The organism is Pontibacter sp. T17 (genome assembly GCF_057219875.1).
Map to the genome: position 1 here is coordinate 1,714,116 of NZ_JBXVVW010000001.1, position 55,482 is coordinate 1,769,597.

The 55,482-nt window shown below is 55.1% G+C and carries 56 protein-coding genes and 1 tRNA gene (1 of these 57 cut by a window edge); 29 read left to right on the forward strand and 28 right to left on the reverse strand.

Translation table 11 applies throughout. From position 1 onward, the window contains the following. The first annotated feature begins 1 nt into the window (after window position 1). Window positions 2-1,303 (forward strand): replication-associated recombination protein A, encoded by a 1,302-nt coding sequence (locus tag AC2D8O_RS07575; RefSeq protein WP_484678192.1) that lies wholly within the window; start codon window positions 2-4, stop codon window positions 1,301-1,303. A gap of 1 nt (window position 1,304) precedes the next feature. After that, window positions 1,305-2,207, forward strand: a complete 903-nt coding sequence (locus AC2D8O_RS07580) for a DUF72 domain-containing protein (RefSeq protein ID WP_484678193.1) — start codon at window positions 1,305-1,307, stop codon at window positions 2,205-2,207. Window positions 2,208-2,242: 35 nt separating this feature from the next. Here the strand turns inward: AC2D8O_RS07580 and AC2D8O_RS07585 are convergent. Further along, window positions 2,243-2,313 (reverse strand) — tRNA-Cys (locus AC2D8O_RS07585). A 156-nt stretch (window positions 2,314-2,469) separates the two neighbouring features. Between AC2D8O_RS07585 and AC2D8O_RS07590 the strand changes: the two genes are divergently transcribed. Genes AC2D8O_RS07590 through AC2D8O_RS07600 form a run of 3 tightly spaced genes read left to right on the forward strand, consistent with a single transcriptional unit; the run spans window position 2,470 to window position 6,168 of the window. Beyond that, the gene (locus tag AC2D8O_RS07590) at window positions 2,470-3,753 is read left to right on the forward strand and encodes a nucleotide sugar dehydrogenase (protein ID WP_484678194.1); all 1,284 of its coding nucleotides are present in this window, start codon (window positions 2,470-2,472) and stop codon (window positions 3,751-3,753) included. Between the two features lie 19 nt (window positions 3,754-3,772). Further along, on the forward strand, window positions 3,773-4,909 hold the full coding sequence (locus AC2D8O_RS07595; RefSeq protein ID WP_484678195.1) for a DegT/DnrJ/EryC1/StrS family aminotransferase: 1,137 nt from the start codon (window positions 3,773-3,775) through the stop codon (window positions 4,907-4,909). A 14-nt stretch (window positions 4,910-4,923) separates the two neighbouring features. Continuing rightward, window positions 4,924-6,168, forward strand: a complete 1,245-nt coding sequence (locus AC2D8O_RS07600) for a sugar transferase (RefSeq protein ID WP_484678196.1) — start codon at window positions 4,924-4,926, stop codon at window positions 6,166-6,168. Here the strand turns inward: AC2D8O_RS07600 and AC2D8O_RS07605 are convergent. Next, window positions 6,134-6,565, reverse strand: a complete 432-nt coding sequence (locus AC2D8O_RS07605; protein ID WP_484678197.1) for a hotdog fold thioesterase — start codon at window positions 6,563-6,565, stop codon at window positions 6,134-6,136. The genes AC2D8O_RS07600 and AC2D8O_RS07605 overlap by 35 nt on opposite strands. Window positions 6,566-6,687: 122 nt before the next feature. On the opposite strand from AC2D8O_RS07605, the gene AC2D8O_RS07610 reads away from it, so the two are divergent. Beyond that, window positions 6,688-8,970, forward strand: a complete 2,283-nt coding sequence (locus AC2D8O_RS07610) for a transglycosylase domain-containing protein (RefSeq protein ID WP_484678198.1) — start codon at window positions 6,688-6,690, stop codon at window positions 8,968-8,970. Window positions 8,971-9,032: 62 nt separating this feature from the next. Here AC2D8O_RS07610 and AC2D8O_RS07615 read toward each other — a convergent pair whose 3' ends face one another. The 3 genes from AC2D8O_RS07615 to AC2D8O_RS07625 form a co-directional block, all read right to left on the reverse strand. Beyond that, window positions 9,033-9,671, reverse strand: a complete 639-nt coding sequence (locus AC2D8O_RS07615; protein WP_484678199.1) for a bifunctional nuclease family protein — start codon at window positions 9,669-9,671, stop codon at window positions 9,033-9,035. Between the two features lie 112 nt (window positions 9,672-9,783). Beyond that, window positions 9,784-10,776, reverse strand: coding sequence for an electron transfer flavoprotein subunit alpha/FixB family protein (locus tag AC2D8O_RS07620; protein ID WP_484678200.1), 993 nt, complete (start codon window positions 10,774-10,776; stop codon window positions 9,784-9,786). After that, on the reverse strand, window positions 10,776-11,516 hold the full coding sequence (locus AC2D8O_RS07625; RefSeq protein ID WP_484678201.1) for an electron transfer flavoprotein subunit beta/FixA family protein: 741 nt from the start codon (window positions 11,514-11,516) through the stop codon (window positions 10,776-10,778). Before AC2D8O_RS07625 ends, AC2D8O_RS07620 begins: the two co-directional genes overlap by 1 nt. Window positions 11,517-11,607: 91 nt before the next feature. On the opposite strand from AC2D8O_RS07625, the gene AC2D8O_RS07630 reads away from it, so the two are divergent. Further along, complete coding sequence (locus AC2D8O_RS07630) at window positions 11,608-11,943, forward strand: tetratricopeptide repeat protein (RefSeq protein ID WP_484678202.1); 336 nt, start codon at window positions 11,608-11,610, stop codon at window positions 11,941-11,943. 112 nt (window positions 11,944-12,055) lie between these two features. Beyond that, window positions 12,056-13,249 carry an ADP-forming succinate--CoA ligase subunit beta gene (gene sucC, locus AC2D8O_RS07635; RefSeq protein ID WP_484678203.1) on the forward strand — a complete coding sequence of 398 codons (1,194 nt, stop codon included), beginning with the start codon at window positions 12,056-12,058 and terminating at the stop codon, window positions 13,247-13,249. 136 nt (window positions 13,250-13,385) lie between these two features. On the opposite strand, the gene AC2D8O_RS07640 is transcribed toward sucC, so the two are convergent. From AC2D8O_RS07640 to rimO, 3 genes are all read right to left on the reverse strand, one after another. Then, complete coding sequence (locus AC2D8O_RS07640; RefSeq protein ID WP_484678204.1) at window positions 13,386-13,976, reverse strand: PspC domain-containing protein; 591 nt, start codon at window positions 13,974-13,976, stop codon at window positions 13,386-13,388. Window positions 13,977-14,040: 64 nt separating this feature from the next. Beyond that, complete coding sequence (bshC, locus tag AC2D8O_RS07645) at window positions 14,041-15,597, reverse strand: bacillithiol biosynthesis cysteine-adding enzyme BshC (RefSeq protein ID WP_484678205.1); 1,557 nt, start codon at window positions 15,595-15,597, stop codon at window positions 14,041-14,043. An 82-nt stretch (window positions 15,598-15,679) separates the two neighbouring features. Then, window positions 15,680-17,008: a 30S ribosomal protein S12 methylthiotransferase RimO gene (rimO, locus tag AC2D8O_RS07650; RefSeq protein ID WP_484678206.1), complete on the reverse strand. Its 1,329-nt coding sequence runs from the start codon at window positions 17,006-17,008 to the stop codon at window positions 15,680-15,682. A gap of 81 nt (window positions 17,009-17,089) precedes the next feature. Here rimO and AC2D8O_RS07655 point away from each other — a divergent pair, with 81 nt between their 5' ends. The 4 genes from AC2D8O_RS07655 (at window position 17,090) to lepB (ending at window position 21,510) form a co-directional block, all read left to right on the forward strand. Beyond that, complete coding sequence (locus tag AC2D8O_RS07655; RefSeq protein ID WP_484678207.1) at window positions 17,090-17,683, forward strand: IMPACT family protein; 594 nt, start codon at window positions 17,090-17,092, stop codon at window positions 17,681-17,683. Further along, on the forward strand, window positions 17,671-19,425 hold the full coding sequence (locus AC2D8O_RS07660; protein WP_484678208.1) for a hypothetical protein: 1,755 nt from the start codon (window positions 17,671-17,673) through the stop codon (window positions 19,423-19,425). Before AC2D8O_RS07655 ends, AC2D8O_RS07660 begins: the two co-directional genes overlap by 13 nt. Window positions 19,426-19,502: 77 nt before the next feature. After that, complete coding sequence (locus tag AC2D8O_RS07665) at window positions 19,503-20,294, forward strand: heavy-metal-associated domain-containing protein (RefSeq protein WP_484678209.1); 792 nt, start codon at window positions 19,503-19,505, stop codon at window positions 20,292-20,294. A 73-nt stretch (window positions 20,295-20,367) separates the two neighbouring features. Next, window positions 20,368-21,510 (forward strand): signal peptidase I, encoded by a 1,143-nt coding sequence (gene lepB, locus AC2D8O_RS07670; RefSeq protein WP_484678210.1) that lies wholly within the window; start codon window positions 20,368-20,370, stop codon window positions 21,508-21,510. 62 nt (window positions 21,511-21,572) lie between these two features. On the opposite strand, the gene udk is transcribed toward lepB, so the two are convergent. From udk to AC2D8O_RS07695, 5 genes are read right to left on the reverse strand one after another with little or no spacing between them, the layout of a single operon-like run. Beyond that, window positions 21,573-22,202 carry a uridine kinase gene (gene udk, locus AC2D8O_RS07675; RefSeq protein WP_484678211.1) on the reverse strand — a complete coding sequence of 210 codons (630 nt, stop codon included), beginning with the start codon at window positions 22,200-22,202 and terminating at the stop codon, window positions 21,573-21,575. Beyond that, the gene (rdgB, locus tag AC2D8O_RS07680; protein ID WP_484678212.1) at window positions 22,199-22,801 is read right to left on the reverse strand and encodes an RdgB/HAM1 family non-canonical purine NTP pyrophosphatase; all 603 of its coding nucleotides are present in this window, start codon (window positions 22,799-22,801) and stop codon (window positions 22,199-22,201) included. The genes udk and rdgB overlap by 4 nt, the downstream gene beginning before the upstream one ends. Further along, entirely contained in the window at window positions 22,798-23,316 is a 519-nt protein-coding gene (locus AC2D8O_RS07685; RefSeq protein ID WP_484678213.1) for a hypothetical protein, read from the reverse strand. Before AC2D8O_RS07685 ends, rdgB begins: the two co-directional genes overlap by 4 nt. After that, the gene (lhgO, locus tag AC2D8O_RS07690; protein WP_484678214.1) at window positions 23,313-24,563 is read right to left on the reverse strand and encodes an L-2-hydroxyglutarate oxidase; all 1,251 of its coding nucleotides are present in this window, start codon (window positions 24,561-24,563) and stop codon (window positions 23,313-23,315) included. Before lhgO ends, AC2D8O_RS07685 begins: the two co-directional genes overlap by 4 nt. Window positions 24,564-24,585: 22 nt before the next feature. Then, a complete protein-coding gene (locus tag AC2D8O_RS07695) occupies window positions 24,586-26,448 on the reverse strand; it encodes an ABC transporter ATP-binding protein (protein ID WP_484678215.1) in 1,863 nt (620 codons plus the stop codon). Window positions 26,449-26,566: 118 nt separating this feature from the next. Here AC2D8O_RS07695 and rbfA point away from each other — a divergent pair, with 118 nt between their 5' ends. From rbfA to AC2D8O_RS07710, 3 genes are read left to right on the forward strand one after another with little or no spacing between them, the layout of a single operon-like run. Further along, window positions 26,567-26,956, forward strand: a complete 390-nt coding sequence (gene rbfA / locus AC2D8O_RS07700) for a 30S ribosome-binding factor RbfA (protein WP_484678216.1) — start codon at window positions 26,567-26,569, stop codon at window positions 26,954-26,956. A gap of 3 nt (window positions 26,957-26,959) precedes the next feature. Then, window positions 26,960-28,195 (forward strand): FtsX-like permease family protein, encoded by a 1,236-nt coding sequence (locus tag AC2D8O_RS07705; RefSeq protein ID WP_484678217.1) that lies wholly within the window; start codon window positions 26,960-26,962, stop codon window positions 28,193-28,195. Between the two features lie 4 nt (window positions 28,196-28,199). Further along, window positions 28,200-29,093 carry a leucine-rich repeat domain-containing protein gene (locus AC2D8O_RS07710; protein ID WP_484678218.1) on the forward strand — a complete coding sequence of 298 codons (894 nt, stop codon included), beginning with the start codon at window positions 28,200-28,202 and terminating at the stop codon, window positions 29,091-29,093. Here the strand turns inward: AC2D8O_RS07710 and AC2D8O_RS07715 are convergent. From AC2D8O_RS07715 to lpdA, 6 genes are all read right to left on the reverse strand, one after another. After that, window positions 29,083-30,657, reverse strand: coding sequence for an NAD(P)/FAD-dependent oxidoreductase (locus AC2D8O_RS07715; RefSeq protein WP_484678219.1), 1,575 nt, complete (start codon window positions 30,655-30,657; stop codon window positions 29,083-29,085). The two genes, AC2D8O_RS07710 and AC2D8O_RS07715, sit on opposite strands and share 11 nt — an antisense overlap. A gap of 9 nt (window positions 30,658-30,666) precedes the next feature. Next, window positions 30,667-31,161 (reverse strand): YajQ family cyclic di-GMP-binding protein, encoded by a 495-nt coding sequence (locus tag AC2D8O_RS07720; protein ID WP_484678220.1) that lies wholly within the window; start codon window positions 31,159-31,161, stop codon window positions 30,667-30,669. 41 nt (window positions 31,162-31,202) lie between these two features. Continuing rightward, window positions 31,203-31,640, reverse strand: a complete 438-nt coding sequence (locus tag AC2D8O_RS07725; RefSeq protein ID WP_484678221.1) for a peptidylprolyl isomerase — start codon at window positions 31,638-31,640, stop codon at window positions 31,203-31,205. 6 nt (window positions 31,641-31,646) lie between these two features. Beyond that, window positions 31,647-32,651, reverse strand: a complete 1,005-nt coding sequence (locus AC2D8O_RS07730; RefSeq protein WP_484678222.1) for a bifunctional phosphoglucose/phosphomannose isomerase — start codon at window positions 32,649-32,651, stop codon at window positions 31,647-31,649. A 16-nt stretch (window positions 32,652-32,667) separates the two neighbouring features. Next, window positions 32,668-34,098 (reverse strand): UDP-N-acetylmuramate--L-alanine ligase, encoded by a 1,431-nt coding sequence (locus tag AC2D8O_RS07735; protein ID WP_484678223.1) that lies wholly within the window; start codon window positions 34,096-34,098, stop codon window positions 32,668-32,670. 89 nt (window positions 34,099-34,187) lie between these two features. Beyond that, a complete protein-coding gene (gene lpdA, locus AC2D8O_RS07740; RefSeq protein WP_484678224.1) occupies window positions 34,188-35,594 on the reverse strand; it encodes a dihydrolipoyl dehydrogenase in 1,407 nt (468 codons plus the stop codon). 116 nt (window positions 35,595-35,710) lie between these two features. Between lpdA and AC2D8O_RS07745 the strand changes: the two genes are divergently transcribed. After that, window positions 35,711-36,049, forward strand: a complete 339-nt coding sequence (locus AC2D8O_RS07745; RefSeq protein ID WP_484678225.1) for a CHY zinc finger protein — start codon at window positions 35,711-35,713, stop codon at window positions 36,047-36,049. Between the two features lie 83 nt (window positions 36,050-36,132). Further along, window positions 36,133-36,855: a hypothetical protein gene (locus tag AC2D8O_RS07750; RefSeq protein ID WP_484678226.1), complete on the forward strand. Its 723-nt coding sequence runs from the start codon at window positions 36,133-36,135 to the stop codon at window positions 36,853-36,855. A gap of 19 nt (window positions 36,856-36,874) precedes the next feature. Here AC2D8O_RS07750 and AC2D8O_RS07755 read toward each other — a convergent pair whose 3' ends face one another. From AC2D8O_RS07755 to pth, 5 genes are all read right to left on the reverse strand, one after another. Then, window positions 36,875-37,792 (reverse strand): ATP-binding cassette domain-containing protein, encoded by a 918-nt coding sequence (locus AC2D8O_RS07755; RefSeq protein WP_484678227.1) that lies wholly within the window; start codon window positions 37,790-37,792, stop codon window positions 36,875-36,877. 3 nt (window positions 37,793-37,795) lie between these two features. Beyond that, window positions 37,796-39,037, reverse strand: coding sequence for an alanine dehydrogenase (locus AC2D8O_RS07760; RefSeq protein ID WP_484678228.1), 1,242 nt, complete (start codon window positions 39,035-39,037; stop codon window positions 37,796-37,798). Between the two features lie 43 nt (window positions 39,038-39,080). Then, window positions 39,081-39,524: a tRNA (adenosine(37)-N6)-threonylcarbamoyltransferase complex ATPase subunit type 1 TsaE gene (gene tsaE, locus AC2D8O_RS07765; protein ID WP_484678229.1), complete on the reverse strand. Its 444-nt coding sequence runs from the start codon at window positions 39,522-39,524 to the stop codon at window positions 39,081-39,083. After that, on the reverse strand, window positions 39,524-41,089 hold the full coding sequence (porX, locus tag AC2D8O_RS07770; RefSeq protein ID WP_484678230.1) for a T9SS response regulator signal transducer PorX: 1,566 nt from the start codon (window positions 41,087-41,089) through the stop codon (window positions 39,524-39,526). Before porX ends, tsaE begins: the two co-directional genes overlap by 1 nt. A gap of 62 nt (window positions 41,090-41,151) precedes the next feature. Beyond that, window positions 41,152-41,727: an aminoacyl-tRNA hydrolase gene (gene pth, locus AC2D8O_RS07775; RefSeq protein ID WP_484678231.1), complete on the reverse strand. Its 576-nt coding sequence runs from the start codon at window positions 41,725-41,727 to the stop codon at window positions 41,152-41,154. Window positions 41,728-41,877: 150 nt separating this feature from the next. Between pth and AC2D8O_RS07780 the strand changes: the two genes are divergently transcribed. Genes AC2D8O_RS07780 through AC2D8O_RS07790 form a run of 3 tightly spaced genes read left to right on the forward strand, consistent with a single transcriptional unit; the run spans window position 41,878 to window position 43,189 of the window. Then, the gene (locus AC2D8O_RS07780; protein WP_484678232.1) at window positions 41,878-42,273 is read left to right on the forward strand and encodes a response regulator; all 396 of its coding nucleotides are present in this window, start codon (window positions 41,878-41,880) and stop codon (window positions 42,271-42,273) included. 29 nt (window positions 42,274-42,302) lie between these two features. Then, on the forward strand, window positions 42,303-42,692 hold the full coding sequence (locus AC2D8O_RS07785; RefSeq protein ID WP_484678233.1) for a response regulator: 390 nt from the start codon (window positions 42,303-42,305) through the stop codon (window positions 42,690-42,692). Between the two features lie 44 nt (window positions 42,693-42,736). Beyond that, complete coding sequence (locus tag AC2D8O_RS07790) at window positions 42,737-43,189, forward strand: GNAT family N-acetyltransferase (RefSeq protein ID WP_484678234.1); 453 nt, start codon at window positions 42,737-42,739, stop codon at window positions 43,187-43,189. A gap of 1 nt (window position 43,190) precedes the next feature. On the opposite strand, the gene msrB is transcribed toward AC2D8O_RS07790, so the two are convergent. Next, window positions 43,191-43,583 carry a peptide-methionine (R)-S-oxide reductase MsrB gene (gene msrB, locus AC2D8O_RS07795; RefSeq protein ID WP_484678235.1) on the reverse strand — a complete coding sequence of 131 codons (393 nt, stop codon included), beginning with the start codon at window positions 43,581-43,583 and terminating at the stop codon, window positions 43,191-43,193. 161 nt (window positions 43,584-43,744) lie between these two features. Here msrB and sdaAA point away from each other — a divergent pair, with 161 nt between their 5' ends. Continuing rightward, the gene (gene sdaAA / locus AC2D8O_RS07800; RefSeq protein ID WP_484678236.1) at window positions 43,745-44,659 is read left to right on the forward strand and encodes an L-serine ammonia-lyase, iron-sulfur-dependent, subunit alpha; all 915 of its coding nucleotides are present in this window, start codon (window positions 43,745-43,747) and stop codon (window positions 44,657-44,659) included. An 88-nt stretch (window positions 44,660-44,747) separates the two neighbouring features. Next, a complete protein-coding gene (locus tag AC2D8O_RS07805) occupies window positions 44,748-45,635 on the forward strand; it encodes a hypothetical protein (protein WP_484678237.1) in 888 nt (295 codons plus the stop codon). On the opposite strand, the gene AC2D8O_RS07810 is transcribed toward AC2D8O_RS07805, so the two are convergent. After that, a complete protein-coding gene (locus tag AC2D8O_RS07810; RefSeq protein ID WP_484678238.1) occupies window positions 45,616-46,413 on the reverse strand; it encodes an ADP-ribosylation family protein in 798 nt (265 codons plus the stop codon). The genes AC2D8O_RS07805 and AC2D8O_RS07810 overlap by 20 nt on opposite strands. Window positions 46,414-46,489: 76 nt before the next feature. On the opposite strand from AC2D8O_RS07810, the gene AC2D8O_RS07815 reads away from it, so the two are divergent. Both AC2D8O_RS07815 and AC2D8O_RS07820 read left to right on the forward strand, forming a co-directional pair. Next, the gene (locus AC2D8O_RS07815) at window positions 46,490-47,542 is read left to right on the forward strand and encodes an asparaginase (RefSeq protein ID WP_484678239.1); all 1,053 of its coding nucleotides are present in this window, start codon (window positions 46,490-46,492) and stop codon (window positions 47,540-47,542) included. 1 nt (window position 47,543) lies between these two features. Continuing rightward, window positions 47,544-49,046, forward strand: coding sequence for an oligosaccharide flippase family protein (locus tag AC2D8O_RS07820; protein ID WP_484678240.1), 1,503 nt, complete (start codon window positions 47,544-47,546; stop codon window positions 49,044-49,046). On the opposite strand, the gene AC2D8O_RS07825 is transcribed toward AC2D8O_RS07820, so the two are convergent. Then, window positions 48,955-49,710, reverse strand: coding sequence for a ComF family protein (locus AC2D8O_RS07825; RefSeq protein WP_484678241.1), 756 nt, complete (start codon window positions 49,708-49,710; stop codon window positions 48,955-48,957). The genes AC2D8O_RS07820 and AC2D8O_RS07825 overlap by 92 nt on opposite strands. Beyond that, window positions 49,710-50,645 carry a DUF2279 domain-containing protein gene (locus AC2D8O_RS07830; protein WP_484678242.1) on the reverse strand — a complete coding sequence of 312 codons (936 nt, stop codon included), beginning with the start codon at window positions 50,643-50,645 and terminating at the stop codon, window positions 49,710-49,712. The genes AC2D8O_RS07825 and AC2D8O_RS07830 overlap by 1 nt, the downstream gene beginning before the upstream one ends. Window positions 50,646-50,832: 187 nt before the next feature. Between AC2D8O_RS07830 and lpxK the strand changes: the two genes are divergently transcribed. The 5 genes in view from lpxK to AC2D8O_RS07855 are tightly spaced (at most 29 nt apart) and all read left to right on the forward strand, a layout consistent with a single transcriptional unit that may run on beyond the window. Continuing rightward, the gene (lpxK, locus tag AC2D8O_RS07835; protein ID WP_484678243.1) at window positions 50,833-51,924 is read left to right on the forward strand and encodes a tetraacyldisaccharide 4'-kinase; all 1,092 of its coding nucleotides are present in this window, start codon (window positions 50,833-50,835) and stop codon (window positions 51,922-51,924) included. Beyond that, a complete protein-coding gene (locus tag AC2D8O_RS07840; RefSeq protein ID WP_484678244.1) occupies window positions 51,896-52,729 on the forward strand; it encodes a purine-nucleoside phosphorylase in 834 nt (277 codons plus the stop codon). Before lpxK ends, AC2D8O_RS07840 begins: the two co-directional genes overlap by 29 nt. Window positions 52,730-52,758: 29 nt before the next feature. Further along, window positions 52,759-54,885 carry a putative porin gene (locus AC2D8O_RS07845; RefSeq protein WP_484678245.1) on the forward strand — a complete coding sequence of 709 codons (2,127 nt, stop codon included), beginning with the start codon at window positions 52,759-52,761 and terminating at the stop codon, window positions 54,883-54,885. A 1-nt stretch (window position 54,886) separates the two neighbouring features. Continuing rightward, the gene (locus AC2D8O_RS07850) at window positions 54,887-55,432 is read left to right on the forward strand and encodes a DUF5063 domain-containing protein (RefSeq protein ID WP_484678246.1); all 546 of its coding nucleotides are present in this window, start codon (window positions 54,887-54,889) and stop codon (window positions 55,430-55,432) included. A 7-nt stretch (window positions 55,433-55,439) separates the two neighbouring features. Continuing rightward, on the forward strand, window positions 55,440-55,482 hold the beginning of the coding sequence (locus AC2D8O_RS07855) for a hypothetical protein (protein ID WP_484678247.1). Its footprint extends 326 nt past the window's final position; the window shows 43 of its 369 coding nt (coding positions 1-43); it begins with the start codon at window positions 55,440-55,442; its stop codon lies off the right edge, out of view.

The window sequence follows — 55,482 nt, forward strand, 5'->3', positions numbered from 1 at the left end:
GATGGCAACACTGTTTCATGCAGATGGCGCGGCTCCTTTGGCCGAGCGGGTGCGCCCGCGTACGATAGATGAGTACGTTGGTCAGCAACACCTGCTGGGGCCGGGTGCGCCTCTGCGTAAGCTGCTACAGGCGCAGCGGCTGCCCAGCATGATTCTCTGGGGGCCGCCTGGTGTGGGTAAAACCACGCTGGCGCGGCTGTTGGCAGAGGCTATGAACAAGCCTTGGCAGACCCTTAGTGCTGTACAGGCGGGGGTTAAGGAAGTGCGGGCCGTGCTGGACATGGCCAAACTGGAGCCGGGCACGGTGCTGTTCATCGATGAAATCCACCGCTTCAACAAAAGTCAGCAGGATGCCCTGCTGCACGCGGTAGAGCAGGGGACTATCACGCTGATTGGCGCTACCACCGAGAACCCGAGCTTCGAGGTAATCTCGGCGCTGCTGTCGCGCTGCCATGTGTATACGCTCAACGCTTTTACTCTGGAGGACATGCAGGCGCTGCTGACGCAGGCTGCTGCCAGGCTGAAAGCCGATGAGGGCGTGGAAGTGGAATTTCAGGAGCTGGAATCGCTGTTTCGTCTGTCGGGTGGCGATGGCCGCAAGGCCCTGAACCTGCTGGAGCTGGCCATACTGGCTGCCAATGGGCAAAAGGTGACGATTACCAACGACCTGATGGAGACGCTGGCACTGCAGAAGACGGCGCGCTACGACAAGTCGGGCGAGCAGCATTATGACATCATTTCCGCGTTCATCAAATCCATCCGCGGCTCGGACCCCGATGCGGCGCTGTACTGGCTGGCGCGCATGCTGGACGGCGGCGAAGACATTCTGTTCATTGCCCGCCGACTGGTGATATCGGCCAGCGAGGATGTAGGCAATGCCAATCCGAATGCACTGTTGCTGGCTACCAGCACCTTTCAGGCTTGTCAGATGATTGGCCTGCCCGAGGCCCGCATCATCCTGTCGCAGTGCACTACCTATCTGGCGTCCAGCCCCAAGAGCAATGCCAGCTATGCTGCAATCGGCGCTGCCATGGAAGCGGTGCGCCGCCACCCTGATGCACCTGTTCCCCTACACATCCGTAATGCGCCTACCAAGCTGATGAAGAATATGGGCTATGGGAAGGGCTACAAGTACAGCCACGACTATGCTGGCGCTGAGGGAAATCAGGCATTCCTGCCGGAGGAGCTGGAAGGTTCGGTTTTCTACCACCCCAAGGACATTGCCCGCGAGAAAGAGATAGGCCAGTATCTGCGGCGGCAGTGGCCCGGGCGATATGAAGATTCACCTTCTTCCAATTCCTGACATGGATTTCGGACGACTGGATTCGGTAGACGGCGTGGAGTTTCATCTACCACCCGATGCAGAGCTTACGCGCTTTACGCTGAAAGGCAAGCCTGTTCCTAAGCCATTGGTGCGGGTGGGATGCCCCAGCTACAACCACCCTGAATGGTTGGGAAAAGCGTATCCGGCCAAGACAAAACAGGCCGATTTCCTGAAAGTGTACCTGCGGCAGTTTCAGTCGATCGAGATGAACTCAACGGCCTATGCAATGCCTTCAGCTGTGCAGGTAGCCAAGTGGTACGATCTGGCGGCAGAGATCAATCCGGCATTTCGATTTTGTCCAAAGCTGCCCCAGACTGTAACACATTATGGCCGGCTGGAAGAGCGTGGGCCGCTGGTGGATGAGTTTGTACAGCGAATGCTGCCATTACGGCAATTTCTGGGGCCATCTTTATTTCAGTTGTCAGAACGGGTGGGCCCCAAACACTGGCCTGCGCTGAAAGCACTATTGCAGCGTTTCCCACCGGATTTCCAGGTAGCATTGGAACTGCGCCACCCCGACTGGTTTTTACCCGATGCGCCCGAGTGGGCCGAGGAACTGGCTGCCATGGGCATTGGCACCGCCATTACCGACACCGCGGGAAAGCGGAATGTGCTGCACATGAAGCTGTCAACCCCGGTAGCGTTTATCCGTTTTACGGGCAACAATCTGCATCCTACGGACTTTACCCGGCTTCAGGACTGGTCTGTCCGGACGAAGGAATGGCTGGAGCAGGGGCTTGATGCGCTGTACTTCATGGTGCACACGCCCGACAAAACGTATTGCCCAGAGCTGTACAATGACTTTTCGGAACGACTTTCGGCTGCAGTGGGGCTGCGGCTGCCACTCTGGAAACCCGAACCACAAACGAGCACCCTTTTCTAGAAGCAAAAAGACGCTCGGAGAGAGCGTCTTAGATGAGGTGGTAGAGGGAGTCGAACCCCCGTAAAAGGTTTTGCAGACCTGTGCCTAGCCACTCGGCCATACCACCGTATCGGGAGTGCAAATATAGCAGCTTTCTTCATTTCCAGTGGCGCTGCTTATTTTTTTGCATTGTGTCTTCATTTAACACGCACTGTGCTGAATGGTACACTACTACGGCTATCTTTGCAGCCGACCTCACTGAACTAAGTAAAACCTAACTCTGATGTACCAAGAGCTGCTCCGCAAAGAAAAAACACTTGCAGTCATTGGCTTGGGCTACGTTGGTCTTCCCATTGCCCTTCTGTTTGCCAAGAAACTCCGGGTAATTGGCTTCGACATCAATGCCAAGCGTGTTGAAATGATGCGCAACCACATTGATCCCAGTGGTGAGCTGAAGCCAGAAGAGTTTGCCGGTTGCGACATCTCTTTTACAGCAGATATTGAAGACCTCCGCAATGCGCATTTCTTTGTGGTGGCAGTACCTACGCCCATTGACCAATATAACAATCCCGATCTGACGCCAGTAATCAAGGCAAGCGAGACGCTGTCGAAGGTGCTGAAGAAGGGTGACTATGTGGTGTATGAGTCGACGGTTTACCCAGGCTGCACCGAAGAGGATTGCATCCCGATTCTGGAGCGTTCGGGCCTCAAGTTCATGTCAGACTTCAAGGTCGGTTATTCACCTGAGCGCATCAATCCTGGGGACCAGCACCACAAGCTGGAAGACACCATCAAGATTGTGTCGGGCTGTGACGCCGAGTCGCTTCAGGAAATTCACGATGTGTATGCCCTTGCTATCAAAGCCGGGTTGCACAAGGCTCCTACCATCAAGGTAGCTGAAGCCGCCAAAATTATCGAGAACACCCAGCGCGATTTGAACATCGCTTTGATGAACGAGTTGTCGATTATTTTCGACCGCATGGGCATCAACACCTATGATGTTATTGACGCTGCTGCCACCAAGTGGAACTTTCACCGCTACCAGCCCGGTCTGGTAGGTGGCCACTGTATTGGCGTGGACCCTTACTATTTGACGCACAAAGCCAATCGGTTGGGCTATAACGCCCGCGTTATTCTTGCTGGCCGCTACATAAACGACAATATGGGCCGCCATATAGCCGAGCAGACGGTGAAGAAAATGACGGCTGCCGGAAAGGTCATCAAGGATACCCGCGTACTCATCATGGGGGCAACCTTCAAGGAAGATGTACAGGATATCCGCAACAGCAAGGTTTTCGATGTTGTGCGGGAGCTTCAGAGCTTCAGCGTGAATGTCGAAGTAGTAGACCCTCATGCCGTTGCAGAGGAGGTAGAGCACGAATACAACTGCAAGCTCTCGCAGATAAGCGGTAACTACGATGCGGTAATCGTAGCGGTAGCTCATGCCGAATACCGCTCTTTGACAGAAGCTGATTTCCAGAAGCTGCTGAAGGCTGATGGCGCATTGATTGACATCAAAGGCTTGTTCCGCGAAAAAATCAAAGGCCTCACTTACTGGAGCCTCTAACAACCATACGCCTTCGCTTATGAAGAAAATCCAGATGGTGGATCTCCTCTCCCAGTACGAGAAAATCCAGAGTGAAATCGACAATGCTGTGCTTGGCGTTATCCGCTCATCAGCATACATCAACGGACCCGAGGTGAAGAACTTTCAGGCCGAACTGGAGAAGTATATGGGTGTCAAGCATGTGATACCCTGTGCCAATGGTACTGATGCGCTTCAGATTGCCATGATGGCGCTGGAGTTCCAGCCTGGCGATGAGGTCATCGTGCCTACCTTCACTTACGTAGCCACGGCTGAGGTAATTGGCCTGCTTCGTCTTACGCCGGTGCTGGTGGACGTAGACCCGCATACCTACAACGTAGATCCTGCGAAAATCGAGGCAGCCATCACGCCCAAGACCAAAGCGATTGTTCCGGTGCACCTCTTTGGCCAGTGCGCTGATATGGACCGCATCATGGAGATTGCAAAAAAGCATAATCTCTATGTGATTGAGGACAATGCCCAGGCTATCGGAGCGGTATATACCAGTCGGGATGGAAGTGTAAAAAAAGGTGGCACTATCGGGCACATTGGCACCACTTCTTTCTTCCCCTCGAAAAACCTGGGTTGTTATGGTGATGGTGGTGCCATCTTCACCAACGACGATACCCTGGCTGAAAAAATGCGCATGATTGCCAACCACGGTCAGAGCAAGCTCTACTACTTTGACCGCATCGGCGTTAACAGCCGTCTGGACAGCATGCAGGCTGCAATACTGCGCGTGAAGCTACCCCACCTCGATAGCTATTGCGACGCCCGCCGCGCTGTGGCCGACTATTACGACAAGGCTTTTGCCGGTGTGAAGCAGATTGTAACGCCCACGCGTGCCGCCAACAGCACACACGTGTTTCACCAGTACACCCTTCTGCTGAAAGGCCTGAACCGTGATGCCATGAAAGATTTTCTAGCAACGAAGGGCGTACCGGCCATGATTTATTATCCGGTGCCGCTGCACCAGCAGAAGGCGTATATCGATCCCCGTTACAAGGACGGCGATTTCCCGGTATCCGAACAGCTGTCTCACGAGTGCATCAGCCTGCCCATGCAGACCGAACTGGACGCCGAGCAGCTGAAGTACATCGTGGACAGCGTGATGGAGTTTGTCCGCGCCAATTCCTGATTCCCTTTGTCCGTATGCGTAACGCTTCGCATAACGGATTCTATCAACGATACGTAAAGCGCCTCCTGGATATTCTCCTGGGGGCGCTTCTGTTTTTGTTGTGCCTGCCTTTGCTGGTGGTGTTGGGGATGATCGGGTGGCTGGCGCATGGGGAGTCGCCTTTGTTTTTTCAGCAGCGGCAAGGGTTGAGTGGACGGCCCTTCAGGGTGTGGAAACTGAAAACCATGCGCAGTGGGCTGGGGCCAGACGGACAGCCTTTGCCGGATGCCGTTCGCCTGACGGGCTATGGTCGCTGGCTTCGGCGCTTCTCGCTGGATGAGTTGCCGCAATTGTGGAATGTGGTCGAAGGCAGTATGAGCCTGATAGGCCCGCGCCCCCTGCCGCTTTATTACGATCAACTGTATTCATTTGCGCAACGTCGGCGATTTAAAGTAAAGCCGGGCATAACCGGGTTGGCGCAGGTTAATGGACGCAATGCGCTGGGCTGGTATCGCAGGCTGGCGCTCGACGCCACCTACGCTGGATCGGTCGGTCTGCGGCTGGATCTGCTTATTTTGTGGCGTACTGTGGCTGTTGTGCTGCGGGGTGTGTTCAGAAACGAAGGCATATCCGGTGGCGGCAGCGAAACGATGACTCCTTTTATGGGAAATACGAAAGAGCAGTTCGTTATCCTGGCAGGTGGCGGGCATGGGCAGGTAATGGCCGAGGTGCTTGCCGCGCAAGGGCATACGCTGGTGGGTGTTTTCGATGACCAGCTTTTGGCGGCAGGTAATCCATTGGCAGCCTTGTATGCAGGGGCCTACGATGCTGGCATACACAGCCATGCGTTGGCAATAGTTGCAGTAGGCGACAATGCAGTACGCAAACGGATGGCAGAAACCCTGCGGCATGTTGCAGGTATTGCCATTCATCCGCGTGCGTGGGTAGCCCCGTCGGCAGAGATTGGAGAGGGCAGTATGATATTGGCTGGGGCACTGGTACAGACGCAGGCTACCGTGGGCCGTCACTGCATTGTGCAGACTGGGGCGGTAGTAGAGCACCATGCCCGGCTGGAAGACTTTGTGCACGTGTACCCCGGCAGTGTAGTGCTGGGTATGGCCCAGATAGGAGAAGGCACCACCATTTGGCCCAACGCTGTGGTGCACAAGATGGTGAAGGTAGGGGCCAACTGCGTGATTGATTCAGGGGCAGTGGTACGTTCCGATGTACCCGCGGGCACTCATGTTACCGCGAAAGGATGGCCACTGTCAGCCGACTGACGCAGGTGGGCTTGCCCCGCTCATCGAAGAGGCGGATATCCCATACGTGAGTCTTGGCACCCAGATGAATGGGCTTACAGATGCCCGTAACACGGCCTTTGCTGACCGAGCGGAGGTGGTTGGCGTTCACCTCAAGCCCCACGCCATAATGCTTGGCGGGGTCTACTACGAGGTTGCTGGCAACGCTGCCCAGTGTTTCGGCCAGTACCACGCTGGCGCCCCCATGCAGAATCCCCATCGGCTGGTGTGTGCGTGGGTCTACGGGCATACTGCCTTTGAGAAAGTCGGGGCCGATCTCTTCGATTCGGATATCGAGGAAAGTGCCCATGTGCTGGGCATCTGCGGCCGGAGTCAGCTCTTCAATGGAATAGGGGCGGAACCAGATGGGGTCGCTCATAAAAGAAGTTTACGCTACTACGTGGCGAAGCTAGACATAGTTTCCCGGCAGGGGGCTGAGTTTTCCTGTAGTTTTGAGTTGCCTACTTGTGCTCTTAATCCTCTGTGAAGGTAACCACTCGCTTGTCTGACTTTCTTTGGCGCTGGGTTGCGCCACTTGCTAGTCGCCTGGGGCTGCAACGGCAGCATTTCTGGCTGATTCCACTATGGCTGACTGGCGGTCTGCTTACAGTGGGAGGTATGTATGCCAGCGTGCAGATTGCCAAGACCCCGGCCCCTGTCATTTTCTACGCCCGGCCCTCGCTGGTGTACAGCGCCGACAGCGTGTTGCTTGCCCGGTTCCAGACAGAAGACTATGCGCCGCCCATCACGCTGGACTCCCTGCCTGAGGCCGCGCGGCAGGCCTTGATTGTCTCCATTGCGGTAGATTATGATACGGCAGCCTGGCACTTTGCCAGCTACCCGGCCCGCCGCAATGCGCGGGTGCTGGGGCAGCGCGCCAACACCATGGGTACGTTACAGCAGTTGTGGCTGGCGATGCGCCTGGACCAGACGAACAGCCAGGCCGCCTTGCTGAACGGGATGCTCAATTTCACAGAGCTGATTGGTGGAAAGCCTGGTCTGCGCCGCGCCGCACGTCTTTTGTTTGATCGGGCACCGCAGCAGCTGACGCTGCCAGAGGCTGCGCTACTGGTGGGCATGATGAAGTCGCCCTCGGCCTATTCGCCGCAGCGACATCCAGAAGCGGCCCTGAATCGCCGCAATGAAATACTGAAACTGATGCAGCAGCGGGGCTTCCTTTCTGTTGCACAGCTTGACTCGCTCATCAAAGTACCTGTGAAGCTGAAGGCGGGTACGCTGGAGACACAACGGACGGAGTCGTTGCAGCCCTATTTTACACACTATGTGGAGCGTGAAATGAAGCAGGCGCTGAAACGTCATGCCGATTCTACTGGCCAGCAGCTTTCGCTGGCAACCGATGGCCTGACCATTTACACCACGCTGGATACCCGTTACCAGCAGCATGCAGAGGATGCGGTGAATCAGCATATGCGCATGTTGCAGGAACCCTTTACCGAGCAACTACGGACGTTTGCACCCTGGCGCAAGGATACGGCCTATCTGCCGCGGCTGATGCGGAAAACCGAGCGATGGAAGGCTGCGGCAAAGGCGGGGACCCCGGAAAAAGAGATTAAAGCACAGTTTGACAAAAAGGTGAAGATGACGCTGGTGAAGGTGGTGGCCGACCGGCGCAAGGGCAGGCAATGGGGAGCTGGCCGAGTGTGGATGGAAGATACGCTGCTGAGCCCCAAAGACTCGCTGCTGCATTACCAGTCGATGTTGCAGGCGGCGGTGGTGAGTGTGGAGCGCAGCACAGGCAGGTTGCGTGCCTGGGTGGGCGGCTATGAACACACCACACTGCCTTTAGACCACGTGTGGCAGACGCGTCGCCAAGTGGGCTCGGCCTTCAAACCGTTTGTATACGCGGCGGCGCTGGAATCGGGCATGACCCCCTGCTCGGAGCTACCCAACAAACGAATGGAGATAGAGACACCGGAAGGGCCCTGGGTGCCGGAGAATGCCGAGGGCGAGTCGGAGCCGATGCTGAGTATGCGTTGTGCGCTGGCTTTCAGTATCAACCGTGTGGCAGTACACCTCAGCGAAACCGTAGGTCGGGAGAAGGTGGTCGACTTTGCCCATCGGTTTGGAGTGAAAAGTGTCATCAAGCCCGTTCCGGCAGTGGCATTGGGCACATCGGATGCGAGTGTGCTGGAAATGACGCAGGCATATGTTACGCTGGCCAACTATGGCCGCAAAGTGCCGATTCGGGTAGTCGAGAAGGTGCTGAGTGCAGAGGGAAAGGAGCTGCCGCTGTTTGGCAAGGGTAGTGCACCAGAGGTGATTCCTGCTGCCAGTGCCTATTCTCTTATTGACATGTTGCGTGGGGTTGTTACGTTCGGCACGGCTGGTACCATCAGGCGGGCTTACAACCTTTATGGTATAGACCTGGCTGGTAAGACAGGTACTACCCAGAACCACTCGGATGGGTGGTTCATGAACATGACACCGGAATTGGTTACGGGTATCTGGGTAGGCTGCGACGACCGGCGGGTGCGCTTCCAGTACATGTATTATGGCCGTGGTGCCATGACGGCCATGCCGATTGGCGGGCTATACCTCAGTAAGGTATATGGCGATAAAAAGCTGGCCCTGTCCAAAGGGAAGTTTGAGGCACCGGCAGGCTATGCTGTGAAGAACGATTGCCCCACCTGTCCGGACTTCCGCCCACCTGCTCCCGATTCTACCAATACTGACACCAGCAAAGTACCTGTGCAGCTGCTGGACGAAGAACCCGACGAAACACTGGACGATCTGGGGCTGGGGGATGACGACGATGAGCTGTAGAATGAATAAAAAACAGCGCCACGAAGGGCGCTGTTTTTCTATGGCAACGGCTTTTGGGTCTTTTATTGACCTTCCAGCTTGTTGATTTCGTCGCGGAGCTTGGCTGCCCGTTCGTAGTCTTCTTTAGCGATGGCTTCTTCCATCTGTTGGGTCAGCTTTTTAATCATCTGGCCTTTACCAGAGGCAGGTACAGTGGAGGCAGTAGTTAGTGTTTCCTCGGCAGTCTCTTCCATTTCAGAGATGGCATAAGGATCTTCCTGGGGTTCATCTTCTTCGCTGCCGGCGTCAGAGTCTTTTATGACGATACCTGCTTCCTGGAGGATATGCTCGTAGGTATAAATAGGCGCCTTGTAGCGCACTGCGATGGCGATGGCGTCGCTAGGGCGAGCGTCGATTTCGTGAAAATCGTCGTTCTGGTGCATAACGAGGCGCGAGAAAAACACGCCTTCACGCAAATCGGAGATCACGACTTCCTGCAGGCCAATGTCAAAGTTGTTGGCTATGGACAGGATGAGGTCGTGGGTCATTGGCCGGTTCGGCTTGATGTTCTCAATCTCGAGGGCAATGGCCTGTGCTTCAAAGCCACCGATGATGATGGGCAAGCGTCGGTTGCCGCCTTTCTCGCCGAGAACCAGCGCAAAGGAACCAACCTGGCTTTGGCTGCTGCTTAGGCCGAGGATTTCGAGTTGAATCTTTTCCACGAGGGAAGACGGAGGTTGTGTTGTCGTGTATCCAGCATGCCAGGGAGTATCATCGGGCTCCCTGCTCAGCGGCAGGGAAACGTCCCTGCCGCTGTTGGGGGGATAGGCAATATCAGCTGTGGGCGGCCTTGTAGGCTTTCACAGCGTCTACGAGCTTGGGCAGCACTTCATTGACGTCGGCCACCATGCCGTAGTCAGCAGCCTTGAAGAACGGAGCTTCAGGGTCCTTGTTGATTACAATGATGGTTTTACTGCTGCTGACACCTGCAAGGTGCTGAATGGCACCGGAGATGCCCAGCGCGATATAGACATTTGGCGAAATCTGAATGCCGGTTTGGCCCACATGCTCGTGGTGGGGGCGCCAGTGTACGTCGGCTACTGGCTTGGAGCATGCAGTGCCAGCGCCGAGAAGGGTTGCCAGTTCGCCTACTTTCTGCCAGTTGCCAGTGAAGGTCTGTTCGTTGCCTACGCCTCGGCCGGCCGAAACTACGATTTCGGCTTCCTGAAGGCTGATTTGGTCGCCAGCTTTGCGTACTTCCTTCACTACTGCGGCGAAGTCGCGGTCTGCGGGGGTGTAGGCTACAGCTTCAATTGCTGCATCCTTGGCGCTTTCCTTCACTTTGTAGCTGTTGCCCTTGATGCTGACAACCACTTTGCTGCTGGCGGTGCCCAGGGTTTCAACGGCTTTGCTCGTATAGCTGGAGCGCTTCACTTGATAGCCTGCTCCAGCCTTTTCCACCAGGCTGTTGACGCCGGAGAAGAGCGCAGCGCCCAGCTTTACAGCTACGCGGGGGCCTACACTCTTGCCGTTGTTGGACTGTGTGAGCACTACAATGCTGGCACCGCAGGCCTGTGCAGCAGCTGCTACAGCCGAAGCGTATGGGGCTTCGTTGAACTGGGCCAGTTTGTCGTGGCGGACAGCGTGTACTTTGCTGATGCCATACTTGCCCAGGACTTTCAGTTCGCTGTCGTCAACGTTGCCCACCGATACGGCGTGGCACTCCACACCGAGGGCGGCAGCGAGGTCGGCACCATAGGTGCAGGCTTCGAAAGCAGGCTTCTTGAACTTGCCTTCCTTGTTTTCTACATAAACCAGAACAGCCATTAGAGTGCTCCTTTTTCGTTAAGAACCTCAACCAGTGCTTGGATATCGTCGGCGGCGAGCATCTTCACGCCGCTCTTTGGGGCCGGAAGTTCATACTTCACGGTGTGGGTAAGGGCATCACCAGCAGCGGCGGGTACTACAGCCAGGGGCTTGGTACGGGCAGCCATGATGCCACGCATGTTGGGAATGCGCCATTCGGCAATCCCTTTGGTAGCGGAAAGCACCAGCGGCAGCGAGCTTTCGATCACTTCGGTGCCACCTTCGATTTCGCGCTCTACGATTGCCTTGCCGTTTTCAACCTTGAGGTCGATGACAGAGCCAACAAACGGAAGATCAAGGAGCTCAGCGACCATGGCACCTACAGCGGCGTCGTTGGTTTCGATGGACTCCTTGCCCAGCATGATCAGCTGGAAATCCTTGCCTTTGGCGTACTCGGCAATCTGCTTTGCGATGTAATAGGGGTCGCGAGGACCATTGGCATCCACGCGCACGCCTTCATCGGCTCCAACCGCCAGGGCTTTGCGGATGGTGGGCTCGACATCGGCCCCCCCCACGCACAGAGCAACGCTCTTGCCTTGGTTGGTTTTCTCCTTGAATTCGATAGCACGCGAGAGTGCATATTCGTCGAACGGGCCAATTACAAAACTGACGCCGTTCTTCACCAATGCTTTGCCGTCGGCCTCAAACGCCACCTTTGTGGTGGTGTCGGGCACATGGCTGATGCAAACTAGAATGTTCATGCCGTAGCGGTGTGTAAATTCGTCTGCGTAACGGGACTGCAAATATAACACTCTCGGCCAGCCAGCGTTCCGTTCTGGCCTGTTTTCCAGTATGTCAACCGATCGTTTAGAACAACTGTACGCCTTTCTCAAGGACGACCCCAGCGACCCATTCGTGTACTATGCCATAGCCACGGAACTCATTCGGCGGGAAGACCGTCAAGGCGCGTTGGGGTATTTCGAGAAACTGACCCAGGATTTTCCTGAGTATGTAGGCACCTATTACCACCTGGGCAAGCTGCTGGAGCAGTTGGGGCGTAAGGAGGAAGCCATAGACATCTACCGTGAGGGCATCAAACGGGCCGAGGATGCCCGCGAGCGCAATAGTGTACGCGAGCTGAAAGAAGCCCTGAACCGCGCCATCGGTTTCGATGACGGCTTTGACTGACCGTCTGCACCCCACTGATTGTCTGTGCGTTGGGGCATCTTGCAGGCCAAGGCCTGCGGTTGCCTGTTAAATTGTGTATTATTGCCGCTGCTAAACCTATATCCCAGCCATCATGAAGCTGCACGAATACCAGGGCAAGGATATCCTTAAGTCCTTCGGCCTTCCGATTCAGGAAGGTGTCGTGGTGGAAACCGTAGACCAAGCCTACGAAGCTGCCCAAAAACTCTACCCGAACCCTACCGGCAAGGAGTGGTTTGTTATCAAGGCCCAGATCCACGCGGGTGGTCGCGGCAAAGGTGGCGGGGTGAAGATTGCCAAAGGCCTCGACAAGGTGAAGGAAGTTGTGGACCAGATTCTGGGCATGCAACTGATCACACACCAGACCGGCCCTGAAGGCAAGAAAGTGCACAAGGTGCTCATCGCGCAGGATGTGTTCTACCCCGGCGAAAGCGAACCCAAAGAATATTACCTCTCCATCACCCTTGACCGGGCAACTGGCCAGGATGTACTGATGGCCAGCGCCGAAGGTGGTATGGACATCGAAGAGGTAGCCGAGAACCATCCTGAAAAGATTTTCAAGGAGTGGATCAACCCCACCATTGGCCTCCAGCCGTTCCAGGCCCGTCGCCTGGCGTTCAAGCTGGGCCTTGAAGGTGCTGCCTGGAAAGAAGCCGTGACGTTCATCCAGAAGCTGTACCACGCCTACCAGCAGACCGACGCCGCCCTGCTGGAAATCAACCCCATGCTGAAGACCAGCGACAACAAAATCATCGCTGTTGACACCAAGCTGGACCTCGACGACAACGCCATGTTCCGTCACAAGAACTATGAGGCCATGCGTGATGTGACCGAAGAGGAGCCGCTGGAAACCGAAGCCCGCGAAGCCAACCTCAACTACATCAAGCTGGATGGCAACGTTGGCTGTATGGTGAATGGCGCTGGCCTGGCCATGGCTACGATGGACATCATCAAGCTGTCGGGTGGCGAGCCTGCCAACTTCCTTGACGTAGGAGGTGGAGCCAACGCCAAGACGGTAGAAGCTGCCTTCCGTATCATCCTGAAAGACCCCAGCGTCAAGGCCATCCTCATCAACATCTTTGGCGGCATCGTACAGTGCGACCGTGTAGCCAACGGTGTGGTAGAAGCCTACAAGAACATCGGCAACATCAACATCCCGATCATTGTGCGCCTGCAGGGCACCAATGCCGAGAAAGCCAAGGAAATCATCGCCAACAGCGGCCTGAAGGTAGTAGGTGCAGTAGAACTGCGCGAAGCTGCCCAGAAGGTACGCGAAGCACTGGCGTAACTTTCCGATACGGGTTAAGTGAAATTCGAAGGGCTACCCAAACAGGGCAGCCCTTCTTTTTTGCGGGCGTGGCGATGCAAAAGAAAAGGGCAACCTGACACAGGCTGCCCTTTAGGATTTCAGGAGATTGGAGTTCTCAGCGGTCGTCGTCGCTGGGGGGCAAGAAACTGAGGCCTACAGCCAGCAGCAGATACAGGAACACCGAGGCCCCGCTGGTGATGGGGATGGACACCAGGAACAGCAGACGCATGATGCCCGGCTTGATGCCCAGACGGCGGGCAATGCCACCGGCCACACCGGCAATGATTTTGTCGCGGCGAGACTTGTAGATGCCTTTGGGCTTAGCCTTGCGCTCGGGCTTCACGAGGCGGGCATGGAGCTGCTTCAGGCGGTCGAGCAGGCTGTTCAGCGGGTTGGACTGTAAACGTGACAGCGTATAGACCCCACCAGCCAGCATAGTGAGTATGCCGAAAACGTAAATAGGACCGTTGTCGAAGAACCAGCTGATGCCCGGCAGCGAGGCCAGACCGAAGAATGCCAGCAGGGCACCCAGCACCATGAAGATGTTGCGGCTGTTGGCCAGGCGCTTGTCTTCTTTCTCCTCCAGTTGCTGGGAGTAGGTGAGCAGTTCGTTGATCTCCTCCAACTTGCGGTCGTCCTCTACCGCAGCCGAGTTCTGGCGCAGGTAATTGAGGAGCTCGTTCTGTGGGGATTGCTGGTATTGCATAGGGGAGTGCTACAAGTAGCCAATTTCAAGAAAGACGACCGCCGGAAGCAGAAGTTGCACCAAGTTAGTCAAAGCTGGGCACGATAAGGTTCTGCATGCCGCTGCCGGTGGGATTGGCTTGCAGCAACAACCACTGCATCAATGCCTGGGGCTGGTGTGGTGCAAATGCGGCCCAGTTGAGCACGCGCTCCTGCACGGCACCTTCGGCAGCCCAGTGCTGCTTTACGGTCAGCGGGGCTACCCATTCGGGATGATTGGCGGCCTGTCGCTTGATGAGTTTGGCCAGCAGCCGCTCGCGGAAAATTTCCAGTTTTTTGCGCTGGCCAGCCACGTTGCGGGCCTGACCTGCGTCTATCCCAGTGGCCAGTGCTTCGAGTGCGGCAAGGGCGCTACTGGCCTGCTCCAGATGTGCCGTTGCCTCCGCTTTATTCCAGTGCTGTTCGACCAGTTGGCGGCGCAGCAGGTGCATGGGCATGGCAAGATGCTGCCAGTCGAATCCGGCATTCTGCCATTGCTGCCAGTCGGCGGCGGGAATAAGCTGGGCCTGCATGCGGGCAAAGAGCGCAGGGTAGGGCGTTTGGTGAGCCTGAAATACAGTGGTCAGCTGGCCCCAGTAGGCGACTTCCGCCCAGCCGCCAATGTAGGCCAGATTGGGCAGCACCTGCTCCTGATAAACGGGGCGCAGTACCACTCCTGGGCTGAAACGCTCGGGGTGTTTGGTGGCCTCGGCGGTGAGCTGGGCCGGGGTGAAGCGTATGTCGGTGCCTTCTACCACTACATCGGCACCCGCGGGCAGCAGGCGCAGACGGGCATTGTCTGTAAGATAGAAGAGGTTGATGTCGCGTGCCTGAATCTGGGCCTTGTAGCCGCAGGCCTCCAGCTTCTGGGTCTGTTGGTTCAGCTGTTCTATCGAGGGACGCTGCAGGGCTTCAGCCAACAGGGTGGGCACGAATGCGCGCTTGAGTTGGGGGGAGTCAGGATCCAAGACCACGAGACCTTCATCACCCAGCAGGCCTTGCATCAACTGCTGGAATGCCAGCGCAAACGTGGTGCCGGGTTTGTAAGCTGAGGCAAGCAGTGGGCTTGCTGAGGTTATCTGGGCAATATCCTGTGTCAGGATGTGGCGGCCCACCGCACCCGTCACAGGCGCTTCATAGACGGCTTTGTGCTGAAACGAGAGCCAGGTGTGGTTTACCTCGGCCCAGTCGTGGTCTTCACTGGCGATCCAGAAAAGGGGTATGAAGTCCAGATGCGGGAAGACTTTCTTCAGGCGGCGCGCCAGCCCAATGATGGTCAGGGCCTTCAGGGGAGTATACATGGGCCCGCCCCAGAGGCCGGGCTGCTGGCCAGTGGTTACCGTGTAGGTAGTGTCTTTTCGCAGAAGGGCAATCTGTTGTGCACTGACTGCCGACTCAGCAAGATGGCTGTACTGTCCTTCCAGTACGCCTGCGAGCACCTGACGGTCAACAGGATGCTGGTTGCGTTGGGCGATGATGGGCTCGAAATAGGCTTTGAGTGCCTCGTCTGAAGCTGGTATAGGGCCAGTAGCGTGGGGATAGAGCGACTGTAGCTCGGGGCGGCAACAGAGATAGTCGTCGCGGAAACTGCGGCTGGCGGACATGTAAGCGTTTTGGGGAGGTTTATGGCAAAATACAACCCCAGCGCCACCCGTGCAGTTCGGTTAACAAGCTTTTGAGGTTTACCTAGAAGGCGGGCTTGTCCAGAATGGTGCCCATGAGGTCAAATTCTGTGGCCTGGTCGATGCGGACGCGGTAAAACGCACCGATTTCCAGGGGCAGGGCTGAGTTGGGTATTAACACCTCGTTATCAACTTCGGGGCTGTCGAACTCGGTGCGGCCAATATAGCTGCCGCCTTCCTGGCGGTCGATAATGACAGCCAGTTCCTGACCAACTCGGGTGCGGTTCAGTTCCAGTGAAATATCCTGCTGTACTTCCATCAACTCGTCGGCGCGGCGCTGCTTGTCTTCCGGGGTCACATCGTCTTCCATCTGAAAGGCATGTGTGCCCTCTTCGTGCGAGTATTGAAATACCCCCAGCCGCTCGAAGCGCATTTGCTCCACAAAGCGCAGAAGCTCTTCGTGATCGGCTTCGGTTTCGCCAGGATAGCCTACGAGCATGGTGGTGCGGATGGCAATGCCAGGTACCTCTTCGCGAATGCGTGCAATCAGCTCCTCGGTTTTTTCGCGGGTGATGCCTCGGCGCATGCGCTTGAGCACTTCGTTGGCGGCGTGTTGCAGCGGCAGGTCCAGGTACTTACAGATGTTGTCGCGCTCGCGCATCACGGGCAGAATTTCCATGGGGAAGCCTGCCGGGTAGGCGTAGTGCAGACGAATCCAGCGCAGGCCCTCTACATCGCTGAGGGCGCGCAGCAGATCATCGAGGCGGCGTTTGCCATACAGGTCTATGCCGTAGAATGTGAGTTCCTGCGCAATGAGCATGAGTTCTTTCACGCCACGCGATACCAGAAACTGAGCTTCCTGTACCAGTTCTTCGATGCTGCGCGAACGGTGGTTGCCGCGCATGAGCGGAATGGCGCAGAAGCCACAGGGGCGGTTGCAGCCCTCGCTAATCTTGAGGTAAGCGTAATGGCTGTCGGTACTGGGGATGCGTTCGCCCAGCAGTTCGTGCTTGTAGTCTACACCCAGCTTGGCCAGCAGGTCAGGCATGTCCTGCGTGCCGAAGAAGCCGTCCACTTCCGGGATTTCCTGCTCCAGGTCGTTGCGGTAGCGCTCAGACAGGCAGCCGGTTACAAACACCTGGTCCACTTTCCCATCGGCTTTGCGCTGGGCATACTCCAGAATGGTCTGTACGGACTCTTCCTTGGCGCGGTCAATGAAGCCACAGGTATTGATGACGACAATGCCGGCATCCGAGTTCTCGGCCTCGTGGGTCACGTCCAACTTGCTGCTCTTCAGCTGTGTAAACAGGTTCTCGCTGTCTACCAGGTTTTTGGAGCAACCAAGGGTGATGATGTTGACGGCGGGGCGGGAAGTACGGGGGCGTGTTTTCACGATGCAGAGACTCTGGTGCAGTACAACGGAAGAAGAGGCCCTTACGTTGTGTTAGAAGCAAATTTCCGTATTTCGTTGCAGATGACACAGGGCACGGCTGACCGAACGACCATCCGCAGAGCTACAGAGGCTGAGTTGCGGATACGTGGCAGCGTGTTCATCGCCTTTGCTTACCCCGTTGCCGACCGGCAGGAAGCCGAGGCGCATCTGGCAGCGCTGAAGCAACGCTACCCAGATGCGACCCATATCTGCTCGGCCTGGAAAATCAGGGGTGAAACGGCCGCCCGCGATGCTGGTGAGCCTGCGCACACCGCCGGGACGCCCATACTGCGCCAGATTCTTGCCTTGGGACTAGACAATGTGTTGGTGGCGGTCATCCGCTACTTCGGGGGTGTGAAACTGGGCAAGCCAGGACTGATAGAAGCCTATGGCGAGTCGGCGGCGGCGGCACTGGCCAAAGCCGAACCCCAGGTGATAGAGGCGCGCCGTGCGGCCCTGCTCACCTTTGACTACACCCATGAACGCTGGCTGGCGCACCTTTTGGCTGGCCTTGGGGCCGAGGTGCTGGACAAAACCTACACCATGAATGTGACCTACCGGGTTTCGGTGCCCGCGCGGCATTGGGAAGAGCTGGGGGCACAGTTGGCACAAAAAGCTACCCTATGGGAAGAATAATCCTGCTTTTGGCCTTGCTGCTGCCAAGTCAGTTCGCGTTGGGGCGGCAAAGTGCTCCGCTGCCGGAAGCTGCTGCCGGGGCGCACCAGCAGTTGGCGAAGGAGGTGCAGAGCCGACTGGGTGCTGAGGCGGCGCTTCGGTTGGAACATGTCGTTTTGAGCCCCGGAGGTATACACCTGATGTATACGATACTGGCAGAGGGGCGCCCTTTGTTGGGGTATCCGCTGAAACTGAACCTTACCCGCGAAGGGCGACGCATTTCATTGCGGGGGAGATGGCCGGCAGATGTGCCAAGTGGCTTCCCTGGGCTGCGTGCCCATCGCCTGCCAGATACAGGGCTGCAAATCGATGGCGCAGCAACTGAAGGCTGGTGGAGAAGCGAGGGCCAGTGGTGGCCTGTATTGCATATGCGGGTGTATGACGCTGCCGGACTGCTGCATCGCAGGGTATATGCCATTCTGGACAATCGCCTGTTGCAGGAAGACCTGCTGTCTTCCCAGCACAGACCTGACACAACTGGCAGGGGCCAGGTGTTTCTGCCCGATCCACTGACGACGGCACGCAAGGTCTATGGCGATGCCGGGCTCGTAGATGGCAATGACGCCGATACGCCACAGCTACAGGCACAGCGCGTTAGCCGGCAGCTGCGCAGTGTGCAGTGGGACAGCCTTCGGCAGGTGTACACACTGACAGGCCCTTACCTCAAGGTAGTGAACAGACTGGTGCCTGACTCGCTACCAGTAACCTCCGCCACGGCCGACTTCTCCTTTACGCGCAACCATGCGGGCTTTGAGCAGACCATGGTGTATTTCCATGTTGACAGCCTACAGCGGCTGGTGCAGGCCTTGGGCTTCACAGGCCTGACAACACAGGTGGAAGCCGATGCACAGGCTACAGGGCAGGACCAGTCGTCGTTCACGCCCGCAACTCCGCCCTATCTCCTGTTCGGGACTGGCGGTGTAGACGATGGCGAGGACGCTGATGTGATTGTGCATGAATATACCCATGCGCTGAGCTGGATGGCCGCCCCGGGTTCCAATGACGGACAGGAGCGCCGTGGGCTGGATGAAGGCATATGCGATTATCTGGCGGCCTCCTACAGCCAAGGCATCAGCCGTTTTGGGGCCGAACGCGTGTTCAACTGGGACGGCAACAATGTGTTCTGGCCGGGCCGGCCTGCGCGGGCATTTGCCACCTACGCCGAAGTGCAATCGCTGGGGATTTACTCAATTGGCTCGCTGTGGTGTGGGCTGATGATGGAGATCGAAGACCAGATAGGCCAACAGGCGGCGCTGAAGCTTCAAGTGCAGGAACTGTATCTGAATGGTGCCTTTCAGAGCCTTGTCGAAGCAGGAGAAAACCTGTTGCATGCCGACAGCCTTTTGTTTGCGGGACAGTATCAGCGGATTATCCGGCGGTCTTTGTGTCGCAGAGGGCTGCTTTCGTCGGGCGAATGTTCCCTGGCCGATACGTTGCTGAATGGCCCATCTAAGGTTTGGTACTGGCCCAACCCTGCTCAAAGTGTTCTGAATGTTTATGCTGAGGAAACGGCGACAGGCAATCAGAAGGCTGGACTTTCACTATACAGCCTGCGAGGTGAAGTGGTGCTGCGCGTACTGCTGAATCCGGGAATTACGGGTCTGCTGCTGCCACCTGGCGTAACTCCGGGTGTGTACATTCTGGAACTCCGTTTGCCTGATGGGCGCCGCCAGGCCGGACGGTTGATAGTGCAGCCTGACTAGCCTTGTGCTATCTTTTGATAGTGCACAGACCTGTATGTTTGTAGCATGCGGTCATGCCGCCTGATTTATTGCTAGCTTTGCCTATCTCACTTATGCAGAATACAGGGCGATTACCCAAGTTGGGCTTTGCCGGAATGCTTCTGGCGTTGGTATTGGCTGTGGCAGGTTGTTCAGACGACGCCATCAGTGCCAAGGCCTCTTTTGAGATAGGTGGCGTATGCGATCGCTGCCCATCGTCGCGTCTTACCGAGATACTCAAGCTGACCGACGGGGTTCAGGATGTGCAGTATGCGGAAGCAACTTCCCGCCTGACAGTATCATTCGACTCTGTTAAGGTGACCCGGAAATCCCTCATCGCAACCCTCAACGATGCCGGATACGATGTCGACGATAATGTGTCGCTTTCCCCAGGTTTGCTCGATGCCTGTTGCGTCGATCAGTCGGCACTGGAGGGTATGTTGAAAGGCGTTGATACAACCCAGTTGGACCCAGCTGCCAAAGACCGTCTTCTGGACTCTTTGAAGCGAGAGGTACTCAGGTCGCAGAACCCCGGCGTCGATGGTGGAGAGGATGGAATGGATGACGGCGACGCGGCCGCAGTAGAAGCAGATATACTGGCTGACGATTCCCAGAATCTCAATCGGACGCTTGAGAATGACATACTGGGTGGTGAGAATGCCGGAGGGATAGACGTGAATGCCGAGCTTGGCGCTATCCCGGATGATCCGACCACCGATCTTGGGGATGATGACGCAATAGCCCGCGACCTGGACAATAACTCCACACTTCCGGTGCAGACACCGCCGAAACCACAAAAGAAAGTTGAGCCGCGGTTCGTGCCCAAGAAGCCAAAAAATCCAAAGGAGTAACTACATCATACGATACGCACGTATGATGCGTTGCACGACGTAACAGGCCGTGCCTGACTTTTCACTTCATCGAATGAAACTGTTCTTCTGGCGGAAAAAAACCGACAAAACTGCCACAGAGGCCAAAGCAGCCAAAAAGCCTAAGAGCGCCTTGCGCGAATGGCTGGACGCCCTTGGTTTTGCTGCAGTCGCCGCCATTCTGATTCGTACTTTTCTGGTGGAAGCTTACATGATTCCCTCGGGGTCAATGGAGCGTTCGCTGATGGTTGGCGACTTCCTGTTTGTATCGAAGCTGCATTACGGCATTCGCCTGCCAATGACGCCGTTTGCACTGCCTTTTGTACATAACAAACTGCCGGGTACGCATGCGCCGTCCTACACCGAGTGGGTGCGGTTTCCCTACTATCGGCTGCCTGGTTTTACGGAGGTTGAGCGCGGAGACGTTTTCGTGTTCAACTATCCTGCCGACGATGCCCTGCCCAACGACCCCCAACTGGGTCCTGTCAACATTCCCTCGCTGAAGGAAAACTACATCAAGCGCTGTGTTGCCATTGCCGGAGATACACTGATGATTGACAGCGGGCGTGTTTATATCAATGGCAAGCTGATGGCCGACCCCCCAGAAATGCAGTTCCGCTATCGGGTGCAGACAAATGGGGAAGGCTTCAACCCAGTGCGGGTGGCAGCTTTTGGTTATCGTGATCCGCTGGGGCCAAACCCCAACTGGTACATGGAAGCCCCCAACATGTATTGCTTCGAGATGACTCGTGAGATGGCCGAAAATTTCAAAGCCAAGTTCACCAACATCCAGCGGATAGAGCCGATGATTGAGATTCGGCAGGCTTTCACGGCAGAGATTTACCCCAAGAACCCTGACGTGTTCAAGTGGAATCAGGACTACATGGGCCCCATCGTCATACCGGCCAAAGGCATGACCATTGAGCTGAATGAGAAAAATGTGGCCTTGTATCAGCGGTGTATAGTGGCATATGAGCGCCACAAGCTGGAAGGTAAACCGGGTGCCTATCTCATCGATGGTCAGCCGGCCACCACCTATACCTTTGAAATGAATTACTACTTCGGGATGGGTGACAACCGCCACAGCTCGCTGGACAGCCGCTTCTGGGGTTTTGTGCCCGAAGACCACATTGTAGGCAAACCGCTGTTTGTGTTTGTGAACTTTGCCGAAGGTCGTTTCTTCCGCAGTATTGACTGATGCTAGGAGATGGTAGAATAAAAAAGGGCCTTCAAGGCCCTTTTTTATTGGCTTTCAGCAGGCTACTTGCCAGTTCGTTCCTGAATGATACAGCGCAGGTGGTCCCGGATGACGTTGGCGGCGGTTTTCAGGTGGCGGTTGTTGTTGAGAATGAAGTCGCAGTCGCGCTTGTAGGGCTCGATATACTGGCGGTAGCTGGGAATGATGTAGCGCTCGTATTGTAACAGAACGGTATCGAGGTCCCATGTACGCTCGAGGATGTCGCGGCGAATGCGGCGCGATAGCTTCAGGTGCTCATCGGCATCTACAAACAGCTTCAGGTCATAGCTTTCGCGCAGCTCGCTGAGATAGAACGCGAAAATGCCTTCGATGACGATGACTGGTGTCGGATGATACGTAAGCTGGCGGACGGGGATGTCGGGATTGTTGAAGGTGTATTCCCGAATGCTTACCGATTCCCCATTGCGCAGGCGGTTCAGGTGATCCTGCAGCAGGTCCAGCATCATGGCGGAGGGGGCATCGTAGTTGACCATACCATACTCGTCCAGCACCTGATACTCCTGGTCCTTGTAGTAGTTGTCCATGGAGATGAGCGTCAGCTCTTTCTCTCCAAAGGCTTCGGTGAGGTGGTTCAGCAGGAAGGTTTTGCCGGAGGCACTGCCACCGGATATACCGACAAAGTAGGGTGTCATGCGGGGGGAGTCGCGGGATTCAGTAAGTGCTGTAGGAAAGCCTGCATGGCTTTGCCCCGGTGCGAAATTACGTTTTTAGCTTCCGGGCTGTACTCTGCCAGTGTTTGGGTATCGCCTGTGGGTATAAAAAGCGGGTCGTAGCCGAAACCAGCAGTGCCCGACAGGTGCTGGGCGATGCTGCCTTCGAGTGCGCCCTCGAAGAGCCATTCGCGGTGATGTGCATCTATGTAGGCAATGACACATCGGAACGCCGCTTTCCGGTTAGTCTGGCCATGGAGCTCGGTCAGCAGCTTCTGGTTGTTGGCGCTATGGTTGCCGTGTTCACCTGCGTAGCGGGCCGAGTAAATGCCGGGGGCTCCAGCCAGTGCCTCCACCTCAAGGCCGGAGTCGTCGGCAAAGCAGGGCAGGCCGGTCTGCTGGTGGTAATAGCGGGCTTTGGCCAGTGCATTGTCTTGAAAGGTAAGGCCGTCTTCGGGGGCGTCCTTAAGGCCAGGAAAGTCGAGCCCGATTTTCAGGACATACTGCCCTTGCAGCATCAGGCGCACTTCGTCGCCCTTATGGGCGTTGAATGTGCCGAAGAATAGCTCGGGCAGGCTCATAGACTGTTCTTGAAGGTCTTCATGTACTCCCAGGCCTGTCGCTTGATGGCGACATCGCGCTGCATATCTTCCAGTGCGGGCAACTGGTGCACGGGTATTGTGGGGGTGCCGGTGAGCAGGGCAGTGCCGAATACCAGCAGACAGCGTCCAGGTGCCGCGGCCAGCTGCTCGGCTGTAACAGGTGCCGCCACGGCACCTATGGATACCTCCGGCCCGGCCAGCCCCAGTGCCTGGGTAATCTTGTCCAGCAGGTCGCGGAGTTCGGTCAGCTGAAAGGCTGCCTGAGAGACAAGAACGGAGACCCGATTGCCTGTAGCGGGCTGGAAGAGGACGGGCATGGGGCGCTCTGGTACCTCAGTTTTAGCTGTAGGGGCTTCAATGGGCTGCGCTACTGGTGGACTCTGCGCCTCGGGCTGAGGCTCAGCAGTTTCCTGTACAGGCGTTTTGCCAACGCGGTACAGCGTCTTGCCATAGAGGAGGCGGATGTCTTCCGGGCGGAAAGCAAACTGGCTCATGACAGGTGAAAGTGTTGGGTGGCCATCTGCTGTATGTCCTGCCCAATGGCCAGGCAGGCTGTGGCTGCCGGACTGGGGGCGTTGAGTACGTGAATGGAACGGTCGGTGTGCTGGATGACGAAGTCGTCGAGCATGGCGCCGTCTTTGCCCAGTGCCATGGCACGCACGCCGCTGCGGCCCCGCATCAGGTCGGCAGGGGTTAGGCTTGGGATGAGCCGCTTTGCCAGCTTGAGGAACGCCTGTTTGCTGAAGGCCCGTACCTGCTCGCCGATTCCAAACTGCCAGTGCTTAGCGAACAGCCGCCAGGTGCCGATGTAGCCGAGCGCGTCAGAGGTGTCGCGCAGCGAGAAGTCGGTGCGGCCGTAGCCTTCGCGCTTGAAGGTGAACACTGCGCTGGGGCCACATTCCACGCCTCCATGCGGGTGGTTTTCGCATTCCACCATGCGGGTAAAGTGCACACCCAGAAACGGAAAAGCCGGGTTGGGCACGGGATAAATGAGGTTGCGGACTTTGTGACGGCCGGCAGGAGTGAGATCCCAATAGTCGCCACGGAAGCCTACGATGCGGGCAGGAGGCGTAACGCCCTCCAGGCGCGCCAGCCGATCGCTCTGGAGCCCCCCGCAGGATACCAGATACCGGGCACGCCAGGTATTGCCCTGCCGGGTTGCCAGTTGGTAGGTGCCGTTCTGGTCTTTGATGCCGGTAATTTCCTGGCCAAAGACAACGCGGTTGCCGGCGTTGACCCGGGGCAGCTGCTCGGCCAGCCGCTTGCATACACCGGGGAAGTCCACAATGCCGGTGTAGGGCACGAAAATACCGCTCTCCCCAGCGCAGAAAGGCTCAATCTCCCGTATTTCCTTGCCGTCAATCCTGCGGATGTCTTTCAGGCCGTTTTCCAGACCGGTCTGGAAGATCTTGTCCAGACGAGGCAGTTCTTCTTCTTCGGTGGCTACAACCACTTTGCCACATACGTCGTGTGCTACATCGTACTCGCGGCAGAACGCCACCAGCATTTCGCGGCCCGTCACGCAGTTGCGGGCACGGGCGCTGCCAGGGCGGTAATAGAGGCCGCTGTGGATGACGCCAGAGTTATGGCCTGTCTGGTGTTGTGATACGCCGTTCTCTTTTTCAAGCACCAGAATACGGGCACTGGGATACGCCTTGGCCAGTTGCCAGGCTGCGGACAGCCCTACAGCTCCGGCGCCTATGACGGCGATATCGTAGATGGGGTTGCTTGGTTCGGTCATGACTGAAACAAAGCCGGAAGGGTCAGTTGATATCGGTGTTGAGGTCCTGCTGAAACTGTAGTTCATACAGGCGGCGGTAAACGCCCTGTTGGGCTACCAGCTCGGTGTGCGTGCCCATTTCCACAATCTGGCCGTCTTTCATGACGGCGATGCGGTTGGCGTGCTGTACGGTGCTGAGGCGGTGTGCAATGACGATGACCGTGCGGCCTTCCATCAGGCGGTCGAGGGCCTGCTGCACCAGCCGCTCGCTTTCGTTGTCGAGTGCCGAGGTTGCTTCGTCCAGGATCAGAATGGGAGGGTTGCGCAGGACGGCCCGTGCAATGGAGAGCCGCTGGCGCTGACCGCCCGACAGGGCCAGACCCCGTTCGCCGATGAGGGTGTCGTAGCCATTGGGCAGCTGCTGGATGAATTCGTGGGCATTGGCGATTTCGGCTGCCCGGCGAATCTCCTCGTCACTGTAACCAGTGGCTCCGTAGGCGATATTGTTGCGGATGGTGTCGTTGAAGAGGATGCCCTCCTGCGCTACAATCCCCATCAGGTGGCGAATGGCAGTGCCGTCGAAGGCTTTCAAGCTTTGGCCATCCAGCAGTATCTCGCCCTGCATGGGGTCGTAGAAGCGGCAGATGAGGTCCACCAGGGTAGACTTGCCACTGCCCGATGAGCCAACCAGCGCCACGGTTTCGCCCTTGCGGATGTCCAGCGAAACGTTGTTGAGAATCAGACGGTCTGTGTCGTATTGGAAAGACACATTGCGGACGCTGATGCCCTGTGCAAAAATCGGTGCTGGGCGGCCGAGTTCCTGTTCGGTTGGCAGTGTGGGTTCGTGCAGCAGGCCTTCGATACGGGCATAGCTGACACGGGCCTTGGATACACGTGAGACTGCGCTGGCAAAGGTCTTGATGGGCATCAGGAACTGGGAGAACACCAGGATGAAGCCAATAAACTCGCTGGCCTTCACCTCGCCCGAGCCATTGAGAATCATGTTGCCCCCGTACAGAATAATACCCAGCGCAACGAATACCCCCAGCACTTCGGTGAGCGGCGAGGCCATGTCGTTGATGTATCGGCCGCGGATATACGTCTGGGTATACTCGTTGTTCTTGTCTTTGTACTTGCCGCGCACGTAGTTTTCGGCGGAGAAGGCTTTCACCACACGTACGCCACCAGTAAACTCGTCGAGCATGGACATCAGGCTGTCCAGTTGGGTCTGGTAGGTGCTGACCGATTTCTTGAGCGAGCTGCCGATTTTAGCGATGATGAGGCCGGAAAGCGGCAGGACAATCAGGATGAAGAGGGTGAGTTTCCAGCTGATGGCCAGCATGGTAAGGAGGTATGCCAGCATCATGAGGGGGTCGGACAGAATGCTGTTGATGGCCCCGGTGACGGCCTCCTGAATGTTCTGGAGGTCGCTTGTCATGATGTTGACGAGATGCCCGCGGCGTTTGCGGGTGTAGTAGCCAAGCGAGAGGCGCGTCAGCTTGTCGAAGCAGGTCTGCCGCAGGTTGCGTACCAGCCTGACTTCCAGTGGCGTGATGGTAATGAGGCTGAGGTAGCGGAAGGCGTTCTTGAGAACGATGGCAACTGCCACAAAGCCGCAGAAGCCCAGCAGCACGGTCTGTTTGCCATGCCGGGCCATAAGCTCCCAAAGGGCATGATAGCCTGCCTGCTTCACCGGGCCCAGATTCAGGCTTGCCAGGCTGGCGAGAATATCTACAGAGCCGGGATTGGCTGGAGCGGTTTCGGCAAAAAGAATCTCCAGAAACGGGATGACCAATGCCAGCGAAGCTGCCGAGAACAGATTGAACAGCACCAGAAACAGGATGCCGAGGGGAAGCCTGGGGGCAAATGGCCGGCCGTATTGGAGCAGACGAAGGAAAAAGCGCATGCAAAAGCGGGCGGAAAGCCCGCACAAAGTTAAGGATTGGTGCCAGCCGGGGCGGTAATCGGCGTATTTTTGGAACTGGAAATGCGTTGTATTTCCAACAAGTTACCACTAGGGAGCGATGGATTTTCTGCCAAATGAATCGACACGGCAACGGAAGTTTGCCAAGGAAATACAGCGGGAACTGAGCCAACTGCTGCAACGGGAAATCGAACCGGTGACAGGGGCTATGATTACCCTGAGCACAGTGCGGGTAACGCCCGATCTGCAGACAGTGCGGGTGTACATCACCTGTTTCCCTGACAACAAGCTGCAACTGGTGCTGAAGCTGCTGGAAGAAGAGAACAAGAAGGTGCGCACCCTGCTGGCGGCGCGTATCCGCAATGTGGTGAAAGTGATGCCGACGCTACAGTTTTTCGAAGATGACACGCTGAAGAACGCCCAGCGCCTAGACCAGCTGTTCCAGGAAATAGGCAAGTCAAAACCTGACACGGAAGAAGACGAAGCCTGATTTATGCGGCTGCCCGTATTTCTTGCCTGGCGCTATCTGTTTTCGCGCAAGTTGCCCACGGCGGTCAATATCCTCACGTCCATCTCTATCGTAGGCATTACACTTGGCACGGCGGCACTGCTGTTGGTGCTTTCGGTGTTCAATGGCTTTGAGGGGGTGCTAAAGAACGTCTTTCACGACTTTGACCCCGCACTGCGTGTAGTGCCGGCCTCGGGCAAATACTTCACGCATTCCGATTCGCTGATGCAGGCCTTGCGAGGGCAGCCGGGGGTAAGGCTGGTATGCCGTGCACTGGAAGGACGTGCTGTATTGGGATACGCTGGCAGGCAGAGCATCGTGCAGCTAAAAGGCGTGGATGCCGATTACGACACACTGACCCGAATCAAACACCGGCTGGTAGATGGGCATTTCAAGCTGAAGGGCAAGCAAGGCGAGGAGCAGGTAGTGGTTGGGGCTGGGGTTGCCATTGCCGCGGGTGTCAATCTGTTCGACGACTTTGAGCCCGTGCGGCTGTTTACCGTAACGGACGACGCCAACCTGCTGACAGCGCCTGATCAAGCGGTTTCGTCGCTTAGTGCATTCCCCGTTGCAGTGTTTGCCGTGCAGCGCGAGTATGACGAACGGTACGTGATTGGCAGTCTGTCGCTCGCCCAAACACTGTTCAAAGAACCCGAGCGCATTTCGGCCTACGAGCTGGCGCTGGACGACGAATCAGAACTGGAAGCGGTGAAGGCTCGGCTGGAACGGCAGCTTGGCTCATCTTTTCAGGTGCAGGCCTGGTACGACCAGCACGAAACGATGTACCGGATTCTGAAGAATGAGAAACTTGCGGGCTATCTGGTACTTACGCTGATGCTGGTGCTGTCGGCGTGTACAATCGTGGGCTCTCTGACGATGATTGCCATCGAGAAGCGTCCTGACCTGGCCGTAATGCAGGCGATGGGGACGCAGGAGGCTACTTTGCGCAACCTGTTTTGGGCGCAGGGGCTGTTGATTGGCCTGATTGCCGCTGTGCTGGGGCTGGGGTTGGGGTGGGGCATCGCGCTACTACAACAGCAGACCGGTTTCCTGCAGATACAGGGCGGCGAGAGCTTCCTGGTGCAGGCATTCCCTATGGAGCCGACACTGGAAGACTCCGCGCTACTGCTGCTCACGGTGCTGACGCTGGCCTGGCTATCGAGCCTGTACCCAGCATGGCAGGTAAGCCGGCAAACCATCGTGGAGGCACTCAAAGCCTGAGGCAATGATGCACCCCCTTGCGCAGTTGTTGGGGAATCTGCCACCGGAAGAGGTGCAGGAACTGGATATCTCGGCTGACACCTGCCGGGACAAACTGGGCTGGGAGCGGCTACCCGACTTATCAGAACTGGCGGCTTGCCGCCAACTGCGGAAACTGACTGTTTCTGGCTGGCAGCTGGAGTCATTGGCGGTGCTAGCGTCGCTCCCAAGCCTCGAAACGTTGGACGTCAGCGACAACGAACTGGAAACGCTGGAAGGGCTGGTGCGTTTTCCTTCGCTACGCGCGCTTTACGCAAGCAACAATCTACTGAGATCGCTGGCTGGGATACAGGAAGTGCCGTTGCTGCATACGCTGTATGCTGACCGCAACGAACTGCGGGATGTCAGCGCCCTGACCAGCTGTCCCGAACTAACCCACCTGCATCTTTCCAACAACCCTGGATTGAGAACGCTGGCTCCTCTGCTGAAGCTGCCGAAGCTGGTGTTCCTGAATATGACCCGCATGGCGCTGCCTGACATTGGGTTTATGACAGGGCTGGTACAGCTGGAAGAACTTCATCTGAGTGCTGCGCCGGGCCTGTCGCTGATGCCACTGGGGCAACTGCGGCTGCGTGTTCTTGGTATTGGCTGTCAGGGACTTGTGGTATTGGAGTTGCCCCAGATGCGGTCTTTGGAAGTGCTGGTTTTGCGGAATGCAGCGATGGTTGACGCATTGCCCGACCTGTCAGACTGTATACAACTGACCGAACTGCGGCTGGACGGAGCCGGTATCCGGCAGATTGAAGCGAAGCACCTTCCCACTTCACTTAGACGGCTGAGCATAAAGGGCACTCCGGCTGCACTGACGCAGGCCGAGTGGGCACAGGCGCTGCCTGCGAGTGTTGAAATTACAAGCTGACGCCCAGGGAGATTGCTGCCATTTCCGCGCAGCGTTCGCCGTCCATGGCAGCGGAGACAATGCCGCCTGCATAGCCGGCTCCTTCAGCACAAGGGAAGAGGCCTTTAACCTGAGGGTGTTGCAGTGTATTGCGGTCGCGGGGGATGCGCACCGGAGAGGAAGTGCGCGATTCAGGTGCTACCAGTACGGCTTCCTCGGTTACATAGCCTTTCATTTTCCGCCCAAACTGTCGGAGGCCATCGGCCAGCGCATTGGCCAGTGGTTCAGGCAATACCTCGCGGAGGTTGGCAGAGGTAAGGCCTGGGTGGTAGGAACAATCGGGGAGGGTAGTGGAAACCCTGCCAGAAAGGAAATCGGTGAGCCGCTGTGCTGGTGCTTTCAGATTGCCCCCGCCAACGTGGTAGGCCTTCTGCTCCACCGCCTGCTGAAACGCCAGGCCAGCCAAAGGCCCCAGGTGCTGAAAGGTCGCAAAGTCGGCAGCTTCCACCGAAACTACCATGCCACTGTTGGCAAAGGGGTTGTTGCGCTTGCTGGGGCTCCATCCGTTTACGACAATCTCGCCTGGTGCAGTGGCGGCGGGGGCAATAATGCCGCCTGGGCACATGCAGAAACTGAAGACGCCTCTGCCGGTGGCCTGCGTGGTTAGGCTGTAGCTGGCAGCTGGTAGCCATTCACCACGGCCTTCCCTGCGGCTACAGTGATATTGAATGGAGTCTATGAGTGCCTGCGGATGCTCGGCCCGCACGCCCAGTGCAAAGGGCTTGGCCTCGAGCAGAATGTTTTTTCTATGCAGCAGTTCGAAGATATCGCGGGCCGAGTGGCCAGTAGCGAGTATTACGGAGGTGGCGTCAAGACGTGTACCGTCGGCCAGTTGCACACCAGTGCTCTGGTCGCCATCCACCAGAAAGTCAGTTACGCGGGTGTTGAAGTGCACTTCGCCGCCATGCTGTCGGATCGTTTCTGTCATGGCCTGCACGATGCCCGGCAGGCGGTTTGTGCCTATATGTGGGTGCGCATCCACCAGAATGGAGCTGTCGGCACCGTGTGCAGTGAACAGGCTGAGGATTCGGAAAATGTCGCCACGCTTTGTGCTGCGGGTATACAGCTTTCCGTCGCTGTAGGTGCCAGCACCCCCCTCGCCGAAGCAATAGTTGGAGTCGGGGTTAACGACGCCGTCTCGGTTGAGGATGGCGAGGTCGCGGCGTCTGGCGCGGACATCCTTCCCGCGTTCCAGTACAATGGGCTTCAGGCCAAGCTCCAACAGACGCAAGGCTGCAAACAACCCTGCCGGGCCTGCACCTACAATGATGACGGGTTGGGCAGCTGAAACCTCTTTGAAGGCGAATGCATAAGTGCGTTCCGCCTTGGGTGCCTCATCTACCCACACGACAGCGGTGAGGCGATACTTAATGTCGCGGCCCCGGGCGTCCAAACTGCGCCGCAAAACCTGTAATCCAGTTATTCGGTTGGGGTCTATCCCCAGTTCGCGTGCAGCGGACAGAAGGACAAGGTCATCCCTATGAACCTCCTCGGGTGGAAGTTCCAGCGACAGTTCGGAACGCATGGCCGTGCCTTACTTGAAGTTTTGGAACTGCAGTGGCAGGCCAAACTTCCCCTGTTCCGCTTTCACAGCAGCGATAACAGCCTGGAGGTCGTCAATCTTCTTGGCCGAGACGCGGATCTGGTCGTCCATGATGGCGGGTTCCACCTTCATCTTCAGGCCTTTGATATGCGACACAATCTTGCGGGCCGTGTCTTTGTCAATGCCTTCCTTGATCTTCAGATCCTTCTTGACCATGTTGCCAGAGGCATACTGGTCTTTGGTCGCATCGATACAGGCAGGGTCGATGTTCTGCTTCATGAGGCGTGTAATGAGCACATCTACGATGGCCTTTACCCGCATCTCGTTTTCTGTGAGGACGTGGATGGAAAGCTCCTTTTTGTTCAGCTCGATTTCCGACTTGCTGTCATTGAAATCGTAGCGGTTCAGGATTTCTTTCCGGGCGTTGTTGACGGCGTTGTCCAGCGCCTGATGGTCAACCTTGGAAACGATGTCGAAAGAGGGCATGGTTTGGGGTGTCAGTTAAACGCCAACAAACGGGCAAAGCCTTAGGATTCCTGAATGGTAACCTTCAGAATTTTGTCACCCTGGCGGATTTTGTCAATTACCTCTACGCCTTCTACTACCTTGCCGAAGCAGGTGTGGTTGCGGTCAAGGTGGGCTGTGTTCTGGCGGCTGTGACAGATGAAGAACTGCGAGCCACCTGTGTCGCGGCCAGCATGTGCCATGGAAAGCACGCCACGGTCATGGTACTGGTTGCCGCCGTTCAGTTCGCACTTGATGCGGTAACCTGGGCCGCCACGGCCGGTGCCTTCGGGACAGCCACCCTGAATGACGAAGTTGTCGATAACGCGATGGAATGTCAGGCCATCGTAAAAGCCTTTGCGGGAAAGGTCAACGAAGTTCTGTACGGTATTGGGGGCGTCCGCTTCGTAGAAATGCACGGTCATCGTGCCTTTTTCGGTTTCAATCAGTGCGCTCAGCATGGTATGTTAACGGGGTTTGGCCGCAAGTTCGTTTTTCAGATAGTCAATAACCTGCACGGGCATGGCATCTACGCCATTGAATTCAGCGAGGTAGAGTGACAACCAGTCGGCAAAAGTGATGTGGTAGAAAAGCTGCGCCAGCAGTGACTCGCCTTTCGGGTAGATCTCCACCATCTCGGCTGCCTTGTTGGCGATGATGGTTTTGTTGATTTCGAAACGCAGCGCCACTCGGGGGTGTTCGTAGCTGGAGCGGAGGATCACAACGCATGAGCGCTCCAGCAGGAATTCAGGCTTCACCCAGCCTACCAGTTCGTTGTGGTTCATTTCAGGAACCACGTGGTGCCAGCACAGTTGCTTGGCATTTTCATTGATTTGTTGCCGCAGACGAATAGCAACAGATTCAATTGTATCGGAACAGTAAATGATGCCAGCGTGGTTGTGCAGTTTTTTGGCTGCGGTTTCCGCCAGGCCGAAGTCAGAAAACTCAGATATGACCTCAATGGCTTCCTGAATGTCTTTCTGGAAGTCCCAGTTTCTAATGAGACCTGCCTTTGCCAGAATGAGTATCTGGATGATTATGGAGTAGCCAACTGAGGCCCGTGGTGGATTGCCAGCGGGAATGGCCAGATACTTGAATCCATTGGCCTGCGCCCACTCAATCAGTTTACCCCCCGAGGCAATGGATACTACCTCTGCGCCCCGTTTGCGGGCATCTTCGGCAGAATCGAGTGTCTCTTCTGTGTTCCCTGAATAGCTACAGGCAATAACCAGCGTATTGGGGCCAACCCATTCGGGTACCCGATAGCCGCGTGAAATAGAGAAAGGCACAGGAAGAATGGAGCCGATTACGTTTTTGACGATTTCTGCTCCAAATGCGCTACCACCAAGGCCTACTACCAATACATTCTGGTAAGGTGTGGGCCTTTCGATAGAGGGAAGGTTGTTGCCAATCTCAAGACCTTGGGTCAGTTGGTAGCGAAACCCTTCTATCAATTCTTTCATCGTGTGCATGTGAGAGCGCGAAGGGTTAGGCTTTGTTTGTTACGAGTTGTGAGTATTCCAGATTGTCCATGTTTCCGCTGGACATGAGGAGAATGACGTTGCGATGATTGGGCTTCAAACGGGCAGTTATTTCCCGGATGAGGTCCTCGCGGCTGTGCGCTACGATAATGGCAGGGTCGGCAAAAGCAGCACGGATATCGTCTTGGGTAATCTGCCCCATGCCTTTGCGCGCCAATGCCTCGCTACTGACCATCACAATCTTATTTTCCTGCTTCTTCAGCGTGCCTTTGTACTGGCTGATGAAGTCGGGATTGAGGCTGCTGAAGGTGTGCAGCTCCAGGCAATGGATGATGTTGTCGCCCTTGTAGCGTTCATCAACAGCCTGCACGGTGGCTTTTACCTTGCTGGGGCTGTGCGCGAAATCGCGGATGATGGTCAGGTGATCGTCCTCAAACACCTGTTCAAGCCGTAGATGGGCACCTGCAAAAGTGGCTATCTGTTGCAGAAACTCTTCTGTGGTGACCGCCAGAAAGCGCGTGCAGATTTCGTGGGCTGCGGCGATGTTGGCCATGTTGTGTGCCCCATATACCTGAACCTCCCCCGTCTGGCCTTCCAGTTTTATCACCATAGGACCGTCGCCTGTTCGTTTGCGAGGTAGTCCCAGCCTTGCTTTCAGCTTGGCTTGGCGCGTGGTTGGCTTTACGTGGTACGACGGTGTGCGATAGCCGTAACGGTAGTGCAGTTCTTCGTCTGTGTACCGGGTGACAATATCGGCAACGCGCTCGTCTTCCGTATTGAACACAATGCCTCCGGCTTTAGGCAAGGCCTTCACCAACTGCTCAAAGCAGGCCACATATTCAGACTCGGTAGGGAAGACGTTGACGTGATCCCAGGCAATACCTGACATGACAACGATATGCGGCTGGTAAATCAGAAACTTGGGCCGCAGATCCAGTGGAGAAGTGGCGTATTCGTCGCCTTCGATTACGATGATAGGCGCTGTTTTTGACAGCCTGACCATGTAGGGGAAACCTTCCAACTGGGCCCCCACGAGGTAGTCGAAGTCATGGCCAAGCCCCTTCAGCACGTGCAGAATCATGCTGGTAATGGTGGTCTTGCCGTGACTGCCCGAGATGACAATCCGCTGTTTGTTGCGGGAATGCTCGTACACGAACTCGGGAAAGGAGTAAACCTTCAGCCCCAGTTCCTGTGCGCGCTTCAGTTCGGGATTGTCCTGTTTGGCGTGCATGCCAAGGATTACGGCGTCCAGGCCGGCATGAAGGCGGTCAGGAAACCAGCCCATAGCCTGGGGCAGCAGCCCGGCCTTTTCAAGCCTGCTGCGCGAGGGTTCGTGAATGGCGTCGTCAGAACCCGTGACTTCATTTCCCTCGGCGGCCAGCGACAACGCCAGGTTGTGCATGACACTGCCGCCAATTGCAATGAAGTGAACTTTCATATAGAGTGAACAGAAAGCTGGAAAGACAAAAATAGCAGGAAAGCAGCATGTGGGCTGCCTTCCTGCCATTGCGATTTAGTCAAAGCGTGTTAAATGTGGATTACCTCGCCGTATGCAGCGGCGGCAGCTTCCATCACAGCTTCTGACATGGTGGGGTGCGGGTGCACCGTCTTAATGATTTCGTGGCCAGTGGTTTCGAGCTTGCGGGCTGCCACTACTTCGGCAATCATCTCGGTAACGTTGGCGCCAAGCATGTGTGCACCAAGGAACTCACCGTACTTGGCATCGAAGATCACCTTCACGAAGCCATCTTTCTTCCCGGCGGCGCTTGCTTTCCCGGATGCACTGAAGGGGAATTTGCCCACCTTGATTTCGTAGCCCATCTCGCGCGCTTTCTGCTCGGTAAGGCCTACGCTGGCCACTTCGGGCTGTGCATAGGTACAGCTGGGGATATTGCCATAGTCCAATGCATGGGGCATATGTCCACCCTTCTCGGTGGCGGCGATGGCTTCGGCGCAGATGATGCCTTCTGCACTTGCCTTGTGTGCAAGGGCCGGGCCAGGTACGCAATCGCCGATGGCGTATACACCGGGCACGTTGGTACGGTAGAACTCGTCAACGACAATTTTGCCGCGATCGGTCCGTACACCCAGATCTTCAAGGCCAACGCCTTCGATGTTGGCCACTACGCCTACAGCGGAGAGGAGAACGTCGGCTTCCAGTACCTGAGAGCCTTCTGGGCCTTCCACGGTTACCTTCACGCCAGCGCCACTTTTATCAACCGCCACCACTTTGGAGTTGGTGAGAATGTCCATGCCTTTCTTCTTGTACAGACGGAAGAGCGTCTTGCTCACTTCTTCGTCTTCGAGAGGCAGGATGTTTTCCAGATACTCGACGATGGTGACGTGGGTGCCAATCGCGTTGTAGAAGTAGGCGAACTCGGTACCAATGGCACCAGAGCCCATGACTATCATTTTCTTGGGTTGCTGGGGCAACACGAGCGCCTGGCGGTAGCCGATGATTTTCTGGCCATCGATTTCCATGCCGGGCAGTTCGCGGCTGCGACCACCTGTGGCCACGATGATGTGGCGGGCGGAAAGCATGGCTTTCGTGCCGTCGGCCTTGGTTACTTCTACCTGCTTGTCGCGGGTGAGTTTAGCATTGCCGTAGATGGCTTCAATCTTATTCTTTTTGAACAGAAACTGAACGCCCTTACTCATGCCTTCTGCTACGCCCCGGCTGCGCTTCACGATGGCAGAAAAATCGGAAGAGAAATTTCCAGCATTTATGCCATAATCAGAAGCATGCTGAAGATATTCAAAGACCTCGGCAGACTTCAGGAGCGCCTTGGTGGGAATGCAGCCCCAGTTGAGGCAAATGCCACCGAGCGCTTCACGCTCTACTACAGCGGTTTTCAGCCCCAACTGCGAGGCACGAATTGCTGCTACGTAGCCACCGGGGCCACCACCTATCACGATGAGATCAAAAGTTTCCATGTAATGAGCAGTACAGGATGAAAGGGGCAATCGTTGCCAGACGCCCCATTGGGCGCCAAAGATAGGGGGAATTGACTGATTGCGAACTTTACAGGCAATCTTCGCAGACGATGACAATGAATGAGCGAATCCTGTTTGGGCTTCTGGTCAAGGGTGTCAAGGTAGATGCGCAGACCCGCTGTGAGCACTACCATAAGGCTGAAGATGTCATTGCAATCCGATTTCATTGCTGCGATACCTACTATGCCTGTCGTGAATGCCACGATGCCTTGGCCAACCATCCGGCACTGCTATGGCCCCCACACAGGGCCAGTGAGCCCTGTGTCCTGTGTGGGGTTTGTGGCCACCAGTTGACGCAGGCACAGTATCTGGCAGCAGAAAATGCCTGTCCATCCTGCAAGAGTCTGTTTAACCCTGGCTGCAAGACACACCTGCATCTTTATTTTGCTGAGTAAAACTGAAATGGCACGGTATGTGCTATTTTGCTTCTTCGCCGTAACCCTGTTTTTGTTGTGCCATTTTCCCTCTGTGATATCTTATGAGTTCGCTGCTGCTTGTGACCGTCGTCGGCGCTGTTCTGTTTGTTATAGTGTTCGGCGCAGTGTGGTACCTGAATACCGCTCAGAACACGTCTTCACGCAGGCTGCTGGAGTACATGCGGCCGTTCGAACTGTCGTTTGATACAGTAGGCAAGAAGACATTTGCCTCAGGAGAATTGGAATCGCGGTGGGTAGTGTTTGACATACACCACGACGAGAAAATCCGGATGCGGGTACGGCTGAATGTGCCTTTGGAAGTGGATTTTCACTTCTCGACCCAGATCTCGCGCAACTACCTTTTAAAGCATGACAACAAAGAGGTTGCCAATTGGGCAAAGGTTGGAGAGAAGTACTATTTCAGCATGATGTCGGCAGAACCAACAGCCGAAAGTCTGATGACAGCGCTGAAGCCTGAGACTTTGGCGGCTATAGATGCCTATGATCAGGAATATACTGGCTTTCTGCTTTACAACGTGGATGGCAAGACGCTGTTCGCCAAAACTGACCCCAGTCTGCTTCAGGCCCATATGGAGCTTGACAGCCAGATGTGTGTTTACGGGCACTACGAGATTTCCGATCAACACGACGCGCTGGATTTCCGCAAGTTTGTCCGCGATACGGTGCATCTTGCCCGGACAGTTGAGGATGATCTTATGACGCTGTTCCCTCACGCGAAGGAAGCAACGCAGCCCGCGAAGTTTATGTTAAAGAAAAAGGCCTGAGTCTCTCTCAGGCCTTTTTCTACTCAGGATTTGTGAGCTGCCGGAAGACAGACTCGAGGTTGGCCTGTTGACGCTCGGTTTGCAAAAGCGCATTGTCCTGTTGCACGGCAGCCTCAAACAGACCTTTGCGGATGTCGACGCCCGCAGGTACAGTGATACGAAACATGCGAGGAGCAACCGATTCTACCTGAGTGATACCGAGTTTCTCCTGAATGGGCGTGAAGTCGAAACCTGGTTTTTCAAACTCGCAGAGAAGCACTGATGCTCCCAGTTCCTGCTGCAGATTGGCAAGGGTAGATTCCAGTACCAGCTTGCCCTTGTTAATGATTACAACTTTGTCGGCAACCGCCTGTACTTCCTGCATGATGTGCGAGGAAAAGAGGAGCGTTTTGTCGCTGCCGAGCTCGCGTATGAGGTTGCGGATTTCCACTACCTGATTTGGGTCCAGACCACTGGTGGGCTCGTCCAGTACCAACACGCTGGGGTTGTGCAGCAGGGCCTGTGCAATCCCAGCTCTCTGGCGATACCCTTTGCTGAGGCTGCCTAGTTTCTTGTGTGCTTCCGGGCCCAATCCTACCCGGTCTATGGCATCTGCCACGGCCCTGTCAAGAGTGTTGCCTGCCAGGCCACGCAATTGACCCGCAAAGCGCAGATATTCACGCACATAAAGGTCTAGGTAGAGCGGATTGTGCTCGGGCAGATAACCAATATGACGTTTGGCTTCCAAGGCGTTGGTAAGTACATTGACACCGGCGACTGATACGGTCCCCGCGTCTGCTGGCAGGAAGCCGCACAGTATTTTCATCGTACTGGATTTGCCAGCGCCATTAGGGCCCAGAAAGCCTACTATTTCGCCTGGCGTGGCTTCGAAGGTAAGGTGGTCTACGGCCGTCTGGGTGCCATATCGTTTGACAAGTTTCTGAATCTGGATGGACATGGCTCAGAGCTGGGCAGCGTACAAAAGATCGATATCCATGAAGTCCATGTTGAACATGCTGGCAATGGACCGCTGGGTAATATGCCTGTGATAGAGGTAAATACCTTTTTTGAAGTTGCGGTTTACGGCCATCAGATTCTTGACACCCCCTGCTTCACCGATACGTGTAAGCAGGGGGCCCAGGATGCTGCTGATGCTCTGGCTGGCAGTACGTGCAACACCACTGGCAATGTTGGGAACGCAGTAATGCGTTACACCGTGGATCTCGTATGTCGGTTGGTCCAATGTGGTCAGGTGGCTGGTTTCAATGCACCCACCCTGATCGATGGCAACATCAACAATGATGGAGCCGTCGCGCATGGTCGCTACCATTTCTTCGGTTACCACGCAGGGTGCGCGGTGACCAGCTTTATGAGCTGCGCCAATCACAACGTCTGAAGTTTCTACAGCTTCGGCTACAAAGTGAGGCTGGCTGACAGCGGTGTAGATTTTGATGCCCAGTATTTCTTCCAGGCGCTTGAGCTTGTAGACCTCCTCGTCGATGACCCGTACGTGGGCTCCCAGTGCCAGGGCAGTTTTAGCTGCGTGGAAGCCGACAGTTCCAGCCCCGATGATGGTGACATTGGCAGGTGGAACACCTGTAACTCCTCCCAACAGCATGCCTTTGCCTCCGCCATCTATGCTGAGGAGACGAGATGCGATGTGAATGCTGCTGATGCCCGCAATCTCACTCATCAACCGCATGATGGGTAGGCTGCCATCAGGGGCCTGCAGAAACTCAAAGCCAATGGCCGTGACATTTTTCTGCATGAGGGCCTTCAGATAATCAGGGCGAAGGGCGCCCATATGCACTGCGGAGATAAGCGTCTGTCGCGGTTTGACCCATTCCACCTCAGCGGCATTCAGCGGCGCAATTTTCACGACAATGTCGGCGCGGTTGAAGATTTCTGCTGGCGTGTAGGCGATAAACGCGCCTGCGTCGGTGTACTCTTTGTCGGTGAACTGAGCAGCTGCTCCAGCGTCATGCTCTACAAACACCTCGTGTCCAGAGGCAGTAAGGGCTCTGACCGATCCTGGCGTAAGAGCCACTCGACGTTCGTAGTTGCTTACCTCCTTGGGGACGCCAATTCGCAGAATGACGTTCTGTTCTCCCACTTTCATGGGCTTTTCCTGAGTTGCCGTCAGAAAGGCAGGGTCGAAGCCTTTCTTCAGCAATTCGCGTGCGTGTTGCAGCGATTCTTCCATACGGGCAATGGCGCAGCTGAACGATTGGTAGCCGCTTTAGCTATCAAAAGTAGGGAGAAACTTTTATGTAGCGGCTGTTGGGGCTGTGGCCATAGGATAATTCAACCCGGAGGGTCTTATCGGGCAGGATTGATTCTGCAATCTGGGGCCACTCTACCAAATGCCAGCCGGGTGCATCCAGCATTTCGGGTAGCCCAATCTCCAACAGTTGGCTTTCTGATTCCAGCCGGTAGAGGTCATAGTGAGAGAGTGCGATGCCTCTTGGGCTTGTGTAGCGGTTGACCAGCGCAAAGGTGGGGCTGCTGATCGTATCCGGAATAGCCAATGCATGTGCCAGTGCCTGCACCAGAGTTGTTTTGCCTGCACCAAGGTTGCCAATCAATGCCATCACGCAGTAGGGTTGGCCTTGGACAAGGGCCAGCAACTCGCTGGCGACCTCAGAGGTCTGGTCCAAAGTAAACTCACGCTCAAGCAGATAGGGCTTCATTACTGCTTCGGTACCAGCGTTACAATCGGCACAATCATTTCTTCAAGGCTGACACCACCATGCTGGAATGTTCCCTTGAAGTGGGAGGCGTAATAGTTGTAATTGTTGGGATACACGAAGAATGCATCCTCCATGGTGAAGGCGTATGAGCCTGATACCGAAGAGGATGGCAACTTTATGTCTTTAGGCCGCTTGACAGTGAAAACCTGGCGATCACCTTCGTCATAGTTGAGGTTGCGGCCGTGCTTGTAGCGCAGGTTGGTGGTGGTGTTCCGGTCGCCGATGATGCGGATGGGACGATTAACCGCTATTGACCCGTGGTCGGTAGTAAGTATGATGCGAATGTTTCTGTCTTTCAGTTTGCGTAGCGTAGCGAGTAGTGTGCTGTGCTCAACCCAAGAGCGGGAGAGCGACCGGAATGCAGCTTCGTCTGGCGCCAGTTCCTTCACCAGCGACATTTCAGACCGCGCGTGTGTCATCAGATCAATGAAATTGACGACGATGACGTTCAGGTCGTTGTTCAGAAGGTTAAGGGCATTTTCCACCAGGGCCTTTCCATCATCGTTGGAAATGACTTTGGTGTAGGAGTGCTTGATGTTAAGCCGCTTACGAAGCACGAGTTCCTGCAGAAAATCGGCCTCATGCTGGTTTTTACCACCTTCCTCTTCATCAAACACCCAATGTTTGGGGAAGCGATCTGCGATTTCAACTGGCCAGAGCCCACTGAACATAGCATTGCGAGCGTACTGCGTCGCGGTTGGAAGAATCGAGAGATAGGTTTCCTCTTTCTCTACGGTAAAGTATTGAGAAAGAACTGGCTCGATTTCCTTCCACTGGTCGTAACGAAGGCAATCGACCAGTACAAACAGCAGCGACTCCTTGCCGGGCTTCAGTTGCGGGAACACTTTTTCGGGCAACACCTCAGGGCTCATCACCATGCGCTGGCTCACAGGCTTGGCAATCCAGTTGACGTAGTTCTTCTGGACGAACTTCGCGAAGTTGACATTGGCTTCGGTCTTCTGTGCTGCCAATACCTCGGCCATGCTCTGGTCTTCACTGTGCTCCAGCTGCATTTCCCAGTAGACCAAACGTTTATACACCTCTACCCATTCTTCGTAAGAGTCTATTTCGAGCAGGTCCATTCCGATGTTGCGGAAGTCCTGCTGATAACCCTGATTCACTTTCTGCGCGTAGAGACGGCGGCCTTCGAGTAGTTTCTTGCAGGAGAGGAGAATCTGGTTGGGATTTACCGGCTTGATAAGATAGTCGTCAATCTGGCTCCCGATGGCATCCTCCATTACATGCTCGGCTTCGCTTTTGGTAATCATGACTACCGGCAATGCAGGGGCCAAGGCTTTAATGCGGCCCAATGCCTCCAGGCCGCTGATTCCGGGCATGTTCTCGTCCAGAAACACTATGTCGAAATCGTCGTTCTGCACCGCATCCACTGCGTCCTCGCCATTGGTAACGGGGGTCACCTGAAAGCCCTTCTGTTCGAGAAACAGGATGTGTGACTTGAGATGCCCTATTTCATCATCGGCCCAAAGGATTCTGGCGTTCTGCATGGTAGGGGAGGAATGAAGGAGAATGTGAGTGTAAGGTAAGAGTATAACGCCCTGTGGAAGATTCAGGCACCTGGAAGGGCCAATACGTTTTTGTTAAAACGATTCATAGCCTCCTGAATGCCGGCAAAAGCAAAGGTCTGAACTGCCTCTACGGCAGCATCCAGCACAAAGGGCATGTCTTTCAGCTCCTGAGCCGAGAATTTGCCAAGTACATAGTCGACCTGACGGCCCTTGGCAAAGTTGTCGCCGACGCCGATGCGTAAGCGCGCATAGTCAGTGGTTTTGAGTAGTTCCTGAATGTTCTTCAGGCCATTGTGCCCGCCATCAGATCCTTTGGGGCGCAGTCGCAGCGTACCAAAAGGCAATGCAATGTCGTCAGTGACTACCAAGAGGTTGCTTACAGGAATCCTGTGGGCCTGGAGATGAAAGGCGATGGCTTTGCCCGACAGATTCATGTAGGTAGTGGGCTTCAGGATGATAAGCTTTCGACCACGGTGTGCCACCTCTGCCACTCCTGCTAGTTTTTCGGCTGAGAAGGAGTTTCCAGCCAGCTGGTCTGCTACCATGAAGCCAATGTTGTGCCGGGTTTCTACATACTCGGCGCCGATATTGCCAAGACAGGCGATCAGGTATTTCACGGCACAAACTTACGTTCCCGCGTGAATTGCGTAGCAGAGGGTTAGGCGAAAAATCCTACCCCTTTTACGTGTCGCGCGACATAGGGGATGTTGTGTAGTTTTACACCCACTGATGGGTGCACTTTACCCAGTACCTGACACTCCCCGGATATGCCCAAAAAAATCATCATGTGTGTGGACGATGAGAAGGTAGTTCTCACCAGCCTCATCGGTCAATTGAACAATGCCTTCGGCAATAAGTACGTCTACGAAGGGTTCACGGGCGCCGAGGAAGCCTGGGAGTTTATTGATGAGCTTTATGCTGACGGGCAGACGGTAGATCTGATCATCTGTGACTGGCTGATGCCCCGTGTCCGGGGCGACGAGTTTATGATTCGGGTGCACAAACGTTTCCCCGACGTGCACTTGATTATGCTCTCAGGCCAAGCCGATCAGGAGTCTGTAGAGCGTGCACGCGTAGAAGCCAAGCTGCATAAGTTCATTGCCAAGCCTTGGGACAAGGATGAACTGATGGGTGAGGTAAAAATGCTGCTGGAAGGCGCCTGATTGTATTCCACTTCTTTATCGCTATCACAATGAAAAAGCCTGTTATCCTGTGTGTGGACGACGAGAAGCTGGTACTTGACAGCCTCATCAACCAGTTGCGCAATCACTTCGGGAGCCGCTTTGTATACGAGACGGCAGAAAACAGCGAAGAGGCCTGGGACGTCATCAACGAAATGGTAGATGACGGATATGAGTTCAAAGTAGTTATTTCCGATTGGCTGATGCCTTTGGAGAAGGGCGATCAGTTTCTGATAGACGTTTACAACAAGATGCCAGAAACGGCGCTCATTATGCTGAGTGGGCATGCCGACGAAGAGTCGGTAGAGCGTGCACGAAAGTATGGCAACCTGCGCGTATTTATCCGAAAGCCTTGGGATAAAGCGCAGTTGATTGGCGAGGTCGAAAAAGCCCTCGGCTGAAATGTGCTTTTACCTATCTTACGGTATAAGCCTCCTGGGGATATATGTTGACTGGACTTACCGTAAGACTGATTGAGCATGGCTCTGACGAGTACCGTCAGGCAGTGGCGCTGCGCTACAGAATATTACGTGAGCCATTAGGGCTGACGTTCAAGGAGGAGGACCTCCAAGCCGAATGCAATGACTATCATATGGCGGCTTGGCTGGATGGCACAATGGCAGGATGTCTGATTCTTACGCCGGTGGATGGCGCCATCATTCGCGCCCGTCAGGTAGCAGTAGACGACGGCCTTCAAGGAAAGGGTATTGGCAAAGCCTTGATGCAGAAAGCGGAAGAGTTGGCACAGTCAAAGGGATATAGGCGCATGACTTTGCATGCACGCGAGACTGCAATCCCTTTCTATAACCGGCTGAACTACACTCCGGAAGGCCGCAGGTTCATTGAGGTGGGAATACCCCACCAGATCATGTCGCGTGAATTATGGCTGAAGCCCTGAGCTACTCTTTCTTCAGGCTCAGCGAGATACTGTTCATACAATAGCGTTTGCCTGTAGGGGCTGGTCCATCGTCGAATACATGACCGAGGTGCCCTTTGCAGCGGGCGCAATGAACCTCTTCGCGTACCATGCCGTAGGAGAAATCGCGCTCGATTTCAACAGCGCCAGGCAAAGCGTCAAAGAAACTGGGCCAGCCGGTGCCAGAATCAAACTTTGTATCAGATCGGAAAAGCGGCAACCCGCATCCAGCGCACAGGTAAGTGCCTTTGTCGTGGTTGTTCCAATACGCGCCAGTGAATGCCCGCTCAGTGCCTTTCTGGCGAAGTACACGATATTGGTCTGCGGAGAGTTTTTCCTGCCACTGGTCTTCCGTAAGCTGCTGGTTATCTTCCATTGGAGGTGTTGTAGAGAAGGTGGACTGTTGCGCTGAGCAGCGGCTGTTAACAAACAAGCCCCATACTGATGCAACCCAAAGCAGTACCCGCATAGTTTTGTCGTTGTATTAGTAACGTACGTGCCGACCGGCACGTTCAGATTTTTCAATACGTCCGCCGCATGACAACCCCCGTTTTGTTCGACAGCTTCAAGGAGTGGTCCGATTATCTCCAGGCCCACAACGAACCAGTGTGGAAACCAGTGCTGCAATATGAAATGGAGCAGAAAGGCCGCACCGAACAGGAAGTGTGGGGTGGCATAGCACAGGCTTACGCCGTGATGTGCGATGCCATTGAGACGGGGTTGGACCGCGATATGACCAGCCTAAGCGGCATGATTAATAACGGGGCCAAGAAAGTCCGAGACTGTAAGATTTCGGTGCTGGGACCAGGATTTCAGCAACTGATATACCGAACGCTGGCCGCCAAAGAGGTCAACTCCTGCATGGGGCGCATTGTGGCAGCGCCTACCGCCGGTGCCAGTGGCATTATGCCTGGTGTGCTGCGGCATCTTCAGGATGTTCACAGTCTGCCTAACGAGAAAATTTATGAGGGCATGCTGGTAGCGGCAGGCATTGCGCTCATCATTGAGCGGCGGGCAGGGATATCAGGTGCTGTGGGGGGCTGTCAGGCGGAAACAGGTACAGCTGCGGCCATGGGCGCAGGAGCCATCGTATATTGTCTGGGTGGCACGCTGGAGCAGATTTTCGACTCGGTAGCCATTACGGTGATGAACATGCTGGGCCTGATCTGTGACCCCATCGCCGGACTGGTAGAGGTGCCTTGTGTGAAGCGGAATGCCAGTGGGGCCGTGCTGGCCTTCACGTCAGCGCAGATAGCATTGGCAGGCGACAGCAGCATCATTCCGGTGGATGAAGTAGTGGACGCCATGGGCGAAGTGGGGCAGAGCATGGAAACCAAGTACAAGGAAACTGCACTTGGAGGTTTGGCCGCTACCCCTACCGGGAAAGCCATTGCCAACCGTGTGCTGCTGAATGAAGCGGAAGCCCTGGAGGACGACTCGGAGCCAGCCTGAGGTTGTGCACACGCTAAGTGGCGAAATCTGAAGTTGCTGCGGAGAACTTGCCAGCGGGTAACTCCATGGGTGTGGATACCTTTGGAGTATGAAGTGGTTACGACTCAGCATACTGGCCTTCGGCCTGATGGTTTCTGCGACCCAGGCACGTGCCGAAAAGCTCCTGGCGGATCTGAATCTGGACGACGGGGCAACGTGGGAAATCGTCGGTGTATCGCTGCATAACTACCGCCTGGTGCCCCTGCAGAAGGAGCTGGGCACATTCGTGATCAAGAGCACCGAGGTGCTGAAGTCGATGCAACAGGCTTGGGATTTCCCGCTGATGTTCAATGACTACTGCGAGTGGCACTATTCCTTAAAGATTTACCGCAATCGCGAGCTGGTGAAGACTTTGCGGGTGAACCTGGTGTGCAACTACGTGACCATTGGCTCATTCAGTTACCGGTTCGATCCTGCCTTGATGGCCGTTTTCAAGGACGACAAGGTGAAGCTGCCTTGGTCGCGCATCCGGTTTACTGACGTGAAAAACATGCGCACGGCGTTGCGAAAGTTGTCGGAGCGCAACGATGTATATTTCTACAACGACATCAAGCCTTATCAGTACGACGGCTATTTCCTGCTGGGAATCGAAAATATTCCTATCCGCACCAACCGCGATTCTCTGAATCAGGTGATTTCAGAGCGGCTGAAGGTGGTTACGGGTTCAGACAACTTTTACCTCCAGAGCTACATCATGACGCTGGACGAGAAGTCGCGGACGCTGAATCTGCGCTTCAAGATCTACTGCGACCAGCCCTTTGCCGATCAGTTCTATCGAGTCGAGAAGTCGCGTGCAGACGGCACCATGCTGGTGTCTTGGCGCAACCACATGACATATGAGAACTTTCTGCAAGCCATCGTAGTGGGGGTAAACGAAGACCGCTACTGGCAGATCATTGGTCTGCCAAAGCCCAAGCCTATTTCAGATCCGCAATAAGCGGTACGCGCTCGGCCAGCAGTTGTCTGCCCTTTGCATCGTAACTGGCCATGATGAGTTCACGCCCTTCAGGCGACGATATGAAATGTGCCCAACGCTGCTTCAGCATCCAAAGGGCAGTGCCAGGTTGGTCCTCCGATAGGGCCGTTTTAACAAAGACGGCAAGGTCTTGGTTGGATAAATGAACGAGGGGCTTTTCCACGGCTTCCTGCCGGAAAGAGCCGAGTTGAAGCATCAGACCCATGCCCTCTGGACTTTCTGCGTTACACAGCCGCATCCGTACCGACTCGGCTCGCTGCTGGTACAGTTCGAGGTATTCTCCTCCGATTTCATAGCGCTGCTCAGTAGCGAAGAGCAGCAATTTTTCGCGGAAACCCGCAAGCGCTTCGGTATTCCCCAGAAAATCAACGCGCTCTTCAAGCCGAAGGCGCAGCAATTCAAACAGGTTGCGGGCGACAGTTCTGTATTTGCCAGGTGAAGTAGGCAGTTGCTCTACTACGAAGCCGGGACTCTGGCGGGGTTCTTCCAACCAGTAGCCATAGCGGGTATCGGCCTCGTCGGCGAGCAGCGGAAAAAACTCTGGGTGGTCAGCAACCTGAAGGTCCAGCAATGTGTCGACGGCCTCAACTGGGCCTTCGGGCAGGCGCATCATGCCACAGAGCCGCAGGCCCAATATCTCCTGAAATGCAAGTAGGGGTTTCTGGGGTGCCAGCTTGCGCACCCATTCGGAAAGCGTGGGCACGTCATCGCCCCAATTGAGCAAATAGGCATTTGCCATGCCGCAAAGTTCGCATTTACGGCGTGTCGCCGTTAGATTTGCAAACCTCCTGGACGAAAAAGCTGGAGTCAGCGGCGTGAAGCGTATTCTGGTAGTGTATACCGGTGGCACCATAGGTATGGCCACAAATCCTAAAACTGGCTCGCTAAGGCCAGTTGAGCTGGATAACCTGCACAGGCTTGTGCCTGAAATCGGCCGTATGCCAGTTGAGCTGGACTATTATTCGTTCCAGAGCCCGATTGACAGTTCCAATATTTTGCCGGAGATATGGGTGCTGCTGGCGCGAATCGTCGCTGATAACTACGAGCGCTATGATGCTTTCGTCATTCTGCATGGCACCGACACCATGGCCTACACGGCCAGTATGCTGAGTTTTTTGCTTGAGGGACTTCGCAAGCCGGTGATTCTGACCGGGGCCCAACTGCCACTGGACCGCGTCAGGACGGATGCCCGGGAGAATCTGGTCACCTCTCTGGAAATTGCCTCAGACCCCGAGTTCAGGGTGCCGGAGGTGTGCATTTGTTTCGATTCCCGTCTGCTTCGGGGCAATCGCACGCTGAAATATTCCAGCGAGAAGTTTCACGCGTTTGTGTCGCCCAATTATCCCCCATTAGCCGAGGCTGGGGTGCATATGCAGTATTTTACCGACAACTGGCTGCCATACCCCAAAAAGAATGGCAAGTTGAGAGTTCAGCTGACGGTCGACTCCAATATTGCCCTCATCAAATACTACCCAGGCCTGCCGAAAGATCTGCTGAAACGTATGCTGGAAACGCCCTCGTTAAAGGGGGTAGTGATGGAAAGTTTCGGCACTGGGAATCTGCCGGAGTTCCGCTGGCTGATGTCGCTTTTGAGTACGCGCATCAAAAACGGGTTAGTCATTGTCAATGTCTCGCAATGTCCCGCCGGTGGGGTAGAGCAGGGGCGTTATGAAACGAGTGCTCGTTTGGATGACATGGGTGTGATTTCTGGTATGGACATGACCCCTGAAGCGGCAATCACCAAGCTGATGTACCTGATAGGGAAGTACCCGGATAATGCCGAAACCGTTCGGCGGGAGTTAGGGGTCAGTCTGCGAGGGGAAATGACCCCTCCCAGTCAGAACTTTTTCGTGGAAGCTCCACATTAGCATGGCGGTTCGGAAACTGGCAGGGCAGACGCTGATTTACGGTCTCAGTTCCATTGTTGCAAGGATGGTCAGCTGGTTGCTGACCATTCCGTTTGCACATTACTTCAGCACGGCTGATTACGGTATTTTCTCAGACCTGTATGCGTGGGTCAGCTACCCACTCATTGTGCTGACTTTTGGCATGGAGACCAGTTTTTTTCGGTTTGCCGAGAAGACTGGCGACAGCAATCAATCTTATGTCAATTCGTTCGTCAGTGTTGGTGTCCTGACGGCAGCATTTGCTGTGCTGGCTATGGGTATGGCGCCAAATCTGGCCGTCTGGCTGGACTACCCAAAGCGTACCGACCTGATGTTGCTGCTTATTGGCATTACTGTGCTGGATGTGTTGGCCGCGGTACCGATGGCTCGACTGCGGTTTCGAGAGATGCCTAAGCGGTTTGCCATCATCAACATCACCAATGTGGTGCTGTTTGTATCGCTCAACATTCTGTTTCTCTTTGTGTTCAAGCTGGGGATTGTCTGGGTGTTTGTCGCTAATCTCATTGCCTCGGCTGTCAAGCTGCTGATGGCGCTGTGGGACAATGCGCCCCCGCATCTGAACGCCGAAAAGCAATCGCTGTATCCCATGCTTACCTATGGCTTTGTGATGATGATCACGGGCTTCAGCGGCCAGTTGAACGAGATGATTGACAAAAACCTGCTGCCGGACCTCTGGCCTGCAGGTAAGGTGTATGCCGGGAAAGCACGCAGTGGTCTGGAAATGAACGGCATTTACAATGCCTGTTATAAACTGGGCATGTTCATCACGCTCGCAGCACAGGCGTTTCGCTATGCGGCAGAACCGTTTTTCTTTCGACAGGCATCAGACAGGAAGGCGCCGGAAACCTTTGCCAAGGTATTCCATTACTTCATGGTTGCTTGCTTGATCACTTTTCTGCTCATCGCTGCGTTTGCACGCGAAATCGTTTCCTTGCCCTTGCCTTTCAGCCAGCGGACACTATTGCCACCAGATTACTGGCTGGGTGTCGGCATAGTGCCTATAGTGTTGATGGCGAACATTCAACTTGCAGCGTTTACCAATCTGTCGATATGGTATAAGATAACAGAGCAACTGAGGTTTGGCTTTCTGTTCAGTCTTTTGGGTACGGTTATTACCATTGCGGTTAACGTACTACTGATTCCGCGCTACGGATTCTGGGCGGCGGCTTGGTCGCATTTAGCCTGCTATGGCAGCATGGCAATCGCCAGTTATGTTTTCGGCCAGAAATACTACCCTGTGCCTTATCGGATGCTGCGCATTGGCGCATATACCTTTCTGGTGCTGCTGTCTTTCTGGGCAGCGTGGAATCTCAATACGGGCTTTGGCTTCCAATGGGGCGACCTGCTCCTGAAAGTTGCGTTGGTGGCGGCTACTATTGCATTTCTAGGGCTGCTGGAGCGGACATTTCCACCTTTTCAGAGTGCTGGTCAGGAAGGACCGCCGCAAGTCCCAGCGCGCCGGTAACCGTATATCCCCCCTTGTGCAGTGCCTGTGCACCGGCAGCTAGAGTGGCTCCCGTGGTAATTACGTCATCCACCAGCCAGACCGCGCCACTTGAACTTGGCGTGTTGTGCACTGCGGCAAACACATTTTCCATGTTGCGTGTACGCGCTTCGCGGCTTTTGCCCGTCTGTGATTCTGTGTGCCGGATACGCTGTAATCCGTCCCATACAGTTGCCTGTGGCAGGGTTGCCGCAATGCCTTCAGCGATAAGCTGTGCCTGATTATAGCCCCGGTGGTTCAGTTTGCGCCTGTGTAGCGGAATTGGTACCAGCAGTATGGGGGCGTCAAAAACCTTGCTCTGCGACAGCTCTTCTCCAAACATCTGGCCCAGGCGAAAAGCCAGTTGTGGTGCATTGCGGTACTTCATTTGGTGAAGCAGGCGTTGACTTAGCCCTTTTTCTTCAAACCACATCAGGGCGGCTGCCCCCTCAAATGAGTATTGCTGTTTAAGGTTGCGGGTAATCTGATTCTGCCACAGCATTGTCGACAAACCTGTTCTAGGTAAATGCATCTGGCAGTGAATGCAGATTTCTTTTTCTGCTCCTGCTAGGGTTGCCTGGCACCCAGGACAGTATCTTGGGAAAAGGAAATCGAGAAGGCTATGCCACAGGTGAAGGAACCGCATCAGTAGAAAATAGGGTGAAACCGCGTACCATTTGGCCCAAACTCCAGTGCTGGCAATGGTACCCTGAGGCAATTGGCTGCACTGAGAATGGTTTTTAGGAAGTGTGACCTTGTACGGATTCGGCTCAGGTCAATGTCAAGGGAGAGATAGAATTGTCGTTTCTCTCGGGCGCGAATCACATCGTCGGGGTCGATACCATATCGGCCAATCATACCCTCTCCGCCATATCCAATTGCAATGCCCAGCCAGGGTGGAAGTACCTTTTTGGCTTTGCCCTCAGGCAGAAAGGGATGTACCGAAAGGCAGAGCCAATACGTCTGCCCATTGTAATCTTTGATAAGTTGCTCTACGCCACGGCCCAACAGTTTTGGGTTCTGGCTTGCCCAGGGCGAAGGGCTGAAGCTGAATTTAAGCGTGAGTCGTTGTTCCTTCCACAGTGCTTCATTCAACACCGCCAGACCGCTACCTGCTGCATTGGCAGCCAAATCAGACCAGGAGGCTCCATACTTAGGTGAGAAGCCATCAAACAGTTCAATTGGGCTCTGAAACACAAAGCCCGCAAGCCCACCATACAGCAAGACCGTTTTTCGACTGGCGCCTGCCCATTTCAGCATCTCCATCACGAGTCGGCTTTCCTGATAAGCGCCATAGATGTGGCCTACCTTGTCCAGCTGAAGCCATTCACCTCGGTCATCGAACCATCGGAATGACGAAAGGGTGTCGTTTCCATACCATGCCAAGGCCAAGCCAGTGTAAACGGAGGCGAATCCCGCACCTGTGGTATATCCTGCCAGTCGTATCCTTTTGGGATTGTACTGGGAGTCGGGTTCCCAAAATGAGGTTTTGCCAGTGGTTTGCTGGCCAGCCAGTTTGATGCTGAACAGCATCAGGAGGGCCAGAGTGCACAGAATCAATACTGGCTGTTTTTTTTGCATGAGGATTGTGTGGGCAATAGGGGTGGAGTTTGCTTTTTGGGAAAAACTGCCAAAGCTGGTCTTCGAATCTCTATGATGGGAATAATGTGCCAATTTTGCGACGGTATTTCGGAAACCGGAAGCCTCAAGTGCTTAAAAAACGTAATTTCCAACCCAGAAGTCCACTGTATATCTGACCCCTCTGTAAATGACAAAAGCTCGACTATTACGGTTACTGCTATTGCCTTTTGCCTTTGTCTATGGTATGGTGATGCAGTTGCGCAACTGGGCATACGACAAAGGTCTACTCAGATCGTATTCAGTCGCTGGGGTTCGCGTGATTGCGATTGGTAACCTTTCAGTAGGAGGGACTGGCAAGACACCGATGGCAGAGTATCTGCTGCGTTTTTTTGCGGATAAGGGCCGGAAAGTTGCCTATCTGAGTCGTGGTTATGGTCGTAGCACAAAAGGGTATCATGACGTTATCACAACGGAGGTAACGGCGGAAGATGTTGGTGACGAGGCTTTACAGGTCGCACTCCGCTTCCCTGGAGTCCATGTTGCAGTGTGTGAAGACAGAGTTGCAGGTGTAGAGAAACTGAAGCAGAAATATGGGGTCGACCTGGTCGTTCTGGATGATGCCTTCCAGCATCGCCGTATCCTTCGTGACCTTGACATTGTAATGATTGACGCCAATCGGCCACCATGGGAAGATTATCTGCTGCCAGCTGGTCGGTTGCGCGAACCTGCCCGTAACCTCAAACGTGCAGATGTAGTGGTTGTGAACAAACTATCAGACAAGAGTAAAATCCAGCGTTTTGCAGGGCATCTGTTTCATAAGTCGGCATACTCGCGCCTTGCGGCTACTGGTCTGGTTTCCTGCAGCACCGGCGAGGTGATCCCAATGGAGCAACTTGCACAGCGTAACTGCGTTGCCTTTTCAGCCCTTGGCAATAACGAGGCTTTCTACTCCCAATTGAAATCTATAGGCATCACAGTGCTGAAGCCCTTTCCGTTTCGGGACCATCATCGCATTCTCTCCAATGAATTTCAGCGAATCCGGAATTCTTTCCGAGGGCTACTGAAGCAAGACATTTACCGAGATCCTTTGCTGCTCATAACCACGGAGAAAGACTATGTCCGGCTGAAAGATGAGGACTGGTTCAAACTACAGGCTGCCGATCTCCCCATTTATTATCTGCAGGTAAAGCTTGAATTTTTACAGGGAGAAGACCACCTTGCGCGCTGCTTCAGTCAAATATTAGAGAACCATGGAAGCTATCACAGCGCAGCAGTTTAGCGAAACGCTAGCCTACATACGTCGTTACTACTCAGACAGTCCCTCTGTTGGCATAGTACTGGGGACGGGCATGGGCAAGCTTGTGGATGCCATCGAGATTGAGAAATCACTGGCTTATAACTTTATTCCACACTTTCCGATATCTACGGTTGAGAGCCATTTTGGCAAGCTGATCTTTGGAAAACTCGGTGGCAAAAAGGTAGTAGCAATGCAGGGACGCATGCACTACTACGAGGGCTACAGCACTCAACAGATAACATATCCCATCCGTATTATGAAGCTGCTGGGAATCCAGACGCTTTATTTGTCGAATGCCGCTGGGGGCTTGAACCCGGAGTATCGTCGGGGAGACGTGGTGATATTGGAAGACCACCTGAACCTGCAACCGGAAAACCCACTTCGAGGACCTAATATGGACGATTTGGGGCCCCGATTCCCCGATATGTCCATGCCTTACAGTTACGATCTCATCAAGCTTGCGGAGAAGATAGCAGCAGAGCAGGGTGTGAAAACGCACCGGGGGGTATACGCAGCAGTGCAGGGGCCTAATCTGGAAACACGGGCTGAGTATCGTTATCTGCGGACGATCGGCGCAGATCTTGTGGGAATGTCCACTGTCCCAGAGGTTATCGTCGCAAATCATATGGGGGTACGTACCTTTGCGATCTCCATCATCACCGACGAGTGCTCGCCAACCAACCTGCAACCTGTAACCGTAGAGGAAATAATTGCGGTGGCCCAGGCTTCAGAGCCAAAGCTTACGGGTATTCTGTCGCGCCTGATTGCCGAAGCGCCAGAGCAGTGAAGTACTGGTTTGCGCTTGGGCTGTTCGTAATGGCTCTGCTGAGTAGCCAATCAGGGTGGGGCCAGACCACTGGCTTCGGCGTACAGCCTCGTTCACAGGCTCCACGTCAGCCAGGCGAACTGCCAAGACCTGGCGAGACCGCCTTTAAACAGGATACCACGGAGTCTAGCGATAAAGACAAGAAGAAGCCAAAGCGGACGGTTCGTCTATACCCGTCAGCAATTCGTTATGGCCTGAAACGTGAAGACACGCTGCAACTGGATCTTCGCAGACCTACCATGTGGGATGAGGTAGATACCCTTGGAGGGTACATCCAGTCACTAGGCCAGGTCGGTAAGCCGTATCAGCAGTATAGATGGGGTTTGTCTTCGTATTTCCTTTCGCAGGGGTTATGGACGGATCCTTTCTCGGGTGAGCCTATTGTGTATATCCCGGAGACAACTACCCAGTTGCCTTACTTCGACTCTTGGACACCCTATGCCGATGTTGATTTCAAACAGACGGCGGGGGAAACTCAGTTGTTGCGGCTGGATCTGACGCAGAATATCACGCCCTTCTGGAATGCGGCGTTCCGCTATCGGCGGAGAGCTTCTCGAGGGCCATTCCAAGGCATGGTGACTGACCATTACAATCTGGCTTTCACAACCAATTGGCGGACCTACGATGGGCGTTGGAGTGTTTTTGCCAATGGGTCTTTCAGTCAGCTGCGGGACCAGATCAATGGCGGCCTACTTGGGGCTGGATATGTGCCTATTGATAGCCTTTTTGAAGCCACCATACCTGCCGTGCAGTTAACGGGCACTTTTTTGGCACGCAGGGTCCGGTCGGTCAGTGGGCTGGCCAGCTGGCGTGTAATCGGCGACAGCACCAATGGAGTAACGGTAGTAGGGGGCGGTAGTTTTGAAGAGTCGTTTCGCAACTGGGAAGATGGCAATGGCGGCACTGCCCAAGCAGTTGCCTACCAGTTTCTGCGCTTCCGTCCTTATGGAAGGCTGTTGCAGGATTCACTATCGGTCATCCGTGCTGGTTATGGCGTAGATCGCTACAACCTTTTTGGCGGATTGCGTTTTTCAGCCCGTATCTGGAAGCTGCTTTTGCGACACCAGATAGAGGCGGAGATTACCCAACGGAATGTAAGGGAGTTCAGTGCGGGTGGCAGTATAGTAAAGGCAACGGAGCAGACGGTGCGCTGGAATGCGCTCACGCAGGATACAAGTGGCACCAAAGGCTTGTCGATAGGCTGGACACTGGAGTATGGCCGCAGTAATGTGCAGGCTGATCGCTATCTGCTGAAGGGGCGTGCAGTATGGAACGGCACCCCTGCTCCCTATGTGGTGAAGGACAGTGTGAGCAGAGAAATACGCTCGCAATGGCGTAACTATCCAATACAGTTCAAGGGGACTTATGTGCCTTACCTGCTGGGAATGGAAGCCTCAGTAGAAAGCCGAAACCCTTCGCTGTTTCAGCAGTTCTGGACTGGCCAGACATTTGCTGCGGACAATGGCCTGCGCAACGAGACGGTATTTCAGGCTCGTGCGTTCGCGACTCTCAATGGACGTCTGCGCAGCAAGCGTGGCATTCCGTATCTGGCAAACTATGCTACGGCTACTGTTTTTTTCAGTGGTCAGGTCTCTCCACTCTACTATGATTATCTAGCCAGAGTGCGGCAGGGCAGTGGTAGTGACAATGTGCGTTGGCAGGGTGTCAGTGTAGAGGGCCGTTATGGCCTCGGGCGCCTGTATCTGGAAGCTGCCGCCACCCTACAGCAGGGTGCCGCTACCAGTGACGCGCTGGCTCCCTATGCCAGCAGTCAGCCCAACCTGTACGGGAAAGTGTCTTTGTTCTATCAGTACAAGCTTTTCCGGGAGTCTACTACCCAGTTCTCGGTGGGGCTGGACGGGCATTTTTTCTCAGAGCACTACCCACTGCAATACGATCCTTCCATCAGCGTGTGGTATCCGCAGCGCAGCGAGCGCATTCCTGGTTATTTTCGGGTGGACGCCTATGCTTCGGCCAACATGTTCACGGCAGTGGCGTTTGTCAAAGTGATGAATGTGCTTAGCGGCCTGAACGGCCCTGCTTACTTTAAGACAGCGTATTATCCTATGCAACCACTGTGGTTCTGCTGGGGTGTCAGCTGGCAATTCTACGATTGATATGACTCCTGCCGAACTGTTCAAAACCCCCGAAGTACAGGCATTTACGTTCACTGCACAGCAGTTTGTGAATGCCGTGGATGGTTTTCTGGGAAAAGAGCAGAAAGATGGAGAGGTAGCAGCCTTCCTGAAACCTTTGCCTCAGTTGCTGGCCAGTCTCTATGCATTGGCCACATCGCTGCCTGATGCTGCTGTGTATGATGATGATCCAGAAATGGATAACGTGCGGCTGCCCGACTTTGAGTTGGTATTGCAGGCTCGCTTGGGCCCAGCGGCACTTTACGTAGAGACGTTCGATCCGTACGACTACGCAGACAGTGAATCTGTAACAGGCAGTTTGGCGGAAGACCTGACAGCTATTTACCGAGATTTGAAAACTGGGCTTGCTTACGCGGAAATTGGCTCTCCTGCCGCCTTGCGCCATGCGCTGTGGGAATGGAGGTTTGGCTTCCGGGCGCAGTGGGGCAATAATCTGGCCAGTGCACTGCGGGTAGTGCACCATCTACTGAACCATCATCGCGAATTATTGGACGAACCCCTTAGCTGAATTTTCTATGGAGCACCCGGAATTGCCTTCAGATTTTACTGCCCAGACTG

Excerpts from the sequence above, each read along its gene's own strand:
- bshC (WP_484678205.1), bottom strand. The coding sequence starts at position 15,597 with ATGTCCGCCAGCCGCAGTTTCCGCGACGACTATCTCTGTTGCCGCCCC.
- AC2D8O_RS07780 (WP_484678232.1), top strand. The coding sequence starts at position 41,878 with ATGCCCAAAAAAATCATCATGTGTGTGGACGATGAGAAGGTAGTTCTC.
- msrB (WP_484678235.1), bottom strand. The coding sequence starts at position 43,583 with ATGGAAGATAACCAGCAGCTTACGGAAGACCAGTGGCAGGAAAAACTC.
- AC2D8O_RS07845 (WP_484678245.1), top strand. The coding sequence starts at position 52,759 with ATGGCTCTGCTGAGTAGCCAATCAGGGTGGGGCCAGACCACTGGCTTC.
- tsaE (WP_484678229.1), bottom strand. The coding sequence starts at position 39,524 with ATGAAGCCCTATCTGCTTGAGCGTGAGTTTACTTTGGACCAGACCTCT.
- AC2D8O_RS07745 (WP_484678225.1), top strand. The coding sequence starts at position 35,711 with ATGAATGAGCGAATCCTGTTTGGGCTTCTGGTCAAGGGTGTCAAGGTA.
- lhgO (WP_484678214.1), bottom strand. The coding sequence starts at position 24,563 with ATGACCGAACCAAGCAACCCCATCTACGATATCGCCGTCATAGGCGCC.
- AC2D8O_RS07760 (WP_484678228.1), bottom strand. The coding sequence starts at position 39,037 with ATGGAAGAATCGCTGCAACACGCACGCGAATTGCTGAAGAAAGGCTTC.
- porX (WP_484678230.1), bottom strand. The coding sequence starts at position 41,089 with ATGCAGAACGCCAGAATCCTTTGGGCCGATGATGAAATAGGGCATCTC.
- AC2D8O_RS07575 (WP_484678192.1), top strand. The coding sequence starts at position 2 with ATGGCAACACTGTTTCATGCAGATGGCGCGGCTCCTTTGGCCGAGCGG.
- AC2D8O_RS07730 (WP_484678222.1), bottom strand. The coding sequence starts at position 32,651 with ATGCACACGATGAAAGAATTGATAGAAGGGTTTCGCTACCAACTGACC.
- lpxK (WP_484678243.1), top strand. The coding sequence starts at position 50,833 with ATGACAAAAGCTCGACTATTACGGTTACTGCTATTGCCTTTTGCCTTT.
- AC2D8O_RS07820 (WP_484678240.1), top strand. The coding sequence starts at position 47,544 with ATGGCGGTTCGGAAACTGGCAGGGCAGACGCTGATTTACGGTCTCAGT.
- AC2D8O_RS07735 (WP_484678223.1), bottom strand. The coding sequence starts at position 34,098 with ATGAAAGTTCACTTCATTGCAATTGGCGGCAGTGTCATGCACAACCTG.
- AC2D8O_RS07640 (WP_484678204.1), bottom strand. The coding sequence starts at position 13,976 with ATGCAATACCAGCAATCCCCACAGAACGAGCTCCTCAATTACCTGCGC.
- rdgB (WP_484678212.1), bottom strand. The coding sequence starts at position 22,801 with ATGAGCCTGCCCGAGCTATTCTTCGGCACATTCAACGCCCATAAGGGC.
- AC2D8O_RS07755 (WP_484678227.1), bottom strand. The coding sequence starts at position 37,792 with ATGTCCATCCAGATTCAGAAACTTGTCAAACGATATGGCACCCAGACG.
- AC2D8O_RS07695 (WP_484678215.1), bottom strand. The coding sequence starts at position 26,448 with ATGCGCTTTTTCCTTCGTCTGCTCCAATACGGCCGGCCATTTGCCCCC.
- AC2D8O_RS07825 (WP_484678241.1), bottom strand. The coding sequence starts at position 49,710 with ATGCGGTTCCTTCACCTGTGGCATAGCCTTCTCGATTTCCTTTTCCCA.
- AC2D8O_RS07710 (WP_484678218.1), top strand. The coding sequence starts at position 28,200 with ATGATGCACCCCCTTGCGCAGTTGTTGGGGAATCTGCCACCGGAAGAG.
- sucC (WP_484678203.1), top strand. The coding sequence starts at position 12,056 with ATGAAGCTGCACGAATACCAGGGCAAGGATATCCTTAAGTCCTTCGGC.
- AC2D8O_RS07830 (WP_484678242.1), bottom strand. The coding sequence starts at position 50,645 with ATGCAAAAAAAACAGCCAGTATTGATTCTGTGCACTCTGGCCCTCCTG.
- sdaAA (WP_484678236.1), top strand. The coding sequence starts at position 43,745 with ATGACAACCCCCGTTTTGTTCGACAGCTTCAAGGAGTGGTCCGATTAT.
- udk (WP_484678211.1), bottom strand. The coding sequence starts at position 22,202 with ATGACACCCTACTTTGTCGGTATATCCGGTGGCAGTGCCTCCGGCAAA.
- AC2D8O_RS07600 (WP_484678196.1), top strand. The coding sequence starts at position 4,924 with ATGCGTAACGCTTCGCATAACGGATTCTATCAACGATACGTAAAGCGC.
- AC2D8O_RS07605 (WP_484678197.1), bottom strand. The coding sequence starts at position 6,565 with ATGAGCGACCCCATCTGGTTCCGCCCCTATTCCATTGAAGAGCTGACT.
- AC2D8O_RS07620 (WP_484678200.1), bottom strand. The coding sequence starts at position 10,776 with ATGGCTGTTCTGGTTTATGTAGAAAACAAGGAAGGCAAGTTCAAGAAG.
- AC2D8O_RS07785 (WP_484678233.1), top strand. The coding sequence starts at position 42,303 with ATGAAAAAGCCTGTTATCCTGTGTGTGGACGACGAGAAGCTGGTACTT.
- AC2D8O_RS07850 (WP_484678246.1), top strand. The coding sequence starts at position 54,887 with ATGACTCCTGCCGAACTGTTCAAAACCCCCGAAGTACAGGCATTTACG.
- lepB (WP_484678210.1), top strand. The coding sequence starts at position 20,368 with ATGAAACTGTTCTTCTGGCGGAAAAAAACCGACAAAACTGCCACAGAG.
- AC2D8O_RS07590 (WP_484678194.1), top strand. The coding sequence starts at position 2,470 with ATGTACCAAGAGCTGCTCCGCAAAGAAAAAACACTTGCAGTCATTGGC.
- AC2D8O_RS07725 (WP_484678221.1), bottom strand. The coding sequence starts at position 31,640 with ATGCTGAGCGCACTGATTGAAACCGAAAAAGGCACGATGACCGTGCAT.
- AC2D8O_RS07630 (WP_484678202.1), top strand. The coding sequence starts at position 11,608 with ATGTCAACCGATCGTTTAGAACAACTGTACGCCTTTCTCAAGGACGAC.
- AC2D8O_RS07655 (WP_484678207.1), top strand. The coding sequence starts at position 17,090 with ATGACACAGGGCACGGCTGACCGAACGACCATCCGCAGAGCTACAGAG.
- AC2D8O_RS07660 (WP_484678208.1), top strand. The coding sequence starts at position 17,671 with ATGGGAAGAATAATCCTGCTTTTGGCCTTGCTGCTGCCAAGTCAGTTC.
- rbfA (WP_484678216.1), top strand. The coding sequence starts at position 26,567 with ATGGATTTTCTGCCAAATGAATCGACACGGCAACGGAAGTTTGCCAAG.
- lpdA (WP_484678224.1), bottom strand. The coding sequence starts at position 35,594 with ATGGAAACTTTTGATCTCATCGTGATAGGTGGTGGCCCCGGTGGCTAC.
- AC2D8O_RS07840 (WP_484678244.1), top strand. The coding sequence starts at position 51,896 with ATGGAAGCTATCACAGCGCAGCAGTTTAGCGAAACGCTAGCCTACATA.
- AC2D8O_RS07720 (WP_484678220.1), bottom strand. The coding sequence starts at position 31,161 with ATGCCCTCTTTCGACATCGTTTCCAAGGTTGACCATCAGGCGCTGGAC.
- AC2D8O_RS07715 (WP_484678219.1), bottom strand. The coding sequence starts at position 30,657 with ATGCGTTCCGAACTGTCGCTGGAACTTCCACCCGAGGAGGTTCATAGG.
- AC2D8O_RS07595 (WP_484678195.1), top strand. The coding sequence starts at position 3,773 with ATGAAGAAAATCCAGATGGTGGATCTCCTCTCCCAGTACGAGAAAATC.
- AC2D8O_RS07750 (WP_484678226.1), top strand. The coding sequence starts at position 36,133 with ATGAGTTCGCTGCTGCTTGTGACCGTCGTCGGCGCTGTTCTGTTTGTT.
- AC2D8O_RS07790 (WP_484678234.1), top strand. The coding sequence starts at position 42,737 with ATGTTGACTGGACTTACCGTAAGACTGATTGAGCATGGCTCTGACGAG.
- AC2D8O_RS07805 (WP_484678237.1), top strand. The coding sequence starts at position 44,748 with ATGAAGTGGTTACGACTCAGCATACTGGCCTTCGGCCTGATGGTTTCT.
- AC2D8O_RS07810 (WP_484678238.1), bottom strand. The coding sequence starts at position 46,413 with ATGGCAAATGCCTATTTGCTCAATTGGGGCGATGACGTGCCCACGCTT.
- AC2D8O_RS07705 (WP_484678217.1), top strand. The coding sequence starts at position 26,960 with ATGCGGCTGCCCGTATTTCTTGCCTGGCGCTATCTGTTTTCGCGCAAG.
- AC2D8O_RS07580 (WP_484678193.1), top strand. The coding sequence starts at position 1,305 with ATGGATTTCGGACGACTGGATTCGGTAGACGGCGTGGAGTTTCATCTA.
- AC2D8O_RS07625 (WP_484678201.1), bottom strand. The coding sequence starts at position 11,516 with ATGAACATTCTAGTTTGCATCAGCCATGTGCCCGACACCACCACAAAG.
- AC2D8O_RS07685 (WP_484678213.1), bottom strand. The coding sequence starts at position 23,316 with ATGAGCCAGTTTGCTTTCCGCCCGGAAGACATCCGCCTCCTCTATGGC.